This window comes from Natrialba magadii ATCC 43099, assembly GCF_000025625.1.
GTDB lineage: Archaea > Halobacteriota > Halobacteria > Halobacteriales > Natrialbaceae > Natrialba > Natrialba magadii.
Genome location: NC_013924.1, coordinates 57,672 through 115,342, shown reverse-complemented (window position 1 = coordinate 115,342; position 57,671 = coordinate 57,672). Strand labels below are relative to the sequence as shown.

Here is a 57,671-nt window from a genome sequence, read left to right as displayed (position 1 = left end):
CTCTACGACAATCTCACAGCACGAGAGCACATCGAATTCGTGGCTCGGATCAAAAACGCCGACGACGATCCAGAATCCCTCTGTGAGCGTGTCGGGCTGGAAACCACACTCGATCAGCGGGTTCGCGGGTTCTCCACCGGAATGAGACAGCGACTCAAACTTGCGATGGCACTCGTCGGAGACCCCGAACTTCTCGTCTTAGACGAGCCCACGAGTGGACTGGACCCAAACGGTGCACGACAAATGCGCGAACTCATTCAGACCGAGACTAAAAAGGGTGTGACAGTCTTCTTTTCCAGTCACATCCTTGGCCAAGTGGAACGGATCTGTGACCGGGTCGGGATTCTCGACAGTGGGAGACTCGTGGCTGAAGACACGATTTCCGGACTTCGATCCAGAACTGAAGAGACGAACACAGTACAGATCGAGTTTGACGATGCAGCCGCCCGTGCTGTCCACCGTGTACAACATCTCGATGCAGTCACCGCCGTGAACACGGATGACCGAAAGCTCGAACTGGTTCTCGAAGATATCGACGCCACAAACGAGGTGCTCAGTCAACTTTGTCAAGTGGAAGGTCGAATCCTGTCGGTCAATACCAACGAGACGTCACTGGAAGACCTATTTGCAGCGTACACTACCGAAGAGGTCAAAGCATGACGTGGCACGAAATTGCCCGCAAGGACGTTGCCGATTCAATCCGGTCGAACACGTTCGTCTTGTTGGCAGTCGGATTTCTCCTTGTCACGTTCACTCTGAGTTCGATGCAGCAGATCTTCGGCGACCCAACGTTCGAGGAGGGCGTCGGTGCGGCGTTCGGAACGATGAGCTTACTCATTCCAATCGTCGCAGTTTTGCTCAGTTATCCCGCAATTGTCGGCGAGCGCGAATCAGGAAGTATTCACGTTCTCCTCAGCCTTCCGGTGAGTCGAGCAGAACTGTTGCTCGGTAAAACTGTGGGGCGTACCCTGGCGCTGTTCGTTCCGGTGTTCATTGGGTACATGTTGGTGATTCCGTTTCTGTACGTCATCTATGGGTCCTTCGCTCTCTCCGAGTATGGGCAATTTCTGGTCGGCAACCTTACAAACGGAATTCTATATACAGTGATCGGCGTGTCGGTTTCGGCAGCCCTTGCGACCTCCCGTCGAGTTCTCGCAGTGTTGACTGGCCTCTTTTTGACTGTGTATTTCGCGCTGTACGTGATTGGTGACGTTCTCTACTGGGCAATCCACGGTGAGGTGTCTGAGACGTCCCCTGCCTGGATTGGGTTCATCGAGAACCTTGCGCCACACGAAGCAATAGGAATTATTATGGATGTACTCTGGACAAGAGAGTTGTCGACGGGAGAACCACTATTGCTACAAGAGTGGGTGAGTGTCATCGTATTCGCTCTGTGGTTCATCGTTCCGGTTGCAATCGGGTATCTTCGATTCAGATCAAGTGACGTCATCTAAGTGCTCCCAATAAGTGTCAAACCCCCAACTTCAGGATGACCGGATCGGTCGATTCACAATCAACTCGTTAGTGAACCTATAGTAACACCTGCAACTAGTTACACACTGATCGCCGAGCAGGCTGGCGATCAGGTGTGCAGTGACTTGCAGTGTCTACTATAATCAGAGGGGATATACAGCACGACCATCCGCTGAGGCTGTGTACGTTCGATGCAGTCGAGACGGTGAGTCCGTTCGCTAACCATATCAATATCAGCGTGACCGACATGCGCACCGCATTCAGCAGGGACGGAACGGCCCTCAATAACGTTATTAGAATGGGTGTGTTGATCACAGTCATGGTCTCACGCCGGACCCATGCAATCTTCGACTTCTTTGGAAACCTCGCAGTTGTGGGTCTAATACTTCTGTTCCGAAGAGAGTCTGCTCGGATTGAACAATTACGTCATGACGGATCGTTAGACGAAATCAGAGTGCCAGAGAGTTGTGCCATTGACGAACAGGAAATTGATGCCGCAGAACTTCAAACGACGTTCGCAGCCGAAGTGATTGAAGAGGTCGATATCCCAACCGTACGGACGGGTTGGTTTTTTGTCGGCATTGCGAGTGCCGTTGTCTATCGAATGCTGTACGACCGGGATATCGGGGGTATTCGCCGGTCACGTGTTCGACGGTGGGCGTTAATACTGGGAATGTGGGTTGGCCAGTTGCTTCTCAGTTTGGATGATCGAGAAACGTCACACAGCCTCGGCGTCGGATCTTCGGTGGGGGCTGTATGTTACCGGGTTAAATACGGCCTACTGGACGACTTACCCGAAAACTGAGCCCATCTATTTGATTGGTTCATTCGCGCTGTGTATTCCTCAGACTCTTCGAACAGATGCGCTAATTGGTAGGAATACCAGCGGCCAATAAGCAGTTCTCATTGACCGACTGTTTCAGACGAGAACATAGCTGAATAATAGGGCCTCAACAGGGCCAGTTGTTACTATATCTCGGACGCGATTTCTACCAGTTACTAGATGGTGATAGGTGGGCGAAGCGTGCGAGAGGCAAGCGCAAATCCAGCCCGGCGACGAGTGTAGACGGAGACAGGTGGATTGGAAGGTGAATGTGTCAGCGACACAGGGGAATACCTCGGGGCCTGACACCGAGGTAATTCACTGGGAAACCAGGATGACACCAAGAATGGCGAACGCTATTCCAGCCACTCTCGTTATCGTAACTTCGTCTCCAAGGATGACCACACCGATGAGCGCCGCGACGACGAAATACATCGCGCTAAGAGTCGAGACGACGGTTGTTGACCCTCCCGAAAGACCGATGTACATCGAAATCAGACCGATTCCGGTGAACAATCCGGCCACGCCAGCGAGCAGTCCGCCTCTCGCCGTAATAACAAGCGACGCGTCTGAAACGAGAATGTAGCCGAGTGCAAGAGGAGCCGCAACAAGATAGGAGATCGCGGCGGCCGTCCTCGGGTCAATAGACTCCGAGGCAGCGTTGCCCAGGACCACCCAGATTCCCCAGGTGACCATTGTAATTAACCCAAAGAACACAGCCGAATCTATCTCAGGCAAATTCATAGTGTGTACTCCTACCTTGTCACCGAAAAGCACCGCCCTTCCTTATTTGGAAGTCTCAAATAGCTAAGATTCAGTTACCATCGACTCGTCCGGGTCGCCATTCGCGTGGCGATGCGTTCCACCACATCGTTGCGGTATCTGATCATCACGAGGTATCTCCCAACCTATGACAAATATGAAGTGACGCGACAGATGATATGAGGTGCATAGATGGGGACAAGCGACTCAAAAAGCCACGGGCCCGGAGGCGACCCACTATCGACGGTGATTGTCGGCATCATCTCGATTGTAACGTTCACAGTCGGATTTGGGCTGTTAGCGCTTGGGTTCGAGTTCTTTTAGATCACGTTTGTCGTTGGCTTCGCTGGAGTGTTGCCGCTTGCACTGGGACTTCTCGAGTACTACCAAAATCAAGAGACTGCAAACGAGTCGGCAACTGGTGAAGTGAGTGCGGAAGAAACTGCGCTGGAAGAATTGCGTTCGCGGTATGCACGGGGCGAACTCACTGATGACGAATTTGAACGGCGACTTGATCGACTCCTTGCGACGAAGACTTTGAAGATGCACAACGGCACCATGAACGCAGCGACGAACGGACTGATCGTCGGTCCCGCACGGATGCGTCTGACGAGTTCGAACTCGAGTGAACGTTCTGCGTTGGTCACGGCTTTTCAGTACAGCAGACACAACGGTAGGATGGAGAGGAAACCAATATATGGTTTCAGTGCGACTAGCATTGTGTTCTGTGGAGACAGTCTTGTTTGTGGCCCTGTGGTTGTTCATTGTAACCCATATTGATACGTTACTCGTCATCAGTGCGTTTTGTGCGGATAACGATTATCAGCTCTGGGAAGTGCTTGTTGGACACTATGTGAGTTTTTGTATCGGTCTCAGTGCTGCGGTTGTCGGGGCGATTGTCGCGGCTGAACTCCTGTACGAGTGGACCTTTCTGCTGGGAGTCGTTCCCCTCACCATCGGTCTGTGGGGTCTCATCAGTCGTCCTCCAGAAACAACCATTGAAGAACTACCGGCTGTGCCGAACTCAGTCGGGCGTATTGGTGTGGTTACCGTTGCGGGAATCGGACTTAGCGGTGAAAACATCGCAGTGTTCGTTCCGTTTTTTGCCGACCTTGGACCAGGAGAGTTGCAACTCATCGTCATCGTATATTTGATCGCCGCTGGAATCGTATTTCTCACTGCGCTCCTACTCGTGTATCGCGTCGCTATCGATGGGATCTCTGATCGACTTGACCGATGGCTCGTTCCCACCGTGCTGGTGATTGTTGGTGGATACGTTATTGTCGCTGGACTGACTGTGGCTTGAAATCCTACGCCTGCACGAGTTGATCAGCGAAACAGTAGCGATCGGCAGCACGAAAGGGCAAACGCTTTCGAACGACGTTGCTCGACTGCCTGAGGGATCTTCGAACCCTCTCCGTTTGGGGCGAGGACACCGAGGGGGAGATCAGCTAGCGCGTGCCTTCACCCGCGAAGCCAGTTCACCGAAGCAGGCCCTTGATGTTACGATGCCGAATATTCGCCCACGCATCGAGTTCGAGATCGAACTGTTCAAACATAGCAAAGTGTGGAATCTGGTGGCCGGGAAAGAGATAGTCGGTCCCGAAGACGAGTTGATCGTGGTGTGACTCGAGGAACGCCTGTCCGTACGCTTCGTCGCGGGTGAGCGCGTTCCATCCTCCGAGGGTGGAGATGTCGCCGTAGATGTTGTCGTACGCCGCGAGCAAGTCCCAGACACGGCCAGGAGCTTCAATCGGTCCCTCCGGGATCCGCCCGCGATCCTGCGGTTCGACGTCAGCGGCCATGTGCGACCACCACCCGTGGGCGTGTGCAACGAAATCAACCTCGGGGTACGACGCCAGTATGTTCTCGAGTCGCGGGAGGCCGACCTCGTCCCGCATCATCTGTTGATCGGTGTGAAAGAGGACCGGCAACTCGTACGTCGCACAGAGCTCATACAGCGGTTCGAGGCGGTCGTCGTCGATATCCATCTCCATTTTGAGCTCGCCGAACCCACGAGCGCCGCGGTCGATGTAGTGCTCGAGGCGGTCGGCGGCAGCGTCTGCTCCGTCGACGGCTCGCGGATCGACCGTGCAGAAGGGAACGAGCCGGTCGGGATACGAAGCGACCTCGTCGAGCACCCATTCGCTCGGCGCTTGAACCGGATACGCTTCGGGAGCATCGAACGCGAGGACGACCGCTCGGTCGACGCTGTTGGCATCCATCCACTCGACGAGTTGTTCGGCGAAGAGAGGGTCGCGACCCCGCGCTTCTGTCGGTATAACGTGCGTGTGTGCGTCGAACAGCGGGAGGTCGTCGACGGTTTCCGGCTCGTCGTCGGTCTCTGCGTCGTCTTCGTCGCTCTCTGTGTCATCTTCGTCAGTCTCGTCATTGTCTTCGTCGCTCTCTGTGTCATCTTCGTCAGTCTCGTCATTGTCTTCGTCGCTCTCTGTGTCATCTTCGTCAGTCTCGTCATTGTCTTCGTCGCTCTCTGTGTCATCTTCGTCAGTCTCGTCATTGTCTTCGTCGCTCTCTATCTCACCCCCAATCGTCTCTCGGGTATCGAACGTTTCATCAGTCGGCTCCGGGGGTTCGGACTCCATTGTTGGTCTGTCGGAACCGGTCGATGTGCAGCCAGCAGTGGTTACAGAGAATCCAACACCTGTTAGTGCGAGATACCACCGCCGCGTCGTAGCAAGGTCTTCGTACAGAGAGTCAGCAGCGTCTGATACAGCTGATTTTGAGTCACGAGAAGTTGAATCGTCAGAGGATGGGGACGGGCGAGACATGCCCTGTAGCTCTACAGAGCAATATATTATTAACGCGTGCGTATGGGAATTAACTTGCTCGTATTCGGGCAATCGAATCCTGTCACAAGATATGACCCCATTCTTGTCCGTCTCTGGTACGATACTGCGATCCGTGACGTCTTCCACACGACTACAGTCATAGGCTGTCTCCTGTTGTCACTGCAAGTCCATGTTGACAGAGGGTTGACTATACTCAGAGAGCGCGGTGAAAAGATTGTTTTTGATACTTATGAAACCAAACACTCTATCGCCGGAAATTGGGGTGGAATCTCCCATCTCACACCTTGGCAGAAATCAGATAATTTAAACGTTCTGTGGTGAACGCAGGCTACTGTGTTGGTGATTCTTCTGGGAGATCGTCAACACTGCACATTTGCAGCACCTGCCGGATATGAAAATCTTTCTCAGAAGTATCGTTTGCCACCAAGGCCTTCTTGAGATGCGCTTCACACTCGTTGCAGAGTTTTGCCATACCAATAACCAATTGGAGAGTTTATTAAAGTTGTATGATAAGCAATGGCTATGGCCTTGTGCTATCCAGATTCGCAATCGAACAATACGCACAGAGACTAACCAAATGATTCGTAAGGGGATGGTAACCGCCAATAGCGGGCAGTCAGGGATCGGCAGCTGGAAGTGTAAACGAGAATGTTGAACCCTCACCCGGCTCGGACTCAACCCAGATCTCACCCCCGTGACGTTCGATGATGCGCCGACAGAGTGCCAGTCCAATCCCAGTTCCGGAGTACTCTTCCTGACCGTGGAGACGGTGAAACACCTCGAAGACGCGATCTTGCTGCTCAGGATCGATTCCAATCCCTTCATCGTGGACTGAGACCTCCCACATCCGCCCCTGGTAAGTGGCCTCAACGTGAATCTCAGGCGGCCCATCACCGCTGTACATAATCGCATTACTCAGCAGATTTTGGAAGACTTGCCGTAGCTGACTGTCATCACCTTTGATCCACGGTAGGTCGTCAGTGGTGACTATTGCATTACTCTCCTCGAGTTGTATCTGAAGATCCGTTTGGACGTCCTCGAGGAGCCGATCCAAATCGACCGGTTCTAACGGATCACCCTGTGTATCCACTCGCGAATATTCGAGGAGCGCGTCGATCATTTCTCGCATCCGGTCGGCTCCGTCGATGGCGAACTCGAGGAACTCTTCACCGTCGTCGCCGAGTTCGTTTGCGTACCGACTCTCAATGAGCTGGAGATAACTCGAGACCATCCGCAACGGTTCCTGTAGATCGTGGCTGGCGGCGTAGGCAAACTGCTCGAGTCGTTCGTTTGACTCTTCGAGTTTGTGCTCGTACGCTTTGCGTTCGGTGAGGTCTTGACCAATACCAATCACTCGAGTGATTCCCTCGTCGTTCTCGACGCGTTTCCCTCGGACGCGGAGCCACCGAATTTCGTCGTCAGGTCTCACGACTCGGAACGTCTCATCAAGCGGCTCATCCGGAAGGTTATTGAAGTTCGTGCGGACGCGTTCGCGATCTTCTGGGTGGACCCATTGGAGATATGAACTTGGGTCATGGTACAGCCGCTGTCGACTAACACCCCAGATATCGTCGAATGAGGGGCTAATGTACTGATATGCCATCGTTTCTGGATCGGTTATCCAGATGATTTCTCCGATGTTCTCCGCGACCATCCGAAACTCCGCTTCGCGCACCTTTCGATCCGTAATGTCGCGGAAGTAGACTGAGAGACCTGTTTCAGATGGATACGCGTTGACTTCGAACCATGTATCGAGTGGCTCAGGATAGTAAAACTCGAACGAGGTCGGTTCCTGTGTTTCCATCGCTCGTTCGTACTCCGTTCTGAGTTTCGAGTCGGCTGCCCACTCGAACGTGTCCCAGACGTGGTTACCAACGAGGCCCTCGTCTGTAAAATCGATTAACTCTTTCGCACGGTCGTTGAGGTACGTGAAATCCCCATTTTCGTTGAGTGAGTAAAACGCATCCGAGATGCGACTGTGCATCTCCTCGAGTTCGTTTCGTGTTTTCCTGTTCGCGATAGCCGAGGCGAGCACGTTGGCGACGCTTTTGACGAAGTTTGCGTCGTGTTCGGTAAACGATCGCTTCTCGGTCGTATGGGTTCCAAAAACGCCCCATGGGTCTTCAACTGACCCAATGATGACGCTGATCCCGCTGACAACGTTGTGGCTGGTGAGCAACGCCGGGCCAGAGAACCGCTCATCAATGGAGAGGTCATCGACAATAATCGGCTCTTCGGAGAGGAGTGTGTACCCTGCCTGTGAGTCGAGATCAGCAGGAACTGTCGCATTCCCGACGAGGTCATTGCGCCAGCCGACGCCTTGACGGAGAAAGACGTCGTCACCACCGGGAAGCAACTGGAGAACCTTTGCATACTCGACATCGAGGGTCTCAGCGACAACAGTGACTGCCTCCTCCATCAAGTGGTCCAGATCATCAGTCTCGAGCGCCTGCTGTCCCAGTTCGGCAACGGCCTCCTGTTGACGGATGCGTGTATGGACTTGTGACTCCGCATCTGAGCCCGGTGATGATGGCATTTAACACAGAAAATATGGCGATGCGTATAAGGGCTTCTCCCAGATCCAGATATTGGGTAATGTTACATCTCATCCGTTTTAGGTCGGACAAACCGCGTACGCGTTGAGTGTGTCCAACCCATGGTGAGTTTTATTACACATGGTGAAATAGTGATTAGAATAGAATCGTTAGATCTGGTATTTGATCTTCTAAGCAAAGAGCGGCGACGGTACGCGTTGTATTATCTTGAGCAAGAGGACGGTCCAGTTCCAATAGATGAACTCGCTGAACAAGTTTCTGAGTGGGAAACGAGTGGCGGACAACTCTCAATTCCGGACGAAATGTTCAAAGACGTTGAAATGAGCCTCTACCATAGTGATTTGCCGAAAGCAGCTGAAGCAACGTACGTTGAGTATGACTCTGAAGAGGGCGTAGTAGAAGTAACCGGCACACCCCCTGAGGTAGACGCTATCATCACTGTGGCCAAGGTCATTGAACGACCAGACCGCAATCCGTAGTCTGAAACGCATCAGTAGTACCGTACTGGTCCAGCAATATACCTCTCTAAAGAAAACAGCGAGAGTTCCACGGGTCACCTGCCCCGTGGTCGTTTACCGCGTCCCGGCGTAGAGATAGAGGGCACAGACTGCGAGAATGGCTTCGGCGGCCTTAGTAATCACTGCGATCGGATTGATACTCCCCTGCATATAGAACGCCTCCACGCCCCACCCTTGTACAGGGAAGAGCGCCAGAATCGTTACGATCGAGTAGATGGCGGCAACGAGGAACAACCACGGTTGCCAATATCGCGTGACGTAGAGGATCGCTCCGCCAATGAAGCCGAGCCCGTTCAAAATAAAGAGGAGAGCTAATATCTCACTCATTTCAATCGCGTTTGTTGATGCTATCAAGTGGAGCACTCCTGTTATGAGTGCCATAATGATGGCAACGTACCCGATCGGGTTTGCTGGCCACTCAAAGAGCGATCCCGTCCCTGTTGTATGCTTCGCACACATATCCACAATATTGTGTAATCACGTGAAAAAGTATTCTGGTGCGATTATAGAATTCGGGTAGCTCGGGGGCCAAGCCCGCTAATTGGCTGGTCGGTACGGGCTAGTTCTGGAGGGAATACGGCACACGGCACATGGCACACGGGACAAATACGCGTCTTGCGCCTTCTACAGCGATGAGAATCCCTGCCGTAGCTGGCAGGTTGATCAGCGACGAGTGCACAACTGTAGTGGACAGTTGTGTTCCTGGACACCAGTTCAATTTTCTGGTGTTGTCACACGGAGTTCGTCATCAACTTCGTAGAAGTACCCCCTCTCGAGTAGCCGGGTAAGTGCATGGTCCACATCTACCGCTTCGAGTGCGAGTTCATCGGTGCTGAGAAGAATATCGTGGGCCTGCTCTCGAGAAACCGACTGCGCGTCCCCGTGATACCCAGGTTCGACTCCCTGGGAAAGAATGACATCGTAGGCGTCGAGAATCCACTCTGGGAGTGGCGGTCGTGGATCGATGATGTCGTTCATTGTGCCTTCGTACTGGGTGCTCCACGGTTGTCGGCTTAAGTATATCCCCAAAGAATACTGGATTCAATTTCGAGACGAAATAGACACGGGGTTTGGATTCGGACACAATGTCCCACGAGCGGTATCCCGCGAGTAGTTGCCACGGCACCTATTGAGTTGGTCGCTGTGAACAGGTTCCGGAGGACGTAGCTTTAATATACCACTCGTCAGGGACATGTCATGGACAAGTCAACGCTGTTCGGTCGAATCGACGAGTACGAACCGCAATTGAAGCGTATCGCACAGGATCTCTGGGAGAATCCCGAACTCGGGCTTCACGAGGAGGAGTCTGCGAAGATTCTGATATCCGCGCTCGATGAGGAGGGGTTCGAAATCGAGACCGGCATCGGCGGAATGCCGACGGCGTTCATCGCCTCCTACGGCGACGGGGAGCCGGCGATCGGTATCCTCGGCGAGTACGACGCGCTTCCAGGACTCTCACAGGACGTAAGTGCCAATCGCGAGCCCGTCGAACCGGACGGGCCTGGGCACGGCTGCGGGCACAACCTCTTCGGGACGGCCGGCGTCGGCGCCGCCATCGCCGTCGCAGACGCAATCGACGCCGGTGAACTCGAGGGAAGGGTTGTCTTCTACGGCTGTCCCGCCGAAGAGACCCTCGTTGGGAAGACCTACATGGCTCGTGCAGGAGCCTTCGACGACGTCGACGCGGCGATCACCTGGCACCCAGGCGATCTGAACACGCCCAGGCTGGGCTCGACGAACGCACTCAACTCGCTTATGTTCACGTTCGAAGGCGTCTCTGCGCATGCCGGCGGCTCGCCCGATTCCGGACGAAGCGCACTCGACGGCGTCGAACTGCTGAACACCGGCGTCGAGTACATGCGCGAACACATCTCCGATGACGCGCGGCTACACTATGCCATTACTGACGGTGGCCAGGCGCCAAACGTCGTCCCAGCGGAGGCGACCGTCTGGTACTTCGTCCGCGCTCCCGACCGCGAGGAGGTCGAACGAAACACCGACTGGCTGCGCGACATCGCCGAGGCGGCCGCGATGATGACTCAAACGGACGTCACAGAACGATTCCTGACCGGCTGCTACGATTACCGTGCTAACAACGTCGTCTCGGATGTCATCTGGGAGAATATGCAGGAAGTCGGCCCCATCGACTACACCGAAGACGATCACGAGTTCGCCCGCGACCTCCGGGAAACGATCCCCGAAGACCGGATCGAGTCCAACCTCGCGAACGTACCGGATGAGCTCTACGCGGAGATCCGCGACGAGGCGTTGTATTCGGACCCGGTCCAGGCCTACGACGAGGACCGACAGTCGCACGGTTCGACGGAGGTCGGGGACGTGAGCTGGATCGTCCCGACGGGACAGTTCCGTGCGGCGACGTGGCCGGTCGGCGCACCCGGTCACTCTTGGCAGGTCGTCGCGGCAAACGGAGACTTTGGCAAAGAGGGTGTTGCCTTTGCCGCGAAGGTGCTTGCCGGAACGACCTACGATCTGCTGGCCGACGAATCGACGCTTGAGGCGGCACACGACGAGTTCGAGACGGAGATCGGTACGGACGCGTACGAGACGCCGCTGCCCGCAGATGCTGAACCACCGTTTGACGTGACTACAATGGGGAACTGACCAGCTGTTCCGTCACGCATAGATATTTTCCCCACATTCTAATCGGCAAGTACCGGCTCTGCCGGGCTGATATCTGCTGTCGATAGCTCCGACTCTATTCCAGATCAACAGTGGTCTAGCTATCTTAGTTGCCTTAGCCGACTTAGGTACCTTAGTCAGCTAAGTTGCCTAACCTGGGTTTGGTTCCTCAACTAGATCTCTTATGGTGGCAGAGCTAGGAATGCGCCTTGTAGCCGTAACTGGGGGCGCTGCGCCCCCGTCATCAAAGAACGACCAGCGACAGCTACGAGTGAGAGCGGTCGCCTCGTCCGCACAGTGTCCCCTTCACTCACGTCCACCGCCCGTCAGGTCGCGTGCGATCGTCACTGCGGATTGCAGGATGAACGCGCCGATGAATGCGCCGACAATCGCCGTGATCATCGTCGTCGCCAGTCGGATGTAGGGGTAGAACTCCCCACCGACTGGTGGTGCCGTCGACCAGACAATCCACGCCGGGACCGCCGCCGCAGCCACCAAGATAATCGCGATCGGGATCAGTACCAGTATTGCGCTCGCGTCCGTGCCTGTGTTCGAATCTGAGTTGCTCATATTGCTGTGAGTTCGTCGTCTGCGTACTTCTCGCCTCTCGCCCAGTTCGGCTTCCACGAGTGCCTCGAGCACCTCGATCTCGCCGAGTGGGAGATCGATTTCCGTGCCTGTCTCTGGGAGGGCAGTTGCCGAGAGTGACTCAGCCCCCGAGCCAAACTGCCGCAGCGTCGACACCGTATGGTGGCCGTAGCGCTCGTACTCGTCTGACGAGGGAATGACCGTGGAAGACCGCGCCACACCGCAGATCGAAAATCAACTCCTCGTCTGTGATCCTGTACCGCAACTGGTCCGAGGTGATGGAGTCGTAATCGTCGGGATCGAATCCCGCTTCCTCGAGTGCTGCACTCCACGACCCGAAGTGCCTGCGATACGTCGACACTGAGTGGACGCCCTGTGCACCCATAGTAGTCACACTCGGTCATCCGCTTGTGCCTGCACGCCTGCCGTCGCCAACGCCCCCGCACCGAGTGACGCCACCACCGCTCGCCGGAGACATGGGCCTCCTACCATAGTATGATGTCTTGTCACAGATCTAAAGACCCCCGCCTTGGAAGTGCTAGCCCTTTTGCTAGTCGCTCTGTGGCGGTTCTTGCTGCTCAGTTCGATTAGAGGCTGAACAGGCCCAAATCATCGCGCTTTAGCGCGGCGCTTACCCCGACGTCGTAACATCGATTTTGCTGGCAAATAAATGACCAGTCAACGATGGATGAAGAATCTGCTCAAGTCTTCCTCCCATCACGTGAACGGTGTTTTGAACGTCTCCGTCTCGCCCGCTTCGGAGAGACCGTGACGTGTCCCCACCGCGGAAGCAACGAGGTCGTCAAGCGGGGAACCACAGGAAAGACGCTCAGCAGTACTGGTGCAAAGACTGCGAGACGTACTTCAACGACCTCACGGACACGATTTTTGGCCGGCAGCGATTCGAACTTGAAGAGATGGTCTACACGATCAAGGAGATGCGATCTGAGCCGACCGCTCAGATTGCTCATGATCTTGACCGTGATTACGAGGCCGTTCTTGACTTCCTCCACGAAGTCCAAGAAGCGAGTGGTGGCATCGACGAGCTCGAACTTTCCGAGGTATGAAGCCGACGATATCTACGTGACTGCTGGTGAGAAAGGACGTGAGGGCGAGGATTCGAGTCCGCGCAAGGACGCTGACGAAGACATCGCAGAGTACGGTGACGGCAGTGTCATTCCCTGTACGGATGGATATTCGATCCATGAGAACATCGAAGAGAAGAAGAGGGTCAACGGCTATCTGACCGTCATCCACTCCGAGACCTACGTCATCGGCGACGCCTACACAAACACCTGCGAGAACCGCACAGCTTCCTTCGCCAGTGGCTGGCGAAGTTCAGAGGTGTCTTGAAACATCATCTCCAGGCATATCTAAACTATCTTATGCTAAACTCAACTCACCGGAAGACTGGTTCGAGGAACTCCTGTGTTACAATGTATCTGGATGAGCATCGTTCGAATACATTGTTGCATGGCGTACGACAGGGACGACAGCGGCCTGGCTCTCGAATTCCGCCGAGTCAATGGCTTCCATGTGTTCGAGGACTCGTCCGTGACCGCACCCGGTTCAACGTTGATGGTTGATCGCGATTTCCCTCGTTTCGGCTCCGTCTACCGCCGCCTTCACGACACCCTTCTCTTCAAGGAGTGTTTGGACGTGATCTATGGTGGCACTCGTTGTCTCTCTTGTCCCCCGTTTGTTAAACGACATCTCTTCCATCTCTCCCGTTTCGACCTCAATGGAGACACGATTTCGCCCCCAGAGTGTCCGTACTCTTGGTCGGGAGCCGCTTCAATCGAGGCAATTGCCGGGAACCATGCTCCGCCACTCTTGTGACGGTATCTCGGAACGGAATGCTCGAAGACATCGGTTTCAACGGCACTAGTCCTGGTTTTGATATGATTCCATCCCGACTGCAGAGAAACTGGCAGCGTCTCGGATTGAATACCGGCGATCGATGAGTTCGCCGAGAGACTGCCAACGAGCGCCGAGCGTCGGCAGGTGAGTCGTGAATAGTTCAAAGTAAGTATTCAGGTTCTGATGTTTGCCATTTGATCTCAAGGTCATGATGGTTTTGCCAACTGCTCACCGACATGTGACATCAAGTGCGCGAGCAAGTGACAGACCGGACGTCAGTGAACGGCAGAGTGCACGGATTTCAACCAGTAACCCATCTTGAATAACCAGTGCCACTAATGGCCGTTGTACCGGCTAATTTCTGTCTGTACCGCCGAACCGCAATTCCCGACAACGCCTACTCTCGGTGAGAAACACCGGTCATCAGCAGTGCAGCAAACGTTCTCGACCCATATTGGATTACAATAGTACAGTTGTAAACTAACTACCGCCCAGATATTTCGTTTGCAGAAGACCCGCTTTATTGTAATCGGAACAATCGATTTCTTTCAGCAGTAGCACGGCGCAGACAGTTCATCATCGTTTTTCATAGGAATAATTTACGATAGCGAAACTCATTCGATAGTGGTCTTCGCAATGTCGTTAGAGAGCGATTGAGCAGTTGCAGCGACTTTCTCGGCTAGCTCCCCGCTAAGTCGCGAATACTCGACTCTGTAGGTTGGACCGCCGGCACTTATCGCACCCAGGACAGTGCCATCTTCGTTCATGATAGGCGAACTCACGGACCGGTATCCCTCAACTGGTTCCCCATCACTTATTGCATACCCGTTTTCCTTAATCTCCACTAACTCAGATTCTAATTTCTCTCGGCAGTGAGTCGTATTTGGTGTTTTCTTCGGCATCCCCCACGTATCTAATATCTCGTCGACGCGTTCGTCGGGGTACTCGGCCAGGATCGCCTTCCCGGCTGCTGCATTATGCATATGAAACTCCGCTCCCGACCGGAAGTTAACCCCGTTCGAACTGCCGACCGATTCAAAGACGATAATCAACCGCCCGTTCTCCTCGACGGTGAAGTCAACCTCCGTATTCGTCTGGTTTGCGAGTTCTCGAACGCGCTGTTCGACGGTCGAAAAGTGAGGCCGCATTTTGATCGCTTGCCGGCCCTGAGAGAGTGTGTGGAGACTGAGTTTGTAGGTTTCACCGAATTTGACTAGGTAGCCGTTTTCGCATAGCGTAGAGAGGTGTTTGTGAACAGTACTCTTTGCGAGGCCGGTTTCATCGACTAACTCTCGCAACGTCGCCCCGTTTTCATCCGTTATGCGATCGAGAATCGCCAGTGAGGTGGCCGTCGTGCTCAGTTTTCCTTCACCGAGTCCCATGATATTCGACAACACCCAAATATTGATAAGAGTTTCGGATAGCCGAACTGAATAGTGTTTGACGGCACCGTCTGTCATAGCAACTGATCACACAATCCTCTCCGGCAACGACTTGTGATTCCAGACACCCAAGAGAAGTCTTCGTTGGGAACTCAACCCAGAAACACCGATCCGTGATACTAGCAACAGGTTACTCGAAAAATACGACTGCACACCTCGGTGCTACCGGTTAGTCGTCTCGAGTGACGATGTCAGCCGAGAGGCCCTGTGCCATCTCGATGTCCTTGGAGTTGTTCATCGTCCACGCAGTCCGCTCGGTAACGGCCTCGATGGCCTCACGCGCGGACGGGTAGCCGTTTCCGGACTTCTTCACGCCGCCGAACGGAAGCTGGACCTCTGCGCCGATACACGGTAGATTCGCGTACGCAAGCCCGATCTCCGCGCGGTCGCGGAAGTAGTTGATCTGGCGGTAGTCCTCGGAGATAATGGCGCCAGCGAGACCGTATGGCGTGTCGTTGTGGATTTCGACTGCGTCCTCGATGTCGCCGTCGTACTCGAGTAGTGCGACGTGTGGGCCGAAGCACTCCTCTTTCAGACAGCGCAGGTCGGTATCGTACTCGATTTCGTAGACGAACGGACCGACCCAGTTGCCGTCCTCGTGGCCCTCAGGAATCTCGTCGTCCTCGAGTTCGAAGCGGTCGACGAGCACGTCTGCGCCTTCCTGTTCTGCCAACTCGTTGTGCTTCTTGATCTTCTCGACGTGCTCTGGCTCGATGGCCGGCCCCATGAAGGTGTTTTCCTGCAGTGGGTCTCCGACGGCGACATCCTTGGCAATGTCGACGTAACGCTCCTTGAACTCGTCGTAGACGTCGGTGTGGACGATCAGGCGCTCGCTCGAGACACAGCGCTGGCCGGTCGTCTTGAAGCTCGACATGATCGCCGAGTGAACGGCGATGTCGAGGTCGGCTTCCTCGGTGACGATGATGCCGTTCTTGCCGCCCATTTCGCAGGCCGCGAGTTTGCCGGGCTCGCCGCCGACTTTGCTGGCGATTTCCTGGCCAACCTCGGCGGATCCGGTGAACAGGACGGTGTTGACGCGCTCGTCGTCCGTGATGGCCGCGCCGGCGTCGCCGAAGCCCTGAACCATGTTGAAGACACCGTCCGGAATGCCGGCGTCCTCGAACATCTCGGCGATGATCTGGCCACACCATGGCGTTTGTTCGGCTGGCTTCCAGACGACCGTGTTGCCCTCGACGAGGGCAATGGCCATGTGCCAGAACGGAATTGCAACCGGGAAGTTCCACGGCGTGATGCAGCCGATAACGCCACGAGGTTTCCGGCGCATGTACGCATCTTTCGAGCCGACTTCGCTCGGTACCACGTCCCCGTGTGGGTGGCGCGCGTTGCCTGCCGCCCACTCGACCATGTGCCAGGCCTCAGCGACGTCTGCTTTCCCTTCGGAGATCTCCTTGCCACACTCCTTGGAGATGATCTCACCCAACTCGTCGTGGCGCTCGCGCAGTTCGTGGTAGATGTCCCAGAGGTACTCCGCGCGGTCGATGTGGGAGAGTTCTCGCCACTCCTCGAACGCGTCGTTCGCTGCAGCCAACGCAGCGTCGACATCGTCCTCGGTGCCGCGCTGGAACGTCGCGAGTTGGTCACCAGTTGCCGGGTTTTCACTCGCGAACGTCTCCGTTCCATCGCCGTCGGTCCATTCGCCGTTGATATAGTGTTGGTACGACTCCATCTCGGTTTCCAGAGACATGGGTAGTACTTCGTGTTTATCCCTATGTAACCCCGACCGATCATGGTCGATAGTCTCCTTTCTTCCCACCCAATAATCCCCGTATGAATTGGTCGGGTGCTATATTATAACGCTTGGATCACACCACTATCGATAAATGATTCCCCCTGTCGCCAACAGGTTTGTTGCGGGCGAAACACCGTCCGAAGCGCTCGATCATGCCCAGACGCTGAACAAGCGGGACGTAAGTGCGATCCTCAATCTCCTCGGAGAGCACTACCACGATCCAAAGCCTGCCACAGAGGATACCGACACGTATCTTGAACTTGTCGACAACATTGCAGCGTCGGGAGCTGCGGCCTGCATTTCAGTCAAACCCTCACAGATCGGTCTCGATGTCGGTGAGACTGTCTTTGAGAACAATCTCGCCGAAATCGCCGAACGAGGCGATAAGAAAGGCGTCTTCGTCTGGGTCGATATGGAAGATCACACGACGACGGACGCGACGCTCGACGCATACGAATCCCTTGTTCGCGACCATGGCGGCGGAATGGGCCTCTGTCTCCAGGCAAATCTCAGACGCACGCGAGAAGACCTCGAGCGGCTTGCCGATGCGCCGGGGAAGGTTCGGATCGTGAAGGGCGCATATGACGAACCCAGCGATGTCGCCTACACGAGCAAAGAGAAAGTCGACGAAGTGTACCTCGAGCTTATCGAATACATGTTCGAGGCGTTCGACGATGGCGTCGCGATCGGGAGCCACGACCCGATGGTTATCGACGCCGCCAGAGAATACCACCGGGAGTACGGAACGCCGTACGAAATTCAGATGCTGATGGGCGTCAGAACCGATCGGCAGTACGAACTGGCGTCGGACGATATCGAGGTCTATCAGTACGTTCCGTACGGTTCGAAGTGGCTGTCGTACTTTTACCGACGAGTTCGAGAGCGAAAGGAGAATCTCCTCTTTGCGGCTCGAGCGGTTATCGGGCGGTAGTGGAGGGAGTGACGGTCGTGCGACGGTCGCCGTCTACGGCGAACTGCTTCAGTCACTATAGTAGCCACTGCAAGCCAATGCACACCTGATCGCATCACAGCTGTGCGATCAGTGTCTAAATAATTGCAGTTGTTACTGTAGAACTGCTGTCAGTCAGCGGGGCTGCTATCAGTCACTAGAACTGCTATCGGTCGCTGTAACCGCAGCCACGGATAGGCCACGGTACCGTCGGCGACGGTGCAGCAATTCCGTACGGATCCTCGAATCCCGGAAGTGGACGGTTCAGGGATCGAGAAGCTTGGATTCGGCGACTCGAAGGTGTTCGAGGAGCGTCGATTTGGCGATATCGAGATCGTCGGCCAGTTCTCGTGTCGTCGTCTTTCGCGGCCACTCGTAGTAACCGGCGTTACGAGCGTGTTCGAACACCTTCCGCTGGGCCGGTGTGAGCGTGTCGAGTCGCTGGCTGCGCGACGTATGATCGGCCGCCTCAGCCGTCGTGATAGACGTGACGGTCACCTCCGCGTCAGCCTGCTTACGAACATCGTCGAGCGCGTCTGTGACCCTCGACCGATCCCCGATAAAGCAGAGGTTCCATTCTTCGATCCCATCTTGAATTCTGATAGGGGTGCGGTGGACGAACCCGTTTTCCAGCAAGACCGGACAGACCATCTCGCCGGGATCGTACTCGAGAAAGAATTCCCGTGCGATGTTTGCCGGCACATCTCGTTCGTGCCCGAACTGCTCTTGGAGCTCGTGGACCTGCACCGTCTGGCTCGAGTCTCGAACCGCATCGAGGACGTCCTGTATCTGTTGTGATGTGTCGCCGAACGCGGTGAACAGCCCGTTAGCCGTACTCGAGTGGGACCCTCGTCCGTGCGGTGACGTGTACACCGTATGAGCGAGGATTCCGCCGTCAGCGCGTCCGGTTGCATCGATCGCCCAACAGCCGGGATGCCAAAGGTCGAGAGTCAGCCGTAGACACGAGACTGACTGCTGCATGCTCATACCCGTCTTTGTCGTGGGGGAGTGTTTTATGTTATGATGTCACAGCCATCCGTTCATCGACGGTCTATCAGCCCGTCCTCGACTAGCGGGCGTGGCATGACACACCGGAACATTCTTAGATTGAACTGCGACAGTGACTCTATGGTTGACTATCCACGTCGCATCTCGACTAAGTACAAGCGAATCGAGCCGCTTCTGGAGCACCACGATGCCGATGCCTACGTCCACGTCGGGGATTGCTTCGACGAGGTGCTCACGTATCTGACGCGGTTCAACGGGCCGGATCGAGACTATGCGTTCGTCTACGTGAACGGGACAGCGACGCTGTGTCCCCCCGACCGATTCGGCCAACAGGCCGAGCGGGAGTTTCCGGGAGACGAGGTCGACATGACACGTGCAAGCGAGCGGCCGCCCGCGACAGAGCGCGCCCGAACGGTCCTCGAGCGGAACGAGATGGGAGACACACTCTTGCTTCCAGCGACGGCGAAGCATCGAACGGTCCAGTCGTTTCGCGAGGATGGGTACAATGTCGTCCTAACCGACGCAATCGACGACATTCGTCGCGTCAAAACGAACGAAGAACGAAAGTTGCTGCAAGCAGTCGAGTTCGCGACGCAACGGGGAATGGCCAGGGCGGAAACCGTTCTTGCCTCTGCGACCGTCGATGGTGGCGGATTACACTGGCAAGGGGAGCCGTTGACCACGGAAATTCTCCGGCGGGAAGTGAACGCGGCCCTCGCACGAAACGGCCTCGACGGAGCAGGGAACACCGTTATCGGGGCCGGAGAGTCATGCGCTGATCTCCACTACAACGGAATCGATCACATCGAATCCGGCGAAACCGTCCTGCTCGACCTCGGCCCTGAAGGGCCGCACGGCTATTACGGCGACCTGAGTCGGACGTTCGTCGTCGGCGAGGTCGGCGAGTGGGAACAAAGGGCCTACGGTGCGGTCTCCGACGCCCTCGATGGCGCGTTCGACGTCTTCGAGGATGGTGCCGGCCAACCTGCCAGCCACGTTCAAGATCGGGTTGCCGAGGAACTCGCTGCGTACGGCTTCGAAACCGGCGATGTGGACGTTGGCATGTACCACGGTGCCGGACACGGCATCGGATCGAGTCTCCACGAGCGGCCGTTCCTCTCGGCGAACGAGCAACTCCAGACCGGACACGTCGTCACCATCGAACCAGGCGTGTACGACCCCTCACGCGGCGGCGTCAGACTCGAGGACATCGTCGAGATCACAGAAGACGGGTACGAGAACTACGTGCAATATCCAAAAGAGATCGTTCCGGAGGAACGGACGATATAGGAGACAGATGCGCTCGGACTGCTGAACCGATTACCAGGTGATGATGTTGCTTTCCAGATCTCGCGGATAGTACGTGACCATCTCGATCCCGTCCTCAGTAATGACGATGGTGTCCGAGTGGCGGTAGCCGGCGTCGTCTGGAATATAGATTCCCGGCTCGATACTGTAGATATGACCGGGCTCCATGATTTCTTTGCTTCCGCGGTCGATGAACTCCCGTTCGTGGCCTTCCATTCCGATGTTGTGTCCGGTGTGGTGTTGGGTGTACTCGAGGACACCCTGTTCGTCGAAGTAGTCGTGAACGGCCTGGTCGACATCAGCACACGGAACACCGGGTCCGCTCTCGTCGATCGCGATGGTCTGCGCCTCGAGCATCAGCTCGAAGTAGTGTTCCTGCTCGTCGGTCGGCTCGCCCACGAACATCGTCCGTTCGAGTTCGCTTTTGTATCCGCCGACGTTCGAAGACGCGCCAGTCACGAGCACGTCGCCCTCCTCGAGGCGGCGGTTTTCGGTGAGACCGTGTGGGAGCGCAGTGTTCGGTCCAGAGAGGAAGCTACACGACGCCGGAAATCCGCCCCGGAGGTGGGACTGGTATTCGTCGCCGAGCGTATCGAACATCGCCATGGACGCATCGAGGCTCGCCCGTTTGGCGACCCAGAGCTCGTGTTTGCCTGGTTCGGCGTACTCCGCCAGATACCGGTGGGCAAGGTTCCCCCACTTGCCCGATTCCATGACGAGGTCGATCTCGGCGTCGGATTTGGTTTTCCGCCATTCGGTAATCCACTCGACAGTTTCGACGTCGACCCCAGCGAGCTCCGACAGCGACGGGCCGGAGTAGCCCCAGAATCCTGGTGCGCCGTCCATATCTGCACAGGCCGACTCGACACCGAGATCGTCGAGCATGTCGTTGATGGTGGCTTCCGGCGTCTGGGAACTGTGCACCGGATACTCACCGCTTCCGCCAGGATAATCGTAGTAGTTGTACACCTCGTCGACGTGGTCGACGACCTCCGCTCGCTCGAGTTCGAGTCGCGGGACCGTGACTGCAACCGTCTCGTCGGTCACTGTGAGACAGACTGGGCGCTCGGTCTGGAGGTGCCAGAATCCGGTAAGCCACTCGATGCTGGTCGCGGAAAACAGACACAGAGCATCGACGTCGGTTTCGGCGATTGCGTTACGTGCCCGTTCAAGACGGGCGTCATATTCGTCTACTGGAAGGTACGGCTGTGCCATACGTTACCAGCAACTGATTAGATGGCACTTGACTGTTTGGGTAGGGTACAAAGACGTGCTGTTCTCAGAAAAATAGCAATCAACTTGGGACAGTCATCGAAATGTTTATATAATAGAGCAAGACATACCGTACCATGGAACCCGATGGCAATATGCAGTTTAACCGAAGAGAGCTAATTAGCGCGCTCAGTGCAGGGGGTGTACTCGCGCTCGCAGGCTGTGCGGACCAGGCCGATGGCGATGGGAACGACGAAATTTTCGTCGACGCACTCGACTCCGATCCGGGAACGCTCGACCTACACGAAACAAACCGCGTGCCGGAGAGTATGTGTCTGACGCCGGTCCACGAGCGATTGTTTACGATCGATCCGGATCTCGAACCGCAGCCGTGGCTGGCAACGGAGTACGAAACGAACGACGACGAGACCGAGTACGTAATCCAACTCGAGGAGGGCGTCGAGTTTCACGACGGAACTGAGTTCAATGCAGACGTCGCCAAGTGGAACCTCGAGCGGGCCGAAGAGAACTCGCCGGACGCCTGGCAGTTCGGGACGCTCGAAGAGATCGATGCAACCGGAGACTACGAGTTGACGTTCCATTTCGAGGAGCCACATCCGCTGTTCCCACAATACCTGGCAAACGTCCAGATGGGATTCGCCTCACGGGAGGCAGTTGAAGCAGCAGGAGACGACTACGGACAGGAAGAAGTTGTCGGGACAGGACCGCTCGTGTTCGAAGAGTGGGTGCGTGACGATGAAATCGTCTATTCACGCAACGAAGACTACGACCGAGGGCCGGATTTCCTCAGCAACGATGGCCCGATCAACTTCGAGGAGTACCACGTCAGAATCGTCCCGGAACCAACGACGCTGCTCAACGAGGTTACTGTCGGCAACGTCGACGGAAGCATGATGATCGCAGCGAGCGATGCCGAAGATGTAGAGGCGCACGATAACACGCAACTCGAGCGTGTCGACGACGCGCACCCGACCTTCCTGTCAATCAACGTCGAAGCGGAGCCAACCGACGAGGTAGAAGTGAGACAGGCGATGGCATACGCTGTCGATCAAGAGGCAATAGTCAACGCTGCATTCCACGGCGAAGGCTATCCAATCTACAGTCTGTGTCCCCCAATGGCTGTCGGTGGACTGGACGAAGCAACCGCACGAGAGACAGGGTACGAGCAAGACCTCGACACTGCCCGTGAACTTCTCGACGACGCAGGATGGGAGAACGACGAAGAAGGAGAAGTCCGGACAAGAAACGGCGACGATCTCTCGGTTTCGTTCTTCGCCTTCGAGATGGAGCCCTACTCGAGTATCGGAGAAGTCACACAGGATATGCTCAGCCAGGTCGGCTTCGAAGCCAATCTAGAGATTCTCGAGTCGGGGACACTGTACGACAGAGTGGAGGGCGGCGAGCACAATCTGGTGACGATGGCACTGAGTGGAGGATACATTGCCAACAACACGCTTGCATCGACCCTTCACAGCCAAAACTATGCGCCCGACGGTGGGAGCAATTACTCGCTGTACCAGAGCGACGAGTATGACGAGATCATCGATCAGGCGGAGGTCGAACCCGACGATGCCGAGCGAGAGGCGTTGCTTCACGAGGCACAGGAGCACATCCTCGAGGAGGTCCCCGTCGTGCCACTTGTAGGCTTCGTCAAGTTCTACGCGGCCAAAAACGAGATCAGCGTGGATGCCTGGACCGATCACCCATGGTGGCCATCTCCTGATCAGTACAACCTCCATGCGGTGGATGTTGATCGGAGCTAACAATGCTAGCGTACACTGTTCGACGAGCACTGCAAATGATCCCCGTGATGTTGGGGGTCACCATCGTAATTTCATCGATCGTCTACGCCGCACCGGGTAATCCCGCTCGGCTTGCACTCGGCGACGGTGCCAGTCCGGAAGCAGTTGCTCAACTCGAGCAAGAAATGGGGCTGGATCAGCCAGCACACATCAGATACTTCGACTGGATGGCCGGCGTACTGCAGGGAGATCTAGGGACGTCGATCCAGTCCGGACGAGCAGTGACGACGCTGATCATCGAACGGTTAGGGCCGACGCTAGAACTTGCACTCGTCGCGATGGCACTCACGGTCATTATCGCCATTCCGCTCGGCGTGATCAGCGCCGTTCGCCAGTACTCGTGGGTCGACAACACGTCGATGTTCTTCGCGATTTTCTGGCTCTCGATGCCGTCGTTCTGGCTCGGCTTGATCCTAATATACCTATTCGCGGTCCGCTGGCAGTTCTTCCCAGTGTCCGGGCGCGAAGGGGTAATATTCACCTTCACGTGGTGGTCGTTCATCCTCTTACCAGCGATTGCGACGGGGACACGGAGAGCGGGCCTTCTGACGAGGCTGATGCGCTCGTCAATGCTCGAAATCCTCAACGAGGACTACATCCGCACGGCCCGCGGGAAGGGAATTGGCTCGAAAGCGGTCATCTACACGCACGGGATGAAAAACGCCCTCATTCCGGTCGTGACATTAATCGGACTCCAGGTCCCGCTGATCTTCTCGGGAACAGTCATTATTGAGGTCGTGTTCTCGTGGCCGGGAATGGGCCGATTACTGGTAGATGCAGTCCTCCAGCGTGACTATCCGGTCGTTCAGGGGACGATCCTGGTCTACTCAGTCATCGTGATGGTGGCTAACTTCGGTGTCGACATCGCCTACACGTATCTCGATCCGCGGATCGACTACAGCTAATCCGCGTCTCTTTCGGTGGTTTCGACTCATTTTCCGTCCCGAGAACAACTAAGTGGACGTGAATCTAGCTACCCATATGACGTTTTCAATCGTCGGACGCGATCCGGACAGTCGAACGATCGGTGTCGCAATTGCCTCTGTATTTCCGGCCGTCGGGGCCGTCTGCCCGTACGTCGGTGACGGGGTTGCGGTTTCATCTCAGTCGTGGGACTCCGGCTACTCCTACGGCGGTCCGATCACGAACATGGTCGAAAACGATATTTCGTTCCCCACTGCCTGCGAGACAGTCCTGTCTGAACGTGACGGTGCAGCTGGGACGCAACTCCACGGAATAGACATGGACGGAAACTCGTTCGTATACACAGGTGAAAAGTCGAAGGAGTGGGCAGGCCATTCGACCGGCCCAAATCACACCGTCGCTGGGAATCTCCTCGTAGGGGAGGATGTGATCGAGGCGATGGGGAAAACTTTCGAACAGACCGACGGCCGCCTTGAGGAACGATTACTGGCCGCCCTCGAAGCCGGCGAGAGCGAGGGAGGTGATAAGCGAGGAGACAATCTAAGTGCAGCACTGCTTACCTACGGCCCCGAACCAAAGCTGTCTCGCAACCTTCGAGTGGACGACCCTGGGAATCCAATCGACGGCCTTCATCGTGCGTACGAAGCTGCAGTTGAGACAGACCGTGCCAACGAGGACTCAGATAACGAGGCGTGGGGAGAAAATCCACCGGACTCATTGAACACCTATGAAATCAAGTACTAGGTATTCCAGCGAATTCGTTGCTCTCATCCAGTAACAAGACAAGAGTGGTTCGAACTACAACTGGATCGATTAGCGAAAATTATATACGCAGTTAGAATGAGAAGTGATACACGATGGCACATTCGGGAGAAGTAGATACTTCGATTAATTCTGGTGACTCCGCTGGGTCGGGTCGGTGGGATGATCAGTACATTATATTACGTCGACTCGCCCAGAGCAAACTCGCACTGGGAGGGACGATCTACGTTGCACTCTTCGTTATCATCGGTATCATCGCGCCACTGATCACACCACATGATCCGATGGCCCAAAATTACGACGCACTCAATCAGGCACCATCGCTCGCCCATCCATTTGGGACCGACAACTACGGGCGTGACGTCTTCTCGAGAGTGCTTTACGGAACACGGTATGCCCTCCTGCTTGGAATTGTCATTATCGGTATCCAGATGATAATTGGCGTCGGACTCGGCCTCATCGCCGGCTACTACGAAGGGTACGTCGAGACTGTTATCATGAGAATCGTCGACATCAGCCTCTCTATCCCAGGGATCGTTCTCGCACTCGCAATCGCCGGCATGCTCGGTGGCGGACTGCTGCCGCTCATCGTGGCGATCAGTCTCGTCGGCTGGCGCGGCTTTACACGGATCGTCCGCGGTGACGTCAAGAGCGTCATTGAAGAGGATTACATCGAAGCCGCGCGATCGTCGGGCGTACCCGACCGTTGGATCATCCTCAAACACATCCTGCCAAATGTCTCCTCAAGTATTATCGTCTATGCGACGCTGACGATGCCGACGGTCATCCTGTGGTCTGCAGCGCTCTCGTTCCTTGGAATGGGCGTCCACCCACCGACACCCGAGTGGGGGGCGCTGATCGCAGATGGTCGCGGTGACCTACAAAGCGCATGGTGGATTTCAACCTTCCCTGGCTTTGCGATCATGGCGACGATCATCGCGTTCAACGCGATTGGTGACGGTCTCCGAGACGCACTCGATCCAAAACAAGCACGATAACTATGGCACTACTAGAAATCGACGATCTACACGTCAGGTTCGACACCGAACAGGGCATGGTCCATGCGTTAAACGGCGTTTCGTTCAGCGTCGAACGCGACGAAGTACTCGGTGTGATCGGTGAATCGGGTTGCGGGAAAAGTGTCACGATGATGTCGGTGATGGGACTGCTCCAGTCGCCCCCGGCAGAAATCGTCTCTGGCGAGATCCGCTTTGACGGGACGGATCTCCTCTCGCTTTCCGAATCCGAACTCAACGAGATTCGCGGGAATCGGATCAGCATGATCTATCAGGACCCGATGACGTCGCTCAACCCCGCACTCACCATCGGCAAGCAGGTTATGGAACCACTCCTGACCCATACGGACTGCTCGAAATCCGAGGCTCGAGAGCGTGCTCGAGAAACGCTCGAAGACTGTGGACTACCGGATGCAGAACGGTTGCTGGACGAATACCCACACGAACTTTCGGGTGGCATGCGCCAACGCGTGATGATCGCGATGGCGCTCATCACCGAGCCGGAATTGTTGATCGCAGACGAGCCAACAACCGCACTAGACGTGACGATTCAGGCACAGATCCTTCAGTTGTTCAGGGACCTCCGAACGGAGTTCGATACCAGTATTATCTTCATCACGCATGATCTGCCAGTCGTGAGTGAACTGGCCGATCGACTCGCAGTCATGTACGCCGGAACCGTCGCCGAAACCTGTGACATCGACGAGTTCTTCGACAACCCGCTTCACCCTTACACGCGCCAGCTCTGGGAGAGCGTCCCGAAGATGGACGCCGAAAAGGAACGCCTCGCCGTCATCGAGGGAACGGTTCCGAGTTTCCACGAACCACTTTCAGGCTGTCCGTTCGCGTCGCGATGCGAACAGCATCACGGCGAACCCTGCGAACAGATCGTCCCGGATCCACGTGGGGTTACAGACGAAGCCAGCCACAAGGTCAGCTGCCATCTTTACACAGAGCGGAGTGATACAAGTCCGCCGTGGGAGACCGACAGCGAAGACTTCCAACAGAAACTCGAAAGCCAACCCGAAAACGACGTTAAGCTGTAATCATGTCTAACGCACAAAACCTCCAAAAAACCAAGTCGAATCGTCACGACACACTCGTTGAGATTCAAGAGCTGAAAAAGTACTACCCCGTAACCGGTGGCGTACTCAATCGACGCGTCGGTGACGTCAAAGCGGTCGATGGCGCCAGCCTTGATATCAAGGAGGGTGAGACGCTGGGTCTCGTCGGTGAGTCTGGCTGTGGGAAATCTACGTTTGGCCGATCGGTGCTTCGGTTGACCGAACCGACCGATGGCTCGGTCGTTTTCGACGGTGAAGACATCACGGAAGCATCCAAAGACCGTCTTCGTGAACTTCGCCAGGAGATGCAGATCGTCTTTCAGGATGCCGCTTCGAGCATCAATCCGCGCATGCGCGTTCACGAGGTTATCGAAGAGCCGATGAAATGGCTCACCGACCTGTCGGAAGAAGAGCGAGAAGCCAGGACACGGCAACTGATCGAAGACGTTGGGCTGTCTGTTGACCACCTCCAGCGAGCACCGCACGAGTTCAGCGGTGGACAGCAACAGCGAATTGCAATTGCTCGAGCGCTCAGCGTTAATCCTCGTTTTATCGTCTGTGACGAACCGACAAGTGCACTTGACGTCTCGGTACAGGCGAAGATTCTCAATTTGCTCGACGACCTCCAAGACGAGTACAATCTGACGTATCTGGTGATCAACCACGACATGAGCGTCGTAAAACACGTTTGCGATCGCGTTGCGGTTATGTACCTCGGGAAGATCGTCGAGGTCGGACCGACAGACGAACTATTCGACAACCCGAAGCATCCGTACACACAGGCTCTGCTCTCGTCGGTCCCACGCGCTTCGAAGGAGAAACTGGACGACCAGATCGTTCTGGAGGGTAATCCACCAAGTCCAGAGGATCCGCCAACTGGCTGTCGGTTCCACCCGCGATGTCCAGAGTACATCGGGTCCGTCTGTGAAGAGGAAAAGCCCGAACTGCGTGAGCGAGAGGATAAGCGAACCTGCGCCTGTCACTTGTATGAGTGACCACAGACTAGCCTCTCGTTTCAAGCGTCACGGGATCCTGTGATCTGAGACAGACGAACGGATGTAGTCTGCGCAGCGTTCGTTACAGTCGGGTAACATGAGAATAGTCAAGAGCGGTACCGGTCACCATTATCAGTCGTCAAGTGATTCGAAAAACAGGTCACTGAGGGTGATTCGTAACTGGCGCTAGCACTCTTTGGAAGGTACTCCACGTCGGCAAATACGACGGGAACGTAACGAGACCCAGGTCAGCACGGTCTAGCAGGTCTTGACAGTCGAGACCAAAAGGTATGCTCCACATACTAATCAATATAAATATGCCTTTGGCACCAGCGCATGGTATACTGATGCTGATCCTGTCGAACTTGCTGCAAATCAAAAATCGAGTACCGATCTCGGTGGCCACACACACGAAAAATCCGCCAAGTCATGTTGACCAGACAGTTCGACGGATAATCGGGATTTGATGGAAGCATGCGGCATCTTGTTCAATTGAGACAGATGCCGTGGCCGATCGATACAGACTACTGTGGCGTCCATGCTCTTCCGCTTGGTCGAGGATGCTGAACGGTTCTCCTCGCTAGCGACAGATTCGGCGGTTGTGCGTCAGTTTCATCGAAAAGTTCGTGAACGAACACAAGCGCCCACACCGACGTGGCAAGCTAACATCTTCAAGTGATTCGTGGACTATACCTTTGAATAGTAGTTACCCTTTCTGAGGGTTTCGCATTTACCCCAGGTAGTTTATCATTAGTAACGACCTACGTGAGCGACTCGTTCGTGAGTCGGCAATCAGCGCGTCTGGTCCTTCAGACTGTTTCGTTACCGCCCATTACAGAGTTGCTCAAGGTCAGTGAGATTGAACAATGACCAAGTTCCGTCGAGTTCGTCGGCCAGCTCATCGACGAAGCCGCTTTTCGAGAAGAGAGCGAACTGTTCGGTCCGATCGTCGGGTCCCCAGCGGACGCTCTCAGCCTTCGTTCGAAGATCGTCGACGAGGCCGTGACCAACTGGATTGCTAGTCCACTTGCACTCTGCGAGGAGAAGCCGGTCATCGTCGGGTGCGAGGCCGACAATGTCGACCTCGTCTTCACCATACCACCATCGGCCGACAGCCGAGTACGGGTCGAACTCGCCGCGCCTGATTAGCTCCCAGACGGCCTCCGTACAGACATCTTCGAACGTCGTTGCGACGTGTCTGGGGAGGTCAGGTTCGATCGTACCATCGAACACGAGCGACGGTGCTTCCTCGATACTGGAGCGATTCGGTTCGACGAAACGGAACCAGAAGCGGAGGAACTCGTCCGCGACGCGATACCGGGATCGCTTGGATTTCTGTTTCGATGCCGTGACCGGAACCGTTCGCTCGAGGAGTCGGAGTTGCCGAAGCGTCTGGAGGTACTTCGAGAGCGGCCCCGAATCGATGCCAGTGGCTCCCGAAATCTCGTTCGGGGTCGTGTGACCCATTGCGACCGCCTCAAGGATGCTCAGGTACCGGGCTGGATTCCGCAGTTCGGTCCGGAGCAAGAACTCTGGTTCGTTGTACAGGACTGCGGTCGGAGAGAGAACGTGTGTCTGGATGTTTTCGGCTAGTGACTGCTCGTAGTCGAAGAGCGTGAGATACAGTGGCGTGCCACCAGTGACTGAATACGAACGAATTGCGTCGCCAATGTCGTACGAGATGACCTCGCGGGCTTGCTGGAAGGAAAACGGCTGGAGATCGATCTGTCCGGTTCGACGCCCGTACAGCGGACTCTCGTGTCCGAGCACCTCGGACTCCATCACACTCACACTCGAGCCGCACAACACGAGCATCGAGTCGGTGTGCTGGAGTTGCTCGTCGACGAACGCCTGGATGTAGGACGGAAGCGACTCGTTTTCCTCGATTAAATACGGAAACTCGTCGATAACGACGACCCTTTCTTCGGTTTCGAGTTTCTCGCCGAGATACTCGAAGGCGTCATCCCAGCCGTCGATTCGTGGTACACGTTCGTCAAAGCTGTCGGCGATCTGCTCGACAAACTTCTCACGCTGGCGATTTTCGGCCTCCTGGGCGGCCAGATAGTATAGATGCGGCCGGTCAGCACAGAATTCCTTGAGCAGCGCTGTCTTGCCAACACGCCGGCGTCCGTACACGACGTAGAAGGCGTGGTCAGGCGATTTATACGCCGTTTCCAGGGCACCGAGTTCGTCCTCCCGGTCGTAGAAGGTCATACGCTACCTAATGATTATCTCGATAATGACTTGGGGTTTTCGGTGCGAATGCTCTATACGGAGGATGTCAAGTGAACGATAACTCAGCCGTCCAGAGTGGAAGTGAAACCGTGGGAACTCCTGCACTGCAACAGAACGGTGGATTGTCACACTCTGGTGTCCGCTCGACCGCCGCCTGTGTGGCACAGCCATCGACATACTTGTTCGACCGCGAGAGCGAGATGTGTCGCGAGAGCAAGTCGTGTCGTAGACCGGCAAATATCCCACCTGCGGGACGGGACGCCTCGCCGTCGTCGGGCTACGCCCGACTGCCTGAGGGATCTTCGATCCCTCTCCGTTTACGGCGAGGAGATGTCACCTGAACAACATTCCTTCTGAAAGACAACTCCAAACGAAGCAGGCGAGACAACAGTGTTAGCTAACCCGCGGCTAAAGCCGTGGGCTTTCAGCGTAAACTCCCGCTCTGGCCGAATGAATTCAACAATATTGGAGGAGCGTTCGGTGTCGTTCGAGATCAGACAACCTGTTCAAGAATCGTCCAATATTTATTCATGGACACAGCTTGAATCGTCATCCCACAACATGGGAACTGAACGGATTACACCCGCCGAACTGCCTGACCCACGGTATGAATATGGGGCAGATGACCACGTGTTCGTCGAACTGGCGGAGGAGATGAGCTTCACAGCCAATTTCAAGGCGATGGCGATCACCCAACAGGTCGCCGAACGGGAGATCGATGGAATCGTCGAGAACTGTCCGGCCAACGCCTCCTATATGGTTCGTATCGATCCGGATGTCATCCATCCAGACGAGGTAATTGCCGAACTGAAAGAAATCGAAGCCTCGATTGACATTGAGAACTACGAGTGGGAGACACGTATTATCGATATTCCCGTCCTGTTTGCGGATCCGTGGACCCACGAGACGGTAATGGAGTTCCGGGAACGCCACCAGGACCCAGACGCAACAGATCTCGAATACTCGGCAGAACTCAACGGATTTGACTCTGCAGAGGACTTTATCGATGCGTTCGTCGGTGCCCCACATATGGTCACGATGGTCGGTTTCGTGCCTGGGTTGCCGTGGTGTTTCCAGATGGTTCCCCGGAGCGAACAGTTAGAGGTCCCAAAATACGTCGAGCCCCGAACCGACACGCCAAGCCGTGCGGTCGGATTCGGCGGCGCGTTCTCGGTTGTCTATCCTGTCCAGGGAGCTGGCGGGTATCAGCTGTACGGCCGAACACCAGTCGAAGTGCTTGACACGGACCAGACACTCCCGGACTTTGGTGACTCTATGGTCCTCCCGAACCCCGGTGATATCTTGAACTACAGACGGATTGATCGCGATGAGTACGATGCGATTCGTGAGGAAGTCGAGGCAGGAACGTACGAGTATACCTACGAAACAGTCGAGTTCTCGACGGACGAGTTCTTCGAATCCCCACACGAATACAACGAACAGCTCGTGGAGGTGATTGAATGATCGAACTCTCTGACGGTGGAATCGCAAGCACAGTCCAGGACCGTGGCCGTTTCGGTCAGTACCACATCGGCATGCCTCCATCAGGAGCGATGGACCAGTACGCCCACACGGTTGCAAACTACCTCGTCGGCAACGCAGCCGACAGCTCAACGATCGAGATGACCTATCAGGGGATTACAGCGACGTTCCACGAGGACGCTGTCATCGCGGTCACCGGTGCTGATATGTCGCCCTCGATCAACGGTGAGCCAATCAAGACGTGGACGACACACGCAGTCGAGTCCGGCGACGAACTCGAGTTCGAATTTGCGACCGAGGGTGCGCGTGCATATCTCGCCGTCGCTGGCGGCATCGATGTTCCCGAGGTGATGGGCAGCCAATCGACGTACACGTTGGTCGGCATCGGTGGCCACGAGGGACGTGGACTCGAAGCTGGGGACAAGCTTTCGATTGGCGACCAGCCTGACGAGGCAAGTGATTTCGTCGGTACACAGGTTGCTGATGAACATATCCCGAACTACGCGGACGAAGACACTGTCCGTGTTGTACTTGGGCTGACCAGCTACCGCTTGACCGATGAGAGCAAGGAACAACTCTGTAACGCAGAGTGGAAAGTCTCTGCGGAAGCGGATCGAGTCGGGTATCGACTCGAGGGGCCAGACCTCGAGTTCAAAGAGCGTGAGCAGCCGTTTGGTGCCGGCACTGACCCGTCGAACGTCGTCGACCTCGGCTATCCAGTTGGGTCGATTCAGGTGCCACAGAGCCCGATTGTGCTCATGCAGGACGCAGTCACAGGTGGCGGGTACGCAACTGTCGGCACAGTTATCAGCACTGACCGTGGCCGCCTCTCACAGCGACAGACCCACAAATCCGTCTACTTCGAGGAAGTCGATGTCGAAGCGGCACTCGACGCCCGCAACGAACAGGAAGACCAACTCGAACAGATCCGTTCCGAAATCAGAAGTGAGATCTGAGTCGAGTATCTGTATCGCTCACCGAACACTGGTCGAATCGAAAAGCATAATCAAACGAGACTCAATAAATAACCCATGACAGAGACCATCAATTCACCGATGCCCGGCGTCTTCTACCGACAGCCCGATCCGGACGATCCACCCTTCGTCGAACCCGGAGACGAAGTTGAACCTGGAGACACGATTGGCCTCGTCGAGGTGATGAAGAACTTCAACGAGATCACTGCTGAGAGTTCCGGCACTGTGAGTGAGTTCCTCGTCGAGAACGAGGCTGAAATAGAGGCAGACCAGCCACTCGTCGAACTCGAGTAACGAGACGAGGACAACGCCTTTCTGGGAGGGAGTCGCTATGATGTCCTTTCATCTTTGATCTACGATGGATTGCTCGAACTGAACGCCTCTCCTTGTTCCTTATCACGGTCTTCGATCCCGTGTTCTATTTTTCCAGGCGTTCGTGTTGCGCAGATTGTATAGTACGATTGGCCGACCTCTCCATCCAGAAAAAGGCCGTAGGCGCTGTCTTCAAGCATCCGGGTTGGCGTTTCGACGACGAGCGTGTCACAAAATGAAAACGCCGCGAACTGACCAGACCACCGCTATTGGTCAGTCAGAGGTTCCGTACCCATCATCGTGTTCGACCGGCCCGGAAAACACCGTATACAGGTACCGGAAGTACGCCAACACGAGAAACAGGACCGGAATCACGACGACTGAGAGGATATTGAGTGCCAACGGCGAGACGATCGATTCACGGACCGTCGTTCCAGTAGCGGGATACAGCTCCGGGTACAGCAAGATCGCGACGAGCGCAATCAGCGTGAACGCGACGCCACCGGTGGCGTAAAACCACCACGTAACCTCGAGTGTGTCTCGGGTTGCTGCCACGACGCCGAGACCGAGGAAGACGACCGTCGCGAGGACGACCACCAGAACCGGAGTCGAAAGAAGCGTCCCGCGGACGCTGAGTGGGTCGGTGACGAAAACGGTTGCGAGCAACAGGACGACGCTGAGTAGATAGCCACCGGCGGCGTACAGTCCGTATCTGACCATCTCTTCACGGAACGTGCCAGATGTCTTCATCGCGACGTAGGCCGCCCCGCTGACCACCGAGAGGAACACGATGGCCACACCGGTCAGGACACTCGGGAGCGCGAGCGTACCGGTCCCGAACACCCAGCTTCCGGCGAGGGTGCCGATGAAAAGCGGCGAGAGCGTACTGCCAGCCACGAAACCTCGGTCACAGGCACGCACCCACTCTGGGTCGTCTCGTTGTTCGCGAAGCTCGGGAGTGATCCCCCGCAGAATCAGTGCGAACACGATCGCGAAGACGAGGAGGTAGTGATCGCTGAGTAACGAGGCGTACACCGGCGGGAAGGCGGCGAACAGCACCGTCCCGAACGCGACGAGCCACACCTCGTTTGCGTCCCAGACCGGACCGAAAATCGAGAGCAACAGGTCGCGTTCGGCTTCGTCTTCGCGGGTCCAGTACAGCATGCCGATTCCGAAGTCGAAGCCATCGAGAAACACGTACATCCCGAGGGTAAACAGCAAGATACCGAACCAGAGTTCGGGCAACCCCGGGAACAGGTACTCGTCAGCGGGAACGACGGGGCCGAACAATATGGGATCGATTCGAGTCACCGCTGTCGTGATCGAGAAGTTGGTCGTCACGCAATCACACCTCACCGGAGCCACTCGGCGCTCGTTCGTCGGTCTGTTCCTGCTCGACCCGTTCGAAGTCGTCCTCGAGAACCCGCTCGAGTTCGCCGTCGACGATCCATTTGATCACCCGAAGGAACAGAACGACGAGGATCGCGTAGGCGATCGCAAAGGCGGAAAGCGAGATCGTCATCTGTGTCGATGTGAGCGTCTGAGAGACACCCTCGCTCGTAAGCTGGACGTCCTGGATGATCCAGGGCTGGCGGCCGATCTCGGTGACGTACCAGCCGACGATGGTCGCGACGAAGCCGAGTGGGATCGAGGCCAGGAGCGCTTTGAGGTAGCGTCCACGCTCGAAGAGCACGCCCTTTCGCATCCGGTAGACGCCCCACAGACCAAGGAAGATGAACCAGAAGCCGAGAAACACCATCGTCCGGAACGACCAGAAGACGTACGCGACCGGTGGGTTCTGTACGTCAAACTCCTCGAGGCCGTAGACGATACCAGTCGGGTCGGTCTCGGCGAGAAACGACGCCAGATACGGGATACTGACCGTGAACAGTTCCTCGGCCCGCGGATTGGTGATATCTTCGAGACTGCGCGGGAACGCGAGCAGGTGCAACGGGGCGCCCTCTTTGGTCTCGTAGATTGCCTCCATGGCGGCGAACTTCATCGGCTGCGTCTGGACGACGTGGCGAGTGTACATGTCGCCGTGGATCACCTGGAAGATCGAGGTGATCGCGAGGACGCCGACAGAGAGCTTGAGCGTCCCGCGCCAGGGCTCGCTGTCGGGGTTCGTCCAGACGAAGTAGGCGGCGACGCCGGCGACGAAGAGCGTCACTGAGATCACCGCCGCGTTCTGCATGTGGACGTACATCCAGAACAGCCGTGGGGTGAAGTACGCCGCAATGGGATCGGTGAGTACGAGTCCTGTCACGCCGTTTTCCTCGATCAGTTCGTAACCCTGGGGCGTCTGCATCCAGGAGTTGACGATGAGGATCCACAGCGCCGAAAGCCACGCACCGACCATCACGAGCACCGACGAGAGGACGTAGACGCGGTCGCTAACTCGTTCGCGGCCGAACAACAGGACACCGAGGAAGACGGCCTCGAGGAAGAATGCCATCGTCGACTCGAAGGCGAGGGGGCCGCCGATGAGTTCACCGGCGAACTCCGAGAACGCGGGAAAGTTCGTCCCGAACTGGAAGCTCATTGGGATCCCCGTCGCCGTGCCCATCACGAACCCGATGGCGAAGATTTTCGTCCAGAACGAGCGCAACCGTTCGTACTTCTCACGACCCGTCGAGATTTCCTTGTAAGTGAAGTAGACGATGTAGGGGGCGAGCCCGACCGAGAGGGCGGCGAAGACAATGTGGACCGAAAGCGTGCCGCCGAACTGAATGCGACTCCCCAGTTCGGGGTCGATCAACAGCGGTTCGATCACTGTCTCTCACCACGCGACTCGCTTTCCTCCGCTGCTCGGTCGATCGACTCCCGCTCGTCTTCCAGCTGGACCCCGACGGCCCGAACCATGGCGACGAGAAATCCGAGTCCACGCTGGACGTCGGGGTTTCGAAGCGTCCGCATCAATTCGACAGTGCCGACTTGTTCCGGTGGCTTTTCCCCGGCCGCCTCACTGAGCCCCTCGAGCAACGTCTGGACACCGGCGACCGTATCCGGATCAGCCGTCGTATCCGCGACCTCCCCGAGCGAACCAGCGGTCCCGCCGACCGACATGACGATGTCGTCGTCGACCGCGGCGGCGAGCAACGCGATCGTGTTCGCCAGACCGACCAGCGTCTCGAGGTCACCGGTCGCCTCGAGTCTGGCGACTCGCTCGAGGCCGGTGGCGAGGTCGTCGGAATGTTCCTCGAGGACCGCAGCCAACCGGTCTGTGTCCTCGGTCGTGGACATCGCCGCCTCGGTGCCGGCAGCCACCTCGAGAAGCCGGTCGTCGAGACGGTCCGTCTCGAACGCTGGGGCGTCGAACAGCTCCTCGAGATGGCCTTTGCGGTGGACGAACGCGGCGACTGCTTCGGGGTTCGTTTCGATCGCTTCGACGAGGAGTCTATCGAGGTCATCCTCGTCGGTGATTGTTTCGTTAGTCATGATCAGAGCAAGCCTCTGGCGGTCAGCCAGTACGATTCGTTGTACGCGAGTTTCGCCCAGTGGACGAACTGGGAGGGCGGTCGAACGACCGGATCCAGATCGTAGTCGAAGGAGACGAACGTCGCCTCATCGAGGCCAGCCTCGACGAAACAGAGCGTCCGGCCGTCGTACGTGGTCGTCGGCGTCTGCCCCCGGACCGCACTCGCGATCCGGTCCGCGACGACGCCGGCCTGGTAGTGTGCGGCGCTGCCGGCTTTGCTCGTCGGGACGTCGGTAACGTCACCCAGCGCGGAGACGTCCTCGGCACGCGTCGCCTCGAGCGTGTGGTTGTCGACCTCGATCCACTCTTCGCCCAGCTCCGCCCGTTCGACGATCGGCCCGCCGACGTGGGGCGGGATCGTCACGAGGAGGTCGTACTCGAGCGTCCGGCCGTCGGTTGCCGTGATGTGTTCTCGGTCCGGATCGACGGAATCGACCTCGAAGTCGGTCTCGAGGGCAATGTCCCGCGCAGCCAAAAGCGGCGTTACCCAGTCGTCTATCGACTCGATTGTGTGTGCGCCGTCGACCGGGTAGGTGTAGGTGAAGTCGATGTCATCCCGACGACCGCGTTCTCGGAGCCAGTCGTCGACGATGAGCGCGAATTCGATCGGTGCCGCCGGACACATGTGAGTGATACCGACCGTGCTCAATACCAGGTGGCCGGACGTGAACGTCGCGAGTTCGTCCCGAAGCGTTTCGGCAGCGTCGGCGGTGTAGAAGTGATGGCCGCCCTCGGCGAGTCCGTCGACAGCCTCCGGGTCAAGGGTCGCACCCGTCGCAATCACGAGGTAGTCGTACCCGAGCGAGTCACCGTCCTCGAGAGTCAAGCGCTTCTCGTCGGTGTCGATCGCGGTGACGTGGTCGAGTCGACAGTCGACTCGTCGATCGAGAATTTCCCGGTGCGGACGGCGGCTGTCGGCGACCGATTTTCTGTCGAAGGCGACGTAGAGGAAGATCGGCTTGTAAACATGATCGGGCGTGTCAGTGACGAGTTCCACCTCGACCGCACCGGCCTCAAGTTCTCCGCGTAACGCGTCCGCGAGCTTGTTAGCGACGACCGTGCCGCCGGTCCCACCACCGACGATCACGACGCGCCGGCCGTCGACGTCCGTCGAGTGAGTCGTCATTTATCCAACCCCGCTTTGCAGAGTGACACCGAAGGCCTGTTCCGAGCCTGTCTGATCGGCTACAGTGTACGACTCGAGACATGGGATTGGTTTGTATTGACACACCATTGTCATCCGCGACGGGGTGGATAGCGATAAAGTGATTGCCAAACTGACATCAAGAGAGTGATTCAGGATTGAGTGATATTTACAGTAGGCAGTGAATCAACTAGTCAAAAAACCACACACCAATGGTTAAGAGCGTAGAGAGCGAGTGAAACGGCATGCCCAGAACGTGTGCGGCCTGCAGCGAACCTCTCGAGGAAGGGACCGGAACCTGCACTGCGTGTGGAAACGCACCGAAACGGGCGGTGAGAAAAAACGGTGGACTCGCTTTTGCCCTCGCCATCCCGCTACTATTTCTTAATCCACCGATCGGCGTGATTCTGGCCATCGTCGGACTGTTCGTCCTGCTTGGCTCGTGGTTCGTCTCACCGGTCGGACAGGTCGCAGGCTCAAATTCACAGTCCTGATATCGCCCCGGTATCGAAAACCGTACGGATTATCGGCTCCGGCATAGTACTTGATCGACAGCGCGAACTATCTATCCCTGTGGCCGGGGTAAATGAGTGTCGCCGGCGCATGTTCTGTGCGAAAATGACGGTTTAGGCATCCTTCCCCGTAATCTATATCTGCATTTGTGGCAAACGCTTCCATATGGCATCTATTGATATCAATTGTGACATGGGGGAAAGTTTCGGAAACTGGACAATGGGGAACGACGATGCGGTCATGCCGTACATTACGTCTGCAAATATCGCTGGCGGATACCACGCCGGCGACCCCCACGTTATGCGCGAGACTGTTGAATACGCGGCTGAACACGATGTTGGAATCGGTGTTCATCCTGGCCTGCCAGACCGGGTTGGGTTCGGTCGCCGAAAAATCGACGCGACACCCGAGGAGGTGCGAGATTATGTCGTCTACCAGCTCGGTGCACTCTCTGCATTCGCACAGCGACACGGCACTACTGTTCAGCACGTAAAGCCCCACGGCGCGATGTACTCGATGTTATCCGAAAGCCCGGAACACGCTCGGGCCGTTATGGAGGGCATGCTCGAGGTTGACGACGATCTCATCTATCTTGCGACCGATATGAACATCTACGAGGTCGCTCAGGAAATAGAAGGACTCCGCGCGGTGTTTGAGGGATATGTCGACTTAGACTACCGGCCTGACCGCTCGCTGATCGTTGAGCAGGAACTCGAGGACCGTGATCCAGAACTGGTTGCCGACCGCTTCGTCTCGATCGCGACAGAGGGTGTCGTCGAAGCGGCCACTGGTGAGGAGATTTCAGTGCCCGCCGAGAGCATCTGTATTCACGGCGATAATCCAAACGCCGTGGCGATCCTTGAAGAGATTCACGACCGCATCGACGAGCACGGGATCGAACTCACGCCGTTGTCCGAAATCGTATAACGCGATTCGTTCACCGCCGTCAACAAACTGCCCCAGTGATCTGTAAACGCGATCTCGAGTTCCCGATTTGGCTGGCTACTCGTCGAGGAGTTCTTGTTCGACGTACTTCGTCGTATGCTCGTTCGCGATGAAGCCCTCCTCCTCGAGTAACTGCTGGTGGAAGGGGATTGTCGTTGGAATCCCTTCGATCGTCGTCTCCTCGAGTGCACGTTTGCCGCGGGCGATTGCCTCTGCTCTGTCCTCGCCAGTCACGATCAGTTTGGCAAACATCGAATCATAGAACGGAGCAATCGAATCTCCCTCGTCAACACCGTCATCGACACGAACACCGATGCCACGCGGTGGTTCGTAGGACGAGAGTGTTCCTGGAAGCGGGGTGAAGTCGTTGTCGGGGTCTTCCGCGTTAAGACGGAACTCCATCGCAGCACCCCGTGGTTCGATGTCGTCCTGTGAAAACGGTAGTTCCTCACCAGCAGCAACCCGGAGCTGCCATTTAACCAGATCGATGCCGGTGAGTTCCTCGGTCACCGTGTGTTCGACCTGAATCCGAGCATTGACTTCGATGAAATAGAACTCGCCATCCTCATAGAGGAATTCGACGGTCCCGGCGTTGACGTAGTCGGCCGAAGCCGCGCCGCGTCGGGCTGCGTCACAGAGTGCAGCGCGGGTCTCGGCATCCAGGCCTGGTGCTGGCGATTCCTCGACGAGTTTCTGCTGGCGCCGCTGAATGCTGCAATCACGCTCGCCCAGATGCCGGACGTTGCCATGCTCGTCGCCGATGATCTGCACTTCGATGTGGCGTGGGTTCTCGAGGAATCGCTCGAGGTAGACGTTTGGATTATCGAAATAGGCTTCACCCTCTCGAATCGCTTCTTGCAGTTTCGACTCGATTTCGTTGGGTTCCTGAACGACCTTGAGACCCCGACCACCGCCACCGCCGTCGGCCTTGATCGCAACGGGATAGCCATGCTCTGCCGCGAACGCTTCGACTTCTTCGACGGATGTGACCGGCTCAGTCGTCCCGGGAACGATTGGGACAGCTGCGTCGGCCATAATTTCGCGTGCTTTGGTTTTCTCGCCGAAATCAGCCATGACGTCACTTGGCGGGCCAATCCACACAAACTCGCTTTCCTCAACGTTGGCTGCGAACGATTCATTTTCCGCAAGGAACCCGTACCCTGGGTGGACTGCATCGACGTTTGCCTTGCGGGCAGCCTCTAGAAGCGCTTCTTGATTCAGATAACTCTCCGTGGCTTTCGAACTACCGATGTGGTATGCCTCATCAGCCAGTCGAACGTGTTTGGCATCCTCGTCCGCATCGCTGTAGACTGCGACCGTTTCGATCCCCAGTTCCGTACACGATTGAATGATTCGAACGGCGATCTCCTCACGGTTTGCGATCAGGACCTTCTCGAACACAATAGTAGATACTGACGGCTTTTAACAGATAAGCCTGACTTAACAGGCTGTTCGAGCAGGTTTCACGGCCGCTGACAGAATTCTCTGGAATCGTTTTGTGGACGAGCCTCGGAAGCAGGTTGGTGGTGAAGTTGACATTCACCTCCGCCTGAAGGCGGAGGGATCCCAAGCGTTGGGTTAATAACTGCCGGTATGCGACTCCTCGTGTCCCACACGACCTCACAGCAGTGCTTCAGCGTTCTCAATATGAGTAGCCAACGTCTCGAGGAACCGAGCTGCATCGGCGCCATCGACGACTCGATGGTCGAAGCTCAGATCAAACTGAATCTGTTTGCGAAAGTCAACACCTTCGTCGCCCGGGCGTGCACGGTCTCGGATGCGATTGACACCAAGGATCGCTACTTCTGGCGGGTTGATGATCGGCGTGAACGAGTCGATACCCAGAACGCCAAGATTCGTTATCGTGAACGTCCCGCCACGAAGATCAGACATAGAATAGGAGCCTGTCTGCACAGATTCTGTCAACTCACGACGTTCGATCGCAACTTGATCGAGCGATTTCGACTCGAGTGCGGTGAGGACTGGCGTCACCAATCCAGCGTCGATATCGACTGCGATACCAACGTTCTGTGTCTCGTAGAGGCGGTGAAGGCCGTCCTCGAGTGTTGCGTTGAACGCAGGGTGGTCCGCAAGCGTTTCCGAGAGCGCACAGAGGACAATATCAACCACGGAGACGTCAACGTCGTATTTGTCGCTCGCCACCTCGGCTGCTCTCACGAGTTCCTCGGCGTCAACCTCGCGACTTGCCGTCACGTGAGCGGCCTCTTGCGAACTCTCCTGGAGGCGATTTGCGATCGTTCGGCGCATCCCTGTGAGTTTGCGCTCCTCGAGAACGGTGCGTTCGTCGCCCGATGAGGTGTCGCTGTTCTGGCTAGCGTCGCCGTTTTCGGTGGGGGATGTCATGGTATACGTTTCCGAGTGAAACTGGAGGGGCTCAGGCAGCCTCCAGCACCGCTAAGATATCACCGCGTTCGAATTCATCATCCTCAGCACAGACGATTTCGTGGACGGTTCCCGCCGCAGGTGCTGGCACGTCGACGCTGACCTTTTCAACCTGGATTTCACAGAGGGTGTCACCCTCCTCGACCTGACTGCCCTCACTCGTGAACCAGTTACTGACGACACCTTCGTTCTCGTCTGTGTCCTCGGGCCAGACATCGGCCGTGTTGATCTCGAGGTGGTCATTCCCAGCCATGGTTAGGAGGTGATGGCTCGGACGGTGTCTTCAATGTCGTCCGTAGCTGGTATGACCTCGTTCTCCAGCGGTCTCGCGTATGGAATTGGGACATCCGGTACCGCGAGACGGTCAACCGCCTCAAGCGATGCTAGATCTGCCTCCGCGACGCGGGCAATGATTTCGCTCGTAACACCGTACGAGCGGTAATCCTCGTCGACGACGACCAGCCGACCGGTTTTCTCGACGGACTCGAGAATTGTGTCGGTATCTACGGGAACGAGCGTTCGAAGGTCGATAACTTCGGTGTCAATGTCGTCCTCCGCGAGGGTTTCAGCGGCCTCGAGCGCTCGGTGAACGTGCAGTCCAAGGGTGACGACGGTAACATCCGCACCCTCGCGTTTGACATCCGCACTCCCGAAGGGGATCGTGTACGCTTCTTCAGGGACAGGCGTTTTCGGTCCATCAGGTGCGGGCATCCAGCCGATTCCCATGAGCCGCTTGTGGAACATGTAGACGACCGGATCATCATCGCGGATCGCGTTGTGCATCAACCCCTTTGCATCGTACGCTGTCGACGGAACAACGACTTTCATCCCAGGAAGATGAGCGAAGGTGCCATACAGCGTTTGGGAGTGCTGGGCAGCGTCGTTGTACGTCCCGCCAACAGCGGCTGTCAACACCATCGGGACAGTCACGTTTGCCCCACTCATGTAGGTGTTTTTCGCCATCTGATTGTAGATCTGGTCCATCGCAACGCCGAAGAAATCGACGAACATGAGCTCGGCTATCGGCCGCATCCCGGCCTGTGCTGCTCCGACAGCCGCGCCAAGATAGGCCGTCTCGCTAATCGGCACATCCATGATTCGGTCGTGGCCAAACTCATCGAGGAGCCCCTGTGTACTGTCGAAGATACCGCCATAGTCTGCGACGTCTTCACCCATGTAGAAGACCTCCTCGTTCGTTCGCATCTCGTCAGCAATCGCTTCGACCATCGCACGGCTCATCGTCAGTTCGCGGTCGACAGTCTGGGTAGATTCTTGTTGTGCCATTAGTCATCACCTCCTGCTCGAGTAGTATCTGCAAGCTCGTGCGCTGGTTCGGTCGTCGTTACGCCAGATTTCGACCCGGCAAAGACATCCTCGTAGGCGTCTTCCGGATCGGGTTGTGGCTGTTCTTTTGCCCATTCAATCGCGCTGTCTACGCGCTCGTGAGCCTCATCACGAATTTCTTCCAGTTCAGCGTCCTCAACGCCTGCCGCACGCAACTCTGCGGCGAGCCGCTCGATTGAATCGCGGTTTTTCGCGGCCTCCGAGTCTTCCGCTGGTCGGTAGCTCTCAGGGTCGCCCATGAAATGCCCCATCCGACGGTGGACCTGTAACTCGAGTAGGGACGGTCCGTTATCGTCTCGGGCCCGTCCAACTGCCTCCTTGGCGGCAGCATACACTGCCGTTGCGTCGTCAGAATCCACGCGTTTCCCTGGCAGGTCGAAGCCACCTGCGCGTTGAGATGCATCTTCGACATCAGTCACGCGGTCTTTGGGCATACTGATCGCCCAATCGTTGTCCTCGATAACGAAGACGACCGGCAAGTTCTGGACTGCGGCAAGATTCAGCGACTCGAGGAACGCGCCTTGACTGACGGCACCTTCGCCGATAAACGCGACAGCAACACTGTCTTCGTTTCGCTTCTTCGCGGCGAGTCCAGCCCCAACGGCTGGTGGACAGCCCTCTGCAATGATACCACTACACGCGAAGTTGACAGCGGGATCAAACAGGTGCATGTGTCCGCCTTTTCCGTTGCTCAGTCCGGTCTCGCGGCCAAAAATCTCCGCTGTCATCCGATCTAGATCGACACCTTTGGCGATTGCGATATGATGAGGCCGGTGTGGTGCCGTAACGGTATCGTCATCTCGCAAGTGCTGACAAACTCCCGCGGCCGATGCTTCGTGACCGGCTGCGAGGTGTAGCTCACCAGGGATTGGCCCAGCAGAGATATCGAAGGCTGGTTGTTTTCCCTCCAGATACTCCTCCTGAAGGCGTTCTTCGTAGTATCTAGCTGTGACCATGACTCTATACATCTCTTGTAGTTTGGTACCAATAACCATGGTTCCTACCATGATCGACTACGCCAAATAGATTACACCTATGTAGACTTTATTGTAATTCCGCTCTTCAGTCACAGTTACGAATAGAAGAGAATATCACTGGAGATTGCAAGTTGGACAGAACAGGGGGTTGCTAAAATAGCCCGCCAATGAATGCCAGTCCCATACCCACCAGTACCGTCGCTGTCAGCAACGGCAGGTACGGAGTGTACCGTTCAACTGTTTCGCGGTGGCGTTCATAGCCCGCGATTAAGAGGAGCGTTGGAATGAGGATTGCAATGATAACGACTAACGAGTACACAAGCATCAGCTCCAAACAGTAGGCTGTGCCCGCACAGATCGCCAGAATTTGAATCGGCTCTTCGTGGGCAAATCCCAGGAGGAGCGCGGTCGTCCCAAGGGCCATCAGTCCTCGTTCAGCGTCTTCTTCACTCAAATGACGATGCCCCCCGCTGAACAGTCGCTCCCGAATCCGTGTTAGTATCCCACGCTGGGAGGGTTCTCCTGCATGACTATCATCGTGTTCATGCGTGTGAGTATGGGCGTGGCTATGGTGTTGATGAGACTCATTGTGAGTGTGGCCATGTGCCGTCCCATGTCCGCCATTCCGATATTCGTGAATTCCCAGTAGAATAAGCATAGTACCTGCAATATATCGCATCCATGGGCCCTCAGCGAATGCAGCAAAGCGACTGAACCAAAAGTACGCCAGTACCAGTACGACGCTACTAATCAGATGTCCAACCCCGAGAATGAGTCCAGCTATTGTCCCATAAACCCACGTCCGCGAGCGATTCAACCCGTAGGTCGCAGCAATCGGCCATCCGTGATCGGGGAGCACGCCATGGATAAACCCTATTGCAATAACGCCTACAACGAGACCAACATCCATACGGAATCTCGGTAGAGACGGCAGAAAAATGCTGTTAGCACAGATTGGTGGGTATCGTAATACCCAGTCAGCGGGAAAACCACAGCACCCATCCGGTCTCTCCACTAGTTCCAGTGTAGACAGATGCGTACCAGTTTCAACATTCCGGATGACTTACTCACGGAATTCGATCAGACGTGGCAGGCAGAAGGATTTGACTCTCGTTCACGAGCAGTTCGCGAAGCAATGCAGGAGTATATCGAGGCCCATACCGAACTCGAAACTGTCTCGGGCGAGGTGACTGCTGCACTTGCATTCGATTACCAACACGAACGCGTAATTCGTGAGCTCCACGACGTTCAACATGACTTCCAAGACATTATAAAGACAACAAGTCACACCCATGAAGGTGACTGGTGTCTGGAAACAATTTTTTGTCGTGGTGAGGCGGCCCGAGTTCGCAAACTGGTGTATCGACTCCGTGATTTTGACGCTGTAGGGCAGGTGAAAGTCCTGTTACTTCGGTCTTGAGGGACTCTGTCGTCAGTTACCCACGACTGAAGTCGTGGGCTTTCTCCTTGCATTTCTGTGAGCTCGTCGGAAATTCGATGGCCGGATTCTACGTCCCCCAGGGCCTAGAGGAGTCAAAAGTTTCTCTCGTCATCTGATTGAGGCAACGCGGCAGTGTTCGTTGATACCCACAGCGGCGAAGTCAGGAAGTAGGACAGCCGCTCAAAACTAGATGAATAAAATAAGATAGTAGTATTAGGGACAGTCGGTATAGTATTATTTCCACAATCAAGAATGGCTTACGATCGATGCTTGAGACCGCATCAGTCGACGACAAGGTAGCGATCGAGTTGCTGTATGCATTCACAGATTGACCGAGAAACACAATCACTCCGAGCTGACGTTTTTCGTCGATTGATGTGGCTATTTGACATTCCTATCGCGACTGCGATTGAATGATTAACCCGATGTTGACGACCGGAACTACCAGTGAAAAGTGGTCTCGCTCACTCACGAACGTGTTGACTACTTCCAGAATTCGTGGGTGAGAATTGAGCCAGCGGGAGCGATAGAGTTGAGCGTCTTTCCCACAACTATAACATCATTATCTATACAAGTCAACAGCCACACATACGAAAGGAGCGTCGAGAACAACCGTTCTCTTCCTATCGCTCGTGATGATTCTCGTTCGGTGTATTTGATGAATGCAGAAGGATAACGTTCAGAACGTGATCGGAGGACGAAGTCGAAATAGTGGTGGGACAGTTAGTCGCCCTGGGCGACGGCTGGACTGCCTGCCTCAAATGAACCGCGCCACTGGACCGTGTAGAGGAAGGCAGCCACGCCGAGTGCACCAAGTCGAACCCAGAGCGATGGGACGACCATTATGACGACTCCGAGGAGGACATACACACCTCGGATACCGATATTCACCATACCACTCATACCGAAGATCGGTCTGTAGTAGTTCAAGCCGTGGATGATACTGATTGCGCCGAGCAGTGCCAGTCCACCAGAGACGAGCGTCATCTCGGATATTCCGCCAACGACAATTTCAGGATTGTAGATGAAGGCAAACGGGAGAACGTACAGCGGTGCTGCCAGTTTCAGCGCCTCGAGTGACGTACGCCAGAAGTTAGCTTTAGCGACGCCAGCAGCCACCACGACTGCAATTGCGATCGGTGGGGTAATACCCGAAAGGATCGCTGCATACAGCACGAAGTAGTGGGCTGCGAGATCCGGTACGGCGAAGTCACTGACCAGCGCCGGTGCGATGAGCAATGCAACCAGCGAGTACGCAGCAACTGTCGGCATTCCCAGACCGAGGAGGATACAGACGACCATCGCGATGAGCACTGCCAGGAACATGCTGCCGCCCGAAAGGTCGATGAGGATAAGCGAAAGAATCCCCGGAATACCGGTCGAGACAAGTACGTCAACAATACCGTTGACTGCGGCAATGATGATCACGATTGGTGCAAGGATGATTGCCCCCTCGCGGAACCCGTCAACCGTCTCGAAGAGTTTCGTCCGGAGCATCGCGACTGGCGATTCGTCCTGAAGTTGGGTCGCTCGGATGACAGGAACGGTAACACCAAGTACGATCATCGAGATAACAGTGTAGAGTGCCGATGTCATCACGGTCCACTGCAGGACGCCAAGGAGATAGATCAGGATAATCAGTGGAACAGCATACATGACACCTTCAACTGCGAGTTGTTGCTTCGATTTTACCTCATCAATGTGGTCAGAGACGTTGAGTTCTGCATTTCCACTCTGAGAGATCCAGGTGTAGTGGACACCAGCGGCGACTGAGAAGAAGAAAATCGCTGCCGGAATGAGGCCTGCAATAACGACCTCGATGTACGTAATACCGAGCAACGACGCCATCACGAACGCTGCTGCACCCATGACAGGGGGCATGATCTGGCCACCTGTTGACGCAACGGATTCAATGCCGCCGGCTGTTTCGGATTTCATTCCACTGTTTTTCATCAGTGGAATTGTGAACGATCCAGTCATCGCCGCATTAGCCGTCTGTGACCCGTTGATCGAACCAATCACGAGGCTCGCGATGACAGCGGACTGAGCGACGCCAGATCGGAGGACGGTCGCACTTCTGAACGCAACACGGATGATCAGGTCAAACGCCCCGTAGGCCTTTAACAGTCCTGCGTACAGCAGGAACGGCGCGACCCACGCAGCGACGATCTCGGAGAGTTCACCGTAGAATCCGTCAATCTCGAGCACCATGATATTGAGAATCCGGGTCTCTGAAAACCCGGAGTGGGTAAGTACTCCTGGGAAGTATGGCCCGAAGTACCCGTACCCAATCGCAAACAGAATCACTCCAACAAATGCGAGACCGAACGCTCTATAGGTCAGGTAGATGACTGCAGCAGCAAAGACTGCTGCCAGCAGCAGTTCGTGGTCAAGCGCATAGCCGACCCTTGTGGTGACGAGAGTATTGTAATTCGCGTAAAGGTACACGGTGGCAATGGCTGTAACAGCCCCAATCGCTGCCAAGAAGAGACCATGGAGTGTCCGACGGTTGCCGCTGGCATCGGTATCACCACCACCGTCACTGTCACCGAGCCCAATGTATTCGTCTAACAGATAGATGAATATAGCGAGTCCAATAAAGGTGATAGTGTACTGCGCACGGGGAAGCCAGGACCAGAGAGCATACGCAATTACCCAGGCCCACAAGGCAATCGCAGTGAGTGTCAGCGCTAACTGAGATGGTTTTAATTTCATAGTTGAGTCAATATTGGATAACAAGTGCTGTCGGGACTAGTTACTCGCCGCGCGTCCAGGAATCATCCCATGCTCCCTGATCCTCGAGGAAGTCGGCAACACCCGGGTGGATCGGTTGATCCTCCATGTAGGCGCTGGTCATGGTATCTAGCTCAGAGTGGTCAGGATAGGCTTCCTGGGCGTCGCGTGCATCTTCCCAATGCTCATGGCTGATTTCAGCGACCTCGTAAGCGACATCAGCAGACATGTCTTCTGAGAAGAAGAACTGGAACGTTTCGCGCCACGTGAATACTTCGTCGGCGTCGAGATCTTGATCGTAGCCGTAGGCCTCAACCGTCCCGGTATCGACACCTTCAGCGTCTGCAGCGCCCTCACGGAATTCCTCAGTCGCTTCAACGGCATAGAGATCCTCTCGAGCGTCGACTTCCGTCGCCCAGCCAGGGAGGTTAACACCGTTTGCACCATAGGAGATCAACGCGTCAACATCGCCTTCGTCCACTCGACCAGCGATGTCACCCGTGTCGGCATCAATCTCGTTCGTCTCGAGTTCATCTCGGATCCCGATCGATTCATGAACCGTATTACTGAGTTGACGGAGACCCCAGCCAGGCGGAAGCATCCAGACGGTTATATCGTCGTCGAGGAGGTCGTCAGTCGTCTCGATACCCGATCCATCGAGTGCAAGCCAGTGAAGTTCAAGCACACCAATTTGGAAGCCCTGATACGCAATTCCATCGACGGGATCCTCGTGGAACGGTTCCACGTCGTTGAGCGCGTTCGTCGAAATAAAGTTGCTCGCCGAGTAGCCGTCAATTTCACCGTTATTGTAGAGTCTGATGCTTGCTGGGTCTCCGCCCGAGTCCTCAGCATCGAAACGAATCGATTCCGACTCGCTTTGAACGACCGATTGGAGAGCCTGCGTAGACTGTCCGGTGGTAGAGGAGTCACCGGGGATACCGATCGAGACTGCCTCGACATCACCACTGAGACATCCCGCTAATCCAGCAATACCAGCGCCACCAGCTACTTGCAGAAAGCTACGTCTATCAATTTGCCTTGATGCCATATCCCATGCTGGGTGTAACCAATAAATAAAGATTACTATTGTCCGTGAACATCCTCTTACAGATTCGATACGTGAGGGGAGAAACGAGGGACAGGACCAGAGACCGATACAGCAACTTCGGGCAGATCACTCGAAGACATGAACGAGGCATCTGGCACCTGTCCCCACGATTACTCACTGATCTGGATGGGGCAATCTCAGGCGCGTTCGACACCAAGGGGCGAAACCTACGAAGTGAAAATGACTGTGACGTGAATCAATCCCTAGAGATTCGTCGAAACCCCCTCTTCACAGCAATCGATCAGCGATGATATTCTTCTGAATTTCGCTTGTCCCTTCGTAGATTTTCGTGATGCGGGCATCACGATAGTAGCGCTCTGCAGGGTAGTCCGTGACGTAACCCGACCCACCGTGAACCTGAACGCCTTCGTCCGCGACCTCCACCGCAATCTCGCTGGCGAACAGCTTCGCCATACTCGAGAACTGCGCGGCGACGTCCTGATTGTTCTGCTCGACTTCAGTTGCAGCGCGGTAGGTCAGCGATCGCGCAGCCTCCACTCGAGTTGCCATCTCGGCAAGCTTGTGTTCAATCGCCTGGAACTCCCCGATTTTTTGTCCGAATTGCTCGCGCTCGCCAGCGTAGTCGATTGCGGCATCGAGTGCACCCTGTGCAGCACCGATGGCCTGTGCGGCGACATTGGTTCGGCCGGAAGCGAAGAACTCCATCAGCTGGTAGAAGCCGTTGTCTACCTCACCGATGACGTTTTCCTCGGGGACGCGCGCGTCATCGATAACCACTTCGGCGAGGTCCGAAGCGCGGATACCGAGCTTGTTGTCGATTTTCTCGGTCAGAACACCGTCAGTATCCATTGGCAGGAGGAAGGCGGTGATGCCGCGGTGGCGCTCTCCTGGGGTCGTTTTCGCCATGACAACGCCGACATCGGCGACCGTTCCGTTCGTGATCCACATCTTGTTCCCGTTCAGGATGTATTCGTCACCGTCTTTTTCGGCGACTGTCTCAATTCCCGCGACGTTCGAGCCGTGAGCGGGTTCGGAAATCATCGAACAGGACGCAACGTCGCCGCTTGCGACTTTCGGGAGCCACTCCTCTTTCATCCACTCGTCGCCGAACTCGACGATCATGTTCGTTCCGAAGCCTGCGCTGCCGACCGCCGATCCGATTCCGGGATCAGCTCGCCACAGTTCTTCGGTGACGATCGTCTTCGAAAGCTTGTCCATGCCGGCACCACCGTACTCGATCGGAATACTTGGCGCGACGAAGTCGTACTCGGCGGCTTTTCGTCGGAGGTCTTCAGGGTATTTGCCCTCCCGGTCATGTTCCTCCGCAACCGGCGTAATCTCGTTTTCACCGAACTCACGGACAGCATCACGGATAGCTTCGTGCTCATCCGACAGACTGAATGCCATGTGTACACTCGTCAGACGGGTGTAAAAGGAGTTTCGAGTCGGACCGAGCCAGTGACAATGGGGAAACACATGGGGGTCAACAGCCGGTCACTGCTTGCTGCGATGTACTCCTTACGTATCGTTTGACCAGTCACCGCTCATACCAACACGGTCACCGTCCTCCCAGACGTAGAAGCCCTCACCCGTTTTCTTTCCGAGGTTACCCGCCCTGACCTTCCGGCGAAGGGTCTGTGGTGGCCGAAACCGTTCACCCAGTTCTGAACGGAGATATTCGGCGATGTGGAGACGGACATCAAGTCCGACGAGATCTGTCAATTCGAGCGGTCCCATCGGATAGCCGTATCCAATCCGCATCGCTTCGTCAATATCTGCTGGGTTGGCAACGCCTTCCTCGACCATCCGAATCGCCTCGAGTCCAGTGACAACACCAAGTCTCGATGAGGCGAACCCGGCAGTATCTCGGACGACGACATCTTCCTTTTCGAGGCTTTGGACGTAGTCGATAGCAGCCTTCTCAGTCTGTTCACTCGTCTGCTCTGCGATCACAATTTCAACCAGATCCATCAAGTGTGGCGGGTTGAAGAAATGGAGGCCAACAGCGTATTCCGGCTGGTCAAGTGCGCTTCCAATCTCCGTCACTGACAGTGAAGACGTGTTCGAGGCGATGATCGTCCCCGTAGCAGTTGCATCTTCCACGTCGCTGAAGACCTGCTTCTTAAGATCTATATCCTCCGGCACGGCTTCGATGACCAGGTCGGCGTCGTGCACTGCCGATTCGAGATCGGTCTCGCTTTCGATCCGACCAAGCGTGTCTGCCATCGTGTCCTCCGACACTTTGCCACGGTCGACACCGCCCTGTAAGTTCTCCCGAATTCCCTCGATACCTGCTTCAACACGGTCTGGTTCGATATCACGAAGCACGACTTCGTGACCAGCCATCGCCGATACTTGTGCAATTCCGTGTCCCATACTCCCTGCTCCAAGCACTGCAATTCGCATAGATGACTGGACCGAGAGTATCGTGAAAAACGTTCGTATTCGGCCGCAACGATGGGGCGACCGCTCGGCGGAGAGTGCTGTGAGTAGCGCTTCGTTAGTCGTCGTGTGGTGGTCGAATCTTGAACCCGTATCGTGTCACACCCTCTTGCGTGTAGATCCGACGGATCGTCGTCTCGACACGGTCTCCGACGACAAACGCTGAAGGCGCAGCGTCAGTTCCCATTACCGGAACGCTGACGGTCTCCTCACCGTTTGCAACGTCAAACGCAACGATTGCGGCCGCATAGTCACCCGATTGTGACTGCTGGGTCGCGAACTCCGGGGGCGCACCACCCTGTGAGATTGTCGTTACAGCCTCGACAACCCCATCGCCAGAAAGCTCGGTGAAGTCATACTCATCAAGCGAGCCACAGCTGGCACAGGCACCCTCTGGTGGGAAGGTCACTGCTCCACACTCGGGACAACGGCCCGCCTCAAGTCGGTATCGCTGTGGGATCGACCGTCGCCACGACGGGACGCTAACGTATGCCCCACCACCAGCTGGAGGGTCCGAGGTGACGACGCCCCGCTGACGAAGGTATTCAGCATATGAGAGCGAATCGCCGCCTTCGAGGGCCGTTTCAGTCGGAACCTCGCCATCAACGGTAAGCAAGAAAGCGCCAGCACCGGCTCCACTACCGAATGAGACGCCCAGAATCGACTCGTGACCCTCTGCGAGCGCGCTGGCGAGCGAGACGGGGACGCTCGCGGCACCGAGGTCGCCAAGGTCGTGAACCGTTGCAGCGGCCTGGATCTCGTCGGTGCCCACGCCGGCCGCGCCGGCGGCGCGGTAGGGGAGTTTCCCGTTCGGTGCCTGGATGGCGGCGGCCGCTGGCTCGAGGTCGTCGTTGGAATTGGACTCGAGTGCAGCCACAGCGCCAGCGATGGTTTCGGTGAACGCCTGGCGGTCGTACTGGGTGACGCCGAGGCCCTGAGTCTCCTCCTCGCCGGTGTTCCGGAAGCGGGTGCCGGGGTAGGGGCGGGAGTACTCGGCGCGGTCGACGATCTCGGCGGGGCCGCTCGATTCGAGGACGAACGCAGCGCTGCCTGCGCCGGCGGCGTGGTCGAGTTCGCTGTCGGGTTCACCGACCGGTGCGTCGGCGGCGACGACGAGCCCCGTCGTGGTCTCGTCAGCAGCGACGGCGTCTATGCCGGCCCAGAGCGCGCGGGTGCCGGCGCGCGTGCTGCCGGTGAAGACGTGACGAGTGGCCGCCTCGCTGACGGCGAGCATCGCGCCCAGACGGGCCGTCAAGTCCTCCTCTGCGAGCGGTGGGCGAGAGGATGCGAAGCCAAGCCAGTCGATAGCCTCGCCAGTAAGGTCGGCTGACTCGAGTGCGCGCGTTGCAGCCTCGTAGCCCATCGTCAGGGCGTCCTCGTCGGCCGCGGGAACGGCCTTCTCGGAGATACCGGAGGCCTGGAAGTGACCCCAGGCGTCTGCGAATTCTTCGGCCGTAATACGGAATCGCGGTGCGTACGCGCCGACAGCAGTAATAGCGACCATCAGGCGCTCACCTCCGTTTCCTTCTCGAAAATATGAATCACAGATGCACCGCCGCTACCGCCGACGTTGTGGGTGAGCCCGCGGACTGGGTTCTCGACCTGTCGCTCTCCGGCCTTCCCCGAGAGCTGTTTGAACGCCTCGACAACCTGACCGGAACCGGTTGCGCCGATCGGGTGCCCCTTCGATTTGAGCCCGCCCGACGTGTTGACCGGGAGCTCACCGCCGAGTTCGGTCGCGCCGGACTCGATGAACTCGCCAGCCCCGCCCTTCTCGCAGAAGCCGAGATCCTCGTAGGCCAGCAGTTCAGCGATCGCGAAGCAGTCGTGGACCTCCGCGAAGTCGAGTTCTTCTGGGCTGATGTCAGCCATCTCGTAGGCCGTTTCAGCGGCACGCTGGCTCGCCGGGACGCCCGTGTAGGAATCACGCTGGAAGAGTCCGACACTGTCGCTGCCAGCACCGACGCCGGCGACGCGGATCGGATCGTCCGTATAGTCGTCGACGACATCCTCGCTGACGATCAGTGCACAGGCCGCACCGTCGGAGGTCGGACAGCAGTGGTAGAGATTGAGCGGATCCGCGACGACCGGTGCCGACTGGGCGTCCTCGAGTGAACACTCGAATCCCAGTTGCGCGTGCGGGTTCTTCGCGCCGTTAGCGTGGTTCTTGACGGCGACGCGCGAGAGTTGCTCGCGCGTGGTGCCGTACTCTTCCATGTGGGCGCTTGCCATCTGGGCGTACACCCCGGAGAAAGTGGTACCAGAGAGTCGCTCCCACTCGGTTTCACCGGAGACGCCGAGCCAGTACTTCGTCGCGTCCGAACTCATGTCCGTCATAATCTCGAAGCCGCCCGCGAGGACGACGTCCGCCATGCCGGACTTGACTGCCTGGACGGCCTGGCGAGTCGCAAAGCCACTCGCTGCGCAGGCGTTTTCGACGCGCGTGCACGGAACGCCATCGAGACCGACGTGTTCGGTTACTGCCGGCCCCGAGAGTCCGAGCTGGCGGCCACCGACGCCGAGCGTGCCGATAAAGGCTTCGTCGACGTCGTCCGTCTCGACTCCGTTCGGAACGCTCGCTACTGCTTCCTCGAACGCCGTTCGGAACAATGAGCGGTAGCTTTCACTTGGAAACGAACCATAGTCTGATTGTCCTGCACCGACTACGTAAGCGTCTGGCATACGCATGTTTGTACCAATCGATACGAAATAAGCACACCGTTGTTCGAACACAGTCCACAGTTGAAGAGACGCTATAGTAGCCACTGCAAGTCACTGCACACCTGATCGCCAGTCTGCTCGGCGATCAGTGTGTAACTAGTTGCAGTTGTTACTATAGAAGCAGGTACTCATGTGACCGGTCTCCACGTCCAGTGGCGCGTCTATCAGAGATGTTGAAGATACCATTATGAACTCGGTTTTTTCCGTTCGGTAGAAACAAATGGGCAGTGTAGAGGCGAGTTATGAAATATCTGCACCCTATATCCAGAGTATCTTCACAGAATGGAACCAAAGAACTCAATGGTAAAAAGTGGAGGTGACCAGACTTCATTTCGTGGTGCGAAACCATTGTCTGGCGAGTTGAGCGCGTGTGAGATAGTACGATTATTGTCTGACAGTAACACTCGGTTTGAACTAGAGTGTTGCCGACATTTACAGTCGTACTGATGTATTATAACTGATCAAGATCGCCGCCAGATATTTACACAAGTACTCGTGTAAAGCACGTCCCAAAATCAGGGATCTATACTATCGAATGATGGTAATCAGCATGTATAAACGAGTAATATGAGTTATCCAGAGGTATGATTTAACCGTTTTTCGGGCGCACATTCTAATTATTGCACTTCGTATGAGTGATTGTGAGAGATTGAGGCGAATCCCCCCTATTATTTCGTCATACGAAACAAGAGTGGTGGCCTGCTGAGTAGGCTCGACGTAATAGAAATAGAATTCGCTTCTGGCTATGGGAACCCTTGATGCACTCTGTCAATAGTGGTCTCTACTGCGATATCTGTACCATCTCAGTCCGATACTGCTGTGAAGTTCATTGTAGCATGACGTCAGTAAGTGTTGAAGGACCTCTCAGAGAGGGACTCACGACCAACAATAACCAGCAGTCGGTATATTCTCGTCACGGTCAGGATAGCGAACGAGCGATCGAATCTGTTTCGAATGAGTAAACCTTTTCTCGCAACCAGACCTGTATCAGACAATGTCCCCACACGGAAACGATTCGGCGTCAACGCAGATTAAAAGCGTTAACACAACCCTCAGAATAGTTGAGGAGCTAAAACACCAGAATGGGGCAACCGTTTCGGAACTGGCTACGACGGTCGGAGTGTCAAAAGGGACAGTGCACAAACACCTAGCAACGCTCCGTGAACACGATTATGTTGTCAACGACAACGGAAAGTACCGAATTGGTCTCCATTTTCTGGATATCGGCGGATATGCACTCCACCAGTTTGACAGCATCAAACAAATCGAGTCCAAGGTGAGAGAGCTGGCAGAACGGACTGGTGAGACGGTCCAGTTTTCCACTGAAGAGCACGGTCGGTCTGTCGTGTTAGCACGAGAGGCAGGACAGATGGGTGTCTTCACCCGCGCTCGCCTCGGGAAACGCTTCTATATGCACCAAATCTCGGGCGGGAAAGCAATTCTCGCCCACTTGCCGAAACAGCGCGTCCAACAAATAATAGATCAGCACGGACTACCCGCTGCAACGAATTCGACGATTACAACCGAAACTGAGCTCTTTGAGGAACTGAAGGCGATCCGAGACCGGGGATATGCGTTCAATCGCGCCGAAAGCACAGACGGACTCCATGCTATTGGTGTTCCGCTAATCGGCCCCGATGGAGACGTACTTGGAGCATTTGCCGTTGCCGGTCCAAGCCACCGAATGCATAGCGAACGATTCGAAGATGAAATTCCAAACGTCATGCAAAGTGTTGTTAACGAGATTGAGTTGAACCTCACATACTCGTGAATCGCCCCGGATTCAAGTCCCGGGAAAGCTCCTCAATTGCCTGTGAACTGCCTCGGGATCAAACCCCGAGGCTTCCCGTTTCGCTACTGCTTTTGCGAGCTCCAATGTACTATCTATCAGGGAAGAATCTTCACACGTGTCCTGGAAACCGGAAGCCCTACTCGCAAGGAGCAAGCGAAAGAAGGCAAGTGGGGACAGTTCACTGATCGGATGGGTGTCTACTGGCTACAGATCTAGGGCTTGACTCTGGAACGTCCCCAAAACCCATTTGGAAACCGTTCCCAAAAAGACTTTCTCAGTTCGGTATAACCCTCACTTGTATGCAGCCGTTAGACGATCTTACCATCGTTGACTTAACCCAATCGATAGCAGGCCCCGTCTGTACACAATTACTCGGGGAAATGGGAGCAACCGTGATCAAGGTCGAACCCCCGTCAGGCGATAACTTCCGGAACTTGATGGGCGGGAGTATGTTCACCCCGTTCAATCACGGCAAGCAAAGCGTTTGCGTCAATATGAAAACCGACGAGGGACACGCAATCGTTACAGAACTGGTCGACGAAGCCGATATCGTCGTCGAGAGTTTCCGACCTGGTGTCCTTGAAAAGTACGACCTTGACTATCAGTCGGTTCGTGAACGAAACGAAGACATCATCTATTGTTCACTATCCGGGTTTGGCCGAACTGGGCCCTACAGTTCGTATCCCGGATACGACCCATGTGTCCAGGCACTCTCCGGTCTGATGGCAATCACCGGCTACCTTGATCGGCCCCCAGTCCGAATCCGCGCGAGCCTGATCGATTGTGGAACAGGTGCTAACGCCGCGTATGCAATTCTGGCTGCCGTCCGCCAGCGAGATCGGGGAGGATCGGGCACTGAAATCGATATCTCGCTGTTCGATGTCGCCATTGCGTGGATGTCCTACTGGATCTCGCGATACGACCGAACCGGAGAACTACCCGAGCGCGCAGGTGGACAGGGTATCGGCAGTGCACCAAATGGTGTCTTTCCGACGGGAGACGGACACATCTATCTTGCAACCCTGTCTGAAGCGATGTACGAGCGCCTCTGTCGGTTCCTGGGTCGCGAAGACCTACTCGAGGACGAGCGGTTCGAGACAATCGACGACAGATTGGAACACCGTGATCTCATCAAAGATGAGTTCACTGCCGAGTTCGAATCGTACGATGCGATCGAACTCGAGAAGGGTCTCATGGATGCCGGTGTTCCAACCGGTGCAGTACGAACGGTTAGTGACATCGTAGACTCGGATCCTCACGTTGCTGATCGATCGATGCTCGTCGACTCGTATAATCCAGAAGCTGATGAGGAGGTCGTCACGCCTGCACTCCCGTTCAGATTCAGTTCAGCGATTCACGATGGAACGTTCTCCACACAACCACC

At 56.1% G+C, this 57,671-nt stretch carries 52 protein-coding genes and 1 pseudogene (2 of these 53 cut by a window edge); 25 read left to right on the top strand and 28 right to left on the bottom strand.

Translation table 11 applies throughout. From position 1 onward, the window contains the following. From NMAG_RS19585 to NMAG_RS19575, 3 genes are all read left to right on the top strand, one after another. Window positions 1-660 carry the 3' portion of an ABC transporter ATP-binding protein gene (locus tag NMAG_RS19585; protein ID WP_004216125.1) on the top strand. The gene continues 270 nt to the left of window position 1, outside the view, so the window shows 660 of its 930 coding nt (coding positions 271-930); its start codon lies off the left edge, out of view; it ends in the stop codon at window positions 658-660. After that, window positions 657-1,454 carry an ABC transporter permease subunit gene (locus tag NMAG_RS19580; protein ID WP_004216124.1) on the top strand — a complete coding sequence of 266 codons (798 nt, stop codon included), beginning with the start codon at window positions 657-659 and terminating at the stop codon, window positions 1,452-1,454. The genes NMAG_RS19585 and NMAG_RS19580 overlap by 4 nt, the downstream gene beginning before the upstream one ends. Window positions 1,455-1,603: 149 nt before the next feature. Beyond that, window positions 1,604-2,278: a hypothetical protein gene (locus NMAG_RS19575; RefSeq protein WP_004216123.1), complete on the top strand. Its 675-nt coding sequence runs from the start codon at window positions 1,604-1,606 to the stop codon at window positions 2,276-2,278. Window positions 2,279-2,614: 336 nt separating this feature from the next. On the opposite strand, the gene NMAG_RS19570 is transcribed toward NMAG_RS19575, so the two are convergent. Then, a complete protein-coding gene (locus NMAG_RS19570; protein ID WP_004216122.1) occupies window positions 2,615-3,040 on the bottom strand; it encodes an EamA family transporter in 426 nt (141 codons plus the stop codon). 369 nt (window positions 3,041-3,409) lie between these two features. Between NMAG_RS19570 and NMAG_RS22805 the strand changes: the two genes are divergently transcribed. Next, window positions 3,410-3,838 (top strand): SHOCT domain-containing protein, encoded by a 429-nt coding sequence (locus NMAG_RS22805; RefSeq protein WP_338046888.1) that lies wholly within the window; start codon window positions 3,410-3,412, stop codon window positions 3,836-3,838. Further along, a complete protein-coding gene (locus tag NMAG_RS19560; RefSeq protein WP_004216121.1) occupies window positions 3,786-4,364 on the top strand; it encodes a cadmium resistance transporter in 579 nt (192 codons plus the stop codon). Before NMAG_RS22805 ends, NMAG_RS19560 begins: the two co-directional genes overlap by 53 nt. 175 nt (window positions 4,365-4,539) lie before the next feature. On the opposite strand, the gene NMAG_RS19555 is transcribed toward NMAG_RS19560, so the two are convergent. Both NMAG_RS19555 and NMAG_RS19550 read right to left on the bottom strand, forming a co-directional pair. Further along, window positions 4,540-5,661, bottom strand: a complete 1,122-nt coding sequence (locus tag NMAG_RS19555) for an amidohydrolase family protein (protein WP_012996966.1) — start codon at window positions 5,659-5,661, stop codon at window positions 4,540-4,542. Between the two features lie 823 nt (window positions 5,662-6,484). Then, on the bottom strand, window positions 6,485-8,404 hold the full coding sequence (locus NMAG_RS19550; protein WP_012996963.1) for an ATP-binding protein: 1,920 nt from the start codon (window positions 8,402-8,404) through the stop codon (window positions 6,485-6,487). 150 nt (window positions 8,405-8,554) lie between these two features. Here NMAG_RS19550 and NMAG_RS19545 point away from each other — a divergent pair, with 150 nt between their 5' ends. Further along, window positions 8,555-8,902, top strand: coding sequence for a DUF7344 domain-containing protein (locus NMAG_RS19545; protein WP_237076864.1), 348 nt, complete (start codon window positions 8,555-8,557; stop codon window positions 8,900-8,902). A 93-nt stretch (window positions 8,903-8,995) separates the two neighbouring features. Here the strand turns inward: NMAG_RS19545 and NMAG_RS19540 are convergent, their stop codons facing one another. Continuing rightward, a complete protein-coding gene (locus tag NMAG_RS19540) occupies window positions 8,996-9,400 on the bottom strand; it encodes a DUF7475 family protein (RefSeq protein ID WP_004216117.1) in 405 nt (134 codons plus the stop codon). Window positions 9,401-9,655: 255 nt separating this feature from the next. Next, the gene (locus NMAG_RS19535; RefSeq protein ID WP_004216116.1) at window positions 9,656-9,919 is read right to left on the bottom strand and encodes a hypothetical protein; all 264 of its coding nucleotides are present in this window, start codon (window positions 9,917-9,919) and stop codon (window positions 9,656-9,658) included. A 219-nt stretch (window positions 9,920-10,138) separates the two neighbouring features. Here NMAG_RS19535 and NMAG_RS19530 point away from each other — a divergent pair, with 219 nt between their 5' ends. After that, window positions 10,139-11,563: an amidohydrolase gene (locus NMAG_RS19530; RefSeq protein WP_004216114.1), complete on the top strand. Its 1,425-nt coding sequence runs from the start codon at window positions 10,139-10,141 to the stop codon at window positions 11,561-11,563. Between the two features lie 324 nt (window positions 11,564-11,887). Here NMAG_RS19530 and NMAG_RS22800 read toward each other — a convergent pair whose 3' ends face one another. Further along, complete coding sequence (locus NMAG_RS22800) at window positions 11,888-12,151, bottom strand: hypothetical protein (protein ID WP_394295570.1); 264 nt, start codon at window positions 12,149-12,151, stop codon at window positions 11,888-11,890. 6 nt (window positions 12,152-12,157) lie between these two features. Between NMAG_RS22800 and NMAG_RS22795 the strand changes: the two genes are divergently transcribed. Beyond that, window positions 12,158-12,289, top strand: a complete 132-nt coding sequence (locus tag NMAG_RS22795; RefSeq protein WP_394295569.1) for a hypothetical protein — start codon at window positions 12,158-12,160, stop codon at window positions 12,287-12,289. Window position 12,290: 1 nt separating this feature from the next. Here the strand turns inward: NMAG_RS22795 and NMAG_RS22790 are convergent, their stop codons facing one another. Then, the gene (locus tag NMAG_RS22790) at window positions 12,291-12,563 is read right to left on the bottom strand and encodes a homing endonuclease associated repeat-containing protein (RefSeq protein ID WP_394295568.1); all 273 of its coding nucleotides are present in this window, start codon (window positions 12,561-12,563) and stop codon (window positions 12,291-12,293) included. A gap of 290 nt (window positions 12,564-12,853) precedes the next feature. Here NMAG_RS22790 and NMAG_RS21240 point away from each other — a divergent pair. Further along, window positions 12,854-13,619 (top strand): annotated as a pseudogene (locus NMAG_RS21240) (transposase). Between the two features lie 1,024 nt (window positions 13,620-14,643). Here NMAG_RS21240 and NMAG_RS19515 read toward each other — a convergent pair. Together NMAG_RS19515 and NMAG_RS19510 are read right to left on the bottom strand one after the other, a co-directional pair. Further along, window positions 14,644-15,411 (bottom strand): IclR family transcriptional regulator, encoded by a 768-nt coding sequence (locus NMAG_RS19515; protein ID WP_237076863.1) that lies wholly within the window; start codon window positions 15,409-15,411, stop codon window positions 14,644-14,646. A gap of 229 nt (window positions 15,412-15,640) precedes the next feature. Further along, window positions 15,641-17,176, bottom strand: coding sequence for an aldehyde dehydrogenase family protein (locus NMAG_RS19510; RefSeq protein ID WP_012996961.1), 1,536 nt, complete (start codon window positions 17,174-17,176; stop codon window positions 15,641-15,643). Window positions 17,177-17,312: 136 nt separating this feature from the next. Between NMAG_RS19510 and NMAG_RS19505 the strand changes: the two genes are divergently transcribed. Then, entirely contained in the window at window positions 17,313-18,152 is an 840-nt protein-coding gene (locus tag NMAG_RS19505; RefSeq protein ID WP_004216105.1) for a proline dehydrogenase family protein, read from the top strand. Between the two features lie 282 nt (window positions 18,153-18,434). Here the strand turns inward: NMAG_RS19505 and NMAG_RS19500 are convergent, their stop codons facing one another. Further along, window positions 18,435-19,157 carry a helix-turn-helix domain-containing protein gene (locus NMAG_RS19500; protein ID WP_004216104.1) on the bottom strand — a complete coding sequence of 241 codons (723 nt, stop codon included), beginning with the start codon at window positions 19,155-19,157 and terminating at the stop codon, window positions 18,435-18,437. A 141-nt stretch (window positions 19,158-19,298) separates the two neighbouring features. Here NMAG_RS19500 and NMAG_RS19495 point away from each other — a divergent pair, with 141 nt between their 5' ends. Then, complete coding sequence (locus tag NMAG_RS19495; RefSeq protein ID WP_004216103.1) at window positions 19,299-20,468, top strand: M24 family metallopeptidase; 1,170 nt, start codon at window positions 19,299-19,301, stop codon at window positions 20,466-20,468. A gap of 30 nt (window positions 20,469-20,498) precedes the next feature. On the opposite strand, the gene NMAG_RS19490 is transcribed toward NMAG_RS19495, so the two are convergent. Beyond that, window positions 20,499-21,701: a M24 family metallopeptidase gene (locus NMAG_RS19490; protein WP_004216102.1), complete on the bottom strand. Its 1,203-nt coding sequence runs from the start codon at window positions 21,699-21,701 to the stop codon at window positions 20,499-20,501. 134 nt (window positions 21,702-21,835) lie between these two features. On the opposite strand from NMAG_RS19490, the gene NMAG_RS19485 reads away from it, so the two are divergent. The 6 genes from NMAG_RS19485 to NMAG_RS19460 all read left to right on the top strand — a co-directional run bounded on the left by NMAG_RS19485 (window position 21,836) and on the right by NMAG_RS19460 (window position 28,282). After that, complete coding sequence (locus NMAG_RS19485) at window positions 21,836-23,482, top strand: ABC transporter substrate-binding protein (protein ID WP_004216101.1); 1,647 nt, start codon at window positions 21,836-21,838, stop codon at window positions 23,480-23,482. A 2-nt stretch (window positions 23,483-23,484) separates the two neighbouring features. Beyond that, window positions 23,485-24,426 (top strand): ABC transporter permease, encoded by a 942-nt coding sequence (locus tag NMAG_RS19480; protein ID WP_012996960.1) that lies wholly within the window; start codon window positions 23,485-23,487, stop codon window positions 24,424-24,426. A 76-nt stretch (window positions 24,427-24,502) separates the two neighbouring features. Continuing rightward, a complete protein-coding gene (locus NMAG_RS19475) occupies window positions 24,503-25,189 on the top strand; it encodes a DUF1028 domain-containing protein (protein WP_004216098.1) in 687 nt (228 codons plus the stop codon). A gap of 113 nt (window positions 25,190-25,302) precedes the next feature. Beyond that, window positions 25,303-26,205 carry an ABC transporter permease gene (locus tag NMAG_RS19470; RefSeq protein WP_004216097.1) on the top strand — a complete coding sequence of 301 codons (903 nt, stop codon included), beginning with the start codon at window positions 25,303-25,305 and terminating at the stop codon, window positions 26,203-26,205. Between the two features lie 2 nt (window positions 26,206-26,207). Beyond that, on the top strand, window positions 26,208-27,269 hold the full coding sequence (locus NMAG_RS19465) for an ABC transporter ATP-binding protein (protein ID WP_004216096.1): 1,062 nt from the start codon (window positions 26,208-26,210) through the stop codon (window positions 27,267-27,269). 2 nt (window positions 27,270-27,271) lie between these two features. Further along, window positions 27,272-28,282: an ABC transporter ATP-binding protein gene (locus NMAG_RS19460; protein WP_004216095.1), complete on the top strand. Its 1,011-nt coding sequence runs from the start codon at window positions 27,272-27,274 to the stop codon at window positions 28,280-28,282. 822 nt (window positions 28,283-29,104) lie between these two features. Here the strand turns inward: NMAG_RS19460 and NMAG_RS19455 are convergent. Continuing rightward, window positions 29,105-30,496: an ATP-binding protein gene (locus tag NMAG_RS19455; RefSeq protein WP_004216094.1), complete on the bottom strand. Its 1,392-nt coding sequence runs from the start codon at window positions 30,494-30,496 to the stop codon at window positions 29,105-29,107. Between the two features lie 582 nt (window positions 30,497-31,078). On the opposite strand from NMAG_RS19455, the gene NMAG_RS19450 reads away from it, so the two are divergent. The 3 genes from NMAG_RS19450 (at window position 31,079) to NMAG_RS19440 (ending at window position 33,267) form a co-directional block, all read left to right on the top strand. Then, window positions 31,079-31,981 (top strand): 5-oxoprolinase subunit B family protein, encoded by a 903-nt coding sequence (locus NMAG_RS19450; RefSeq protein ID WP_004216093.1) that lies wholly within the window; start codon window positions 31,079-31,081, stop codon window positions 31,979-31,981. After that, entirely contained in the window at window positions 31,978-32,955 is a 978-nt protein-coding gene (locus NMAG_RS19445; RefSeq protein ID WP_004216092.1) for a 5-oxoprolinase subunit C family protein, read from the top strand. The genes NMAG_RS19450 and NMAG_RS19445 overlap by 4 nt, the downstream gene beginning before the upstream one ends. 75 nt (window positions 32,956-33,030) lie before the next feature. Further along, window positions 33,031-33,267: an acetyl-CoA carboxylase gene (locus tag NMAG_RS19440; RefSeq protein ID WP_004216091.1), complete on the top strand. Its 237-nt coding sequence runs from the start codon at window positions 33,031-33,033 to the stop codon at window positions 33,265-33,267. Between the two features lie 291 nt (window positions 33,268-33,558). On the opposite strand, the gene NMAG_RS19435 is transcribed toward NMAG_RS19440, so the two are convergent. The 4 genes from NMAG_RS19435 to NMAG_RS19420 are packed head-to-tail and all read right to left on the bottom strand — an operon-like array spanning window position 33,559 to window position 37,889. Further along, window positions 33,559-34,626: a cytochrome d ubiquinol oxidase subunit II gene (locus tag NMAG_RS19435; protein WP_004216090.1), complete on the bottom strand. Its 1,068-nt coding sequence runs from the start codon at window positions 34,624-34,626 to the stop codon at window positions 33,559-33,561. A gap of 4 nt (window positions 34,627-34,630) precedes the next feature. After that, the gene (locus NMAG_RS19430; RefSeq protein ID WP_004216089.1) at window positions 34,631-36,058 is read right to left on the bottom strand and encodes a cytochrome ubiquinol oxidase subunit I; all 1,428 of its coding nucleotides are present in this window, start codon (window positions 36,056-36,058) and stop codon (window positions 34,631-34,633) included. Next, window positions 36,055-36,723, bottom strand: a complete 669-nt coding sequence (locus NMAG_RS19425; RefSeq protein WP_004216088.1) for a DUF1641 domain-containing protein — start codon at window positions 36,721-36,723, stop codon at window positions 36,055-36,057. The genes NMAG_RS19430 and NMAG_RS19425 overlap by 4 nt, the downstream gene beginning before the upstream one ends. 2 nt (window positions 36,724-36,725) lie before the next feature. Beyond that, window positions 36,726-37,889, bottom strand: coding sequence for an NAD(P)/FAD-dependent oxidoreductase (locus tag NMAG_RS19420; RefSeq protein WP_004216087.1), 1,164 nt, complete (start codon window positions 37,887-37,889; stop codon window positions 36,726-36,728). A 263-nt stretch (window positions 37,890-38,152) separates the two neighbouring features. Here NMAG_RS19420 and NMAG_RS21230 point away from each other — a divergent pair, with 263 nt between their 5' ends. Together NMAG_RS21230 and NMAG_RS19415 are read left to right on the top strand one after the other, a co-directional pair. After that, on the top strand, window positions 38,153-38,401 hold the full coding sequence (locus NMAG_RS21230) for a hypothetical protein (protein WP_012996959.1): 249 nt from the start codon (window positions 38,153-38,155) through the stop codon (window positions 38,399-38,401). Window positions 38,402-38,585: 184 nt separating this feature from the next. Next, window positions 38,586-39,347 carry a LamB/YcsF family protein gene (locus tag NMAG_RS19415; RefSeq protein WP_012996958.1) on the top strand — a complete coding sequence of 254 codons (762 nt, stop codon included), beginning with the start codon at window positions 38,586-38,588 and terminating at the stop codon, window positions 39,345-39,347. A 75-nt stretch (window positions 39,348-39,422) separates the two neighbouring features. Here the strand turns inward: NMAG_RS19415 and NMAG_RS19410 are convergent, their stop codons facing one another. From NMAG_RS19410 to NMAG_RS19385, 6 genes are all read right to left on the bottom strand, one after another. Then, window positions 39,423-40,766, bottom strand: a complete 1,344-nt coding sequence (locus tag NMAG_RS19410) for an acetyl-CoA carboxylase biotin carboxylase subunit (protein ID WP_004216084.1) — start codon at window positions 40,764-40,766, stop codon at window positions 39,423-39,425. A 219-nt stretch (window positions 40,767-40,985) separates the two neighbouring features. Then, entirely contained in the window at window positions 40,986-41,729 is a 744-nt protein-coding gene (locus NMAG_RS19405; protein WP_004216083.1) for a 2-oxo acid dehydrogenase subunit E2, read from the bottom strand. Window positions 41,730-41,760: 31 nt separating this feature from the next. Further along, window positions 41,761-42,021 (bottom strand): lipoyl domain-containing protein, encoded by a 261-nt coding sequence (locus NMAG_RS19400; RefSeq protein ID WP_004216082.1) that lies wholly within the window; start codon window positions 42,019-42,021, stop codon window positions 41,761-41,763. Window positions 42,022-42,023: 2 nt separating this feature from the next. Further along, a complete protein-coding gene (locus tag NMAG_RS19395) occupies window positions 42,024-43,052 on the bottom strand; it encodes an alpha-ketoacid dehydrogenase subunit beta (RefSeq protein ID WP_004216081.1) in 1,029 nt (342 codons plus the stop codon). Further along, complete coding sequence (locus NMAG_RS19390; protein WP_049916364.1) at window positions 43,052-44,080, bottom strand: thiamine pyrophosphate-dependent dehydrogenase E1 component subunit alpha; 1,029 nt, start codon at window positions 44,078-44,080, stop codon at window positions 43,052-43,054. Before NMAG_RS19390 ends, NMAG_RS19395 begins: the two co-directional genes overlap by 1 nt. A 160-nt stretch (window positions 44,081-44,240) precedes the next feature. Then, on the bottom strand, window positions 44,241-44,999 hold the full coding sequence (locus NMAG_RS19385; RefSeq protein WP_012996956.1) for a hypothetical protein: 759 nt from the start codon (window positions 44,997-44,999) through the stop codon (window positions 44,241-44,243). 123 nt (window positions 45,000-45,122) lie between these two features. On the opposite strand from NMAG_RS19385, the gene NMAG_RS19380 reads away from it, so the two are divergent. After that, window positions 45,123-45,509: a CopG family ribbon-helix-helix protein gene (locus tag NMAG_RS19380; RefSeq protein WP_004216077.1), complete on the top strand. Its 387-nt coding sequence runs from the start codon at window positions 45,123-45,125 to the stop codon at window positions 45,507-45,509. 744 nt (window positions 45,510-46,253) lie between these two features. On the opposite strand, the gene NMAG_RS19375 is transcribed toward NMAG_RS19380, so the two are convergent. The 6 genes from NMAG_RS19375 to NMAG_RS19350 form a co-directional block, all read right to left on the bottom strand. Beyond that, a complete protein-coding gene (locus NMAG_RS19375) occupies window positions 46,254-48,245 on the bottom strand; it encodes a TRAP transporter permease (protein WP_012996955.1) in 1,992 nt (663 codons plus the stop codon). Between the two features lie 40 nt (window positions 48,246-48,285). Further along, the gene (locus NMAG_RS19370; protein ID WP_004216074.1) at window positions 48,286-49,311 is read right to left on the bottom strand and encodes a TAXI family TRAP transporter solute-binding subunit; all 1,026 of its coding nucleotides are present in this window, start codon (window positions 49,309-49,311) and stop codon (window positions 48,286-48,288) included. A gap of 288 nt (window positions 49,312-49,599) precedes the next feature. Continuing rightward, window positions 49,600-50,739 (bottom strand): acyl-CoA dehydrogenase family protein, encoded by a 1,140-nt coding sequence (locus NMAG_RS19365; protein ID WP_004216072.1) that lies wholly within the window; start codon window positions 50,737-50,739, stop codon window positions 49,600-49,602. 111 nt (window positions 50,740-50,850) lie between these two features. Continuing rightward, window positions 50,851-51,738: a 3-hydroxyacyl-CoA dehydrogenase family protein gene (locus tag NMAG_RS19360; protein WP_004216071.1), complete on the bottom strand. Its 888-nt coding sequence runs from the start codon at window positions 51,736-51,738 to the stop codon at window positions 50,851-50,853. A 94-nt stretch (window positions 51,739-51,832) separates the two neighbouring features. Continuing rightward, window positions 51,833-53,278: a zinc ribbon domain-containing protein gene (locus tag NMAG_RS19355; RefSeq protein WP_012996954.1), complete on the bottom strand. Its 1,446-nt coding sequence runs from the start codon at window positions 53,276-53,278 to the stop codon at window positions 51,833-51,835. Continuing rightward, window positions 53,278-54,456 (bottom strand): thiolase domain-containing protein, encoded by a 1,179-nt coding sequence (locus tag NMAG_RS19350; RefSeq protein ID WP_012996953.1) that lies wholly within the window; start codon window positions 54,454-54,456, stop codon window positions 53,278-53,280. Before NMAG_RS19350 ends, NMAG_RS19355 begins: the two co-directional genes overlap by 1 nt. 1,033 nt (window positions 54,457-55,489) lie before the next feature. On the opposite strand from NMAG_RS19350, the gene NMAG_RS19345 reads away from it, so the two are divergent. Beyond that, complete coding sequence (locus NMAG_RS19345; RefSeq protein WP_004216330.1) at window positions 55,490-56,266, top strand: IclR family transcriptional regulator; 777 nt, start codon at window positions 55,490-55,492, stop codon at window positions 56,264-56,266. A gap of 320 nt (window positions 56,267-56,586) precedes the next feature. Next, window positions 56,587-57,671: the 5' portion of a CaiB/BaiF CoA transferase family protein gene (locus NMAG_RS19340; protein ID WP_012996952.1), read on the top strand. 106 nt of this gene lie beyond the right edge of the window; only the first 1,085 of its 1,191 coding nucleotides appear in the window; the start codon lies at window positions 56,587-56,589; the stop codon falls past the right edge of the window.

Bases quoted from the DNA above. Each gene is read 5' to 3' on its own strand.
- NMAG_RS19370 (WP_004216074.1), bottom strand. From the start codon at position 49,311: ATGGCATCAAGGCAAATTGATAGACGTAGCTTTCTGCAAGTAGCTGGT.
- NMAG_RS19365 (WP_004216072.1), bottom strand. From the start codon at position 50,739: ATGGCATTCAGTCTGTCGGATGAGCACGAAGCTATCCGTGATGCTGTC.
- NMAG_RS19555 (WP_012996966.1), bottom strand. From the start codon at position 5,661: ATGGAGTCCGAACCCCCGGAGCCGACTGATGAAACGTTCGATACCCGA.
- NMAG_RS19490 (WP_004216102.1), bottom strand. From the start codon at position 21,701: ATGGCACAGCCGTACCTTCCAGTAGACGAATATGACGCCCGTCTTGAA.
- NMAG_RS19350 (WP_012996953.1), bottom strand. From the start codon at position 54,456: ATGCCAGACGCTTACGTAGTCGGTGCAGGACAATCAGACTATGGTTCG.
- NMAG_RS19390 (WP_049916364.1), bottom strand. From the start codon at position 44,080: ATGTATAGAGTCATGGTCACAGCTAGATACTACGAAGAACGCCTTCAG.
- NMAG_RS19405 (WP_004216083.1), bottom strand. From the start codon at position 41,729: ATGACATCCCCCACCGAAAACGGCGACGCTAGCCAGAACAGCGACACC.
- NMAG_RS19580 (WP_004216124.1), top strand. From the start codon at position 657: ATGACGTGGCACGAAATTGCCCGCAAGGACGTTGCCGATTCAATCCGG.
- NMAG_RS19360 (WP_004216071.1), bottom strand. From the start codon at position 51,738: ATGCGAATTGCAGTGCTTGGAGCAGGGAGTATGGGACACGGAATTGCA.
- NMAG_RS19510 (WP_012996961.1), bottom strand. From the start codon at position 17,176: ATGTCTCTGGAAACCGAGATGGAGTCGTACCAACACTATATCAACGGC.
- NMAG_RS19355 (WP_012996954.1), bottom strand. From the start codon at position 53,278: ATGGTCGCTATTACTGCTGTCGGCGCGTACGCACCGCGATTCCGTATT.
- NMAG_RS19570 (WP_004216122.1), bottom strand. From the start codon at position 3,040: ATGAATTTGCCTGAGATAGATTCGGCTGTGTTCTTTGGGTTAATTACA.
- NMAG_RS19475 (WP_004216098.1), top strand. From the start codon at position 24,503: ATGACGTTTTCAATCGTCGGACGCGATCCGGACAGTCGAACGATCGGT.
- NMAG_RS19470 (WP_004216097.1), top strand. From the start codon at position 25,303: ATGGCACATTCGGGAGAAGTAGATACTTCGATTAATTCTGGTGACTCC.
- NMAG_RS19480 (WP_012996960.1), top strand. From the start codon at position 23,485: ATGCTAGCGTACACTGTTCGACGAGCACTGCAAATGATCCCCGTGATG.
- NMAG_RS19425 (WP_004216088.1), bottom strand. From the start codon at position 36,723: ATGACTAACGAAACAATCACCGACGAGGATGACCTCGATAGACTCCTC.
- NMAG_RS19375 (WP_012996955.1), bottom strand. From the start codon at position 48,245: ATGAAATTAAAACCATCTCAGTTAGCGCTGACACTCACTGCGATTGCC.
- NMAG_RS19380 (WP_004216077.1), top strand. From the start codon at position 45,123: ATGCGTACCAGTTTCAACATTCCGGATGACTTACTCACGGAATTCGAT.
- NMAG_RS19455 (WP_004216094.1), bottom strand. From the start codon at position 30,496: ATGACCTTCTACGACCGGGAGGACGAACTCGGTGCCCTGGAAACGGCG.
- NMAG_RS19530 (WP_004216114.1), top strand. From the start codon at position 10,139: ATGGACAAGTCAACGCTGTTCGGTCGAATCGACGAGTACGAACCGCAA.
- NMAG_RS19440 (WP_004216091.1), top strand. From the start codon at position 33,031: ATGACAGAGACCATCAATTCACCGATGCCCGGCGTCTTCTACCGACAG.
- NMAG_RS19420 (WP_004216087.1), bottom strand. From the start codon at position 37,889: ATGACGACTCACTCGACGGACGTCGACGGCCGGCGCGTCGTGATCGTC.
- NMAG_RS19460 (WP_004216095.1), top strand. From the start codon at position 27,272: ATGTCTAACGCACAAAACCTCCAAAAAACCAAGTCGAATCGTCACGAC.
- NMAG_RS19395 (WP_004216081.1), bottom strand. From the start codon at position 43,052: ATGGCACAACAAGAATCTACCCAGACTGTCGACCGCGAACTGACGATG.
- NMAG_RS19505 (WP_004216105.1), top strand. From the start codon at position 17,313: ATGATTCCCCCTGTCGCCAACAGGTTTGTTGCGGGCGAAACACCGTCC.
- NMAG_RS19500 (WP_004216104.1), bottom strand. From the start codon at position 19,157: ATGAGCATGCAGCAGTCAGTCTCGTGTCTACGGCTGACTCTCGACCTT.
- NMAG_RS19415 (WP_012996958.1), top strand. From the start codon at position 38,586: ATGGCATCTATTGATATCAATTGTGACATGGGGGAAAGTTTCGGAAAC.
- NMAG_RS19485 (WP_004216101.1), top strand. From the start codon at position 21,836: ATGGAACCCGATGGCAATATGCAGTTTAACCGAAGAGAGCTAATTAGC.
- NMAG_RS19465 (WP_004216096.1), top strand. From the start codon at position 26,208: ATGGCACTACTAGAAATCGACGATCTACACGTCAGGTTCGACACCGAA.
- NMAG_RS19445 (WP_004216092.1), top strand. From the start codon at position 31,978: ATGATCGAACTCTCTGACGGTGGAATCGCAAGCACAGTCCAGGACCGT.
- NMAG_RS19400 (WP_004216082.1), bottom strand. From the start codon at position 42,021: ATGGCTGGGAATGACCACCTCGAGATCAACACGGCCGATGTCTGGCCC.
- NMAG_RS19385 (WP_012996956.1), bottom strand. From the start codon at position 44,999: ATGGATGTTGGTCTCGTTGTAGGCGTTATTGCAATAGGGTTTATCCAT.
- NMAG_RS19515 (WP_237076863.1), bottom strand. From the start codon at position 15,411: ATGGGACTCGGTGAAGGAAAACTGAGCACGACGGCCACCTCACTGGCG.
- NMAG_RS21230 (WP_012996959.1), top strand. From the start codon at position 38,153: ATGCCCAGAACGTGTGCGGCCTGCAGCGAACCTCTCGAGGAAGGGACC.
- NMAG_RS19550 (WP_012996963.1), bottom strand. From the start codon at position 8,404: ATGCCATCATCACCGGGCTCAGATGCGGAGTCACAAGTCCATACACGC.
- NMAG_RS19540 (WP_004216117.1), bottom strand. From the start codon at position 9,400: ATGTGTGCGAAGCATACAACAGGGACGGGATCGCTCTTTGAGTGGCCA.
- NMAG_RS19535 (WP_004216116.1), bottom strand. From the start codon at position 9,919: ATGAACGACATCATCGATCCACGACCGCCACTCCCAGAGTGGATTCTC.
- NMAG_RS19345 (WP_004216330.1), top strand. From the start codon at position 55,490: ATGTCCCCACACGGAAACGATTCGGCGTCAACGCAGATTAAAAGCGTT.
- NMAG_RS19450 (WP_004216093.1), top strand. From the start codon at position 31,079: ATGGGAACTGAACGGATTACACCCGCCGAACTGCCTGACCCACGGTAT.
- NMAG_RS19495 (WP_004216103.1), top strand. From the start codon at position 19,299: ATGGTTGACTATCCACGTCGCATCTCGACTAAGTACAAGCGAATCGAG.
- NMAG_RS22800 (WP_394295570.1), bottom strand. From the start codon at position 12,151: ATGAGCAACTCAGATTCGAACACAGGCACGGACGCGAGCGCAATACTG.